Below are 57,671 nucleotides of genomic sequence, written 5' to 3'. Positions count from 1 at the left end.
GGGCTGGAGCAGGTCCCAAGGGTTCGGCTGTTCGCCGATCAAAGCGGCACGCGAGCTGGGTTCAGAACGTCGTGAGACAGTTTGGTCTCTATCCTCTGCGCTCGTCGGAATACTGAGGAGACCTGCCCATAGTACGAGAGGACCTGGGTGGACGAACCTCCGGTACGCCGGTTGTCACGCCAGTGGCACCGCCGGTTGGCTGCGTTCGGAAGGGATAACCGCTGAAAGCATCTAAGCGGGAAGCCCGCTCCAAGATAAGTATTCCCAGGGCCCTTCGGGGCCTGAGACCCCCCATGCAGAACACGTGGTCGATAGGCCGGACGTGGAAGCCCCGCAAGGGGTGGAGCCGACCGGTACTAACGGGGAAGCGCGACACACAACCCCACCCCCAGGGGTGGGAGAGCATCACCACAGCGAAGACTGCGCGAAAACACGCGACACGGAACAACGGTCCGTGACCACGAAACACGATCAACAAGCGTCCACCATCCGGTCCCCGAACCACCAGCTAGGGAACGACCCCGAGCGGGGCGGGTCCCACAATTGAAGATTTGCGGCGGTCATAGCCCAGGAGAGACGCCCGGACCCATTCCGAACCCGGAAGCTAAGACCTGGCACGGCGATGGTACTGCACCCGACAGGGTGTGGGAGAGTAGCACGCCGCCGCACCACAACGAGAACAGGACCCCGGTCGAGCAACACGCTCCCGGGGTCCACCCATACCCGGACCCCGGACAAGCCACACGCCCCCGGGACCCCGTCATACCCAGACCCAAACACACGGGGACGGGGAAACACCCGCCACGACACCACACGCGCGTGAAACCACCCACCGACGCCACACGCCACCTCCCGCCAGCGGGAGAAAACAACGGACACACGCGACGGGAACGAACCCGCCAGCCACCCACCGACACCACACACGCGGACACGAAACCACCCTCCGGCGCTACGCGCCACCTCCCGCCGGCGGAAGGAAACAACGGACACCACCGCCGACGAAGAAGCCAACGGGAGGAGACGCTATCGGGCGGGGCTGGCGATACGGCCCAGGGCGATCGCGGTGGTCAACACATAGGCCTCACGGGGATTTGGGGGAAACAGAGAGAGGGGACGCCGTTGTCCGATCCTGTTGGAGCATCTGATTGATCGACATGACCGTTGGACGATCATGTTCGGCATCGAAGGCGATGCATCCTATCGATGCGCGACGTGCGGCAGGAAGACGGCTCATGCCATCCATGCCGCTGCTGTATCGTTCTTAGGCTGTTGCGGTTCAGCGGTTTTCGATGGCTTCGAATGCCTTGGTGGTGGCCTCGCTGTAGCCGGCTTGGGCGAGGGCGTTCATGCCGCTGGCCTCGAAACCACGCATAACGGCTGCCATGAACTTCTTTCCGTTCATCATGATGATGTCCTTTCGTTGGTGCGCCTGCGGCGCATGTGGGCGGTATCTCCGTCCATCGCCGCCCAGCATAACCCCATGCGCCGACTTCTGTAAAGTCACTTTGTAAAATGCGTGTTTCGCGGTTCTCCGCTCGATGTCCTGTGAGGCAGTCCTGTGAGGCGGGGTATCCGTTCGGGAATTGCTGAGCATCCATGCGGAGTGCAAAAAAGTATCAATTCTTGCCATCTAATGCGAGGAAACACCAGTGTTTCTCACGGGAGAATTGTATTAACGCTTCAACGAGGAGCGATAAAGACAACGAAGTTCAGGTAAGGAGACAACGTGGCTCGGGGATTGATGAGAACACTGCTGCCGGGGTTCCTGGCGATCGCGGTGTTCATGACGGGAGACGGCTTCGAGCTGACGTTCCTGTCGAAGTATGTCGTGGATCAGGGATTCAGCTCGTCGCAGGCATCGATGCTGTTCACCATGTATGGTCTGGTCGCGGCGTTGGCCGGATGGTCGTCCGGAGTGCTTGCGGAGATGTTCGGCGCCAAGCGCATCATGCTGGTCGGCGCGGTCTCGTGGATCGCTCTGCACCTGGTGTTCATCGGTGTGGCGTTGCCGAGCCACATCTATCCGCTGATGCTGGTGTCGTACATGCTGCGCGGCATGGGCTACCCGCTGTTCATCTACAGCTACGTGGTACTGCTCGCACAGACCGTGGACCCGAGCAAACTGGCCTCGGCCATGGGATGGTTCTGGACCTCGTACTCCTTCGGCATCGGCGTGTTCGGTGCTTACCTGCCCGCGTTCATCACGCCGGTGATCGGCGAATACTACTCGCTGTGGGTGTCGCTGCCGTTCTCGATTGCCGGTCTGCTCATTTGCCTGTGGTTCGTGCCGAAGACACGCAATGCCGATCTCGACGCGATGAGCACCGCCGACAAGCTGCGTGAACTCTCCCGCGGCGTCACCATCCTCAAGGAGAACCGCCAGATCGCCTTCGCCGCCGTGCTGCGCGTGATCTGCAACCTCACCCTCTACGGATTCCCGGTCATCATGCCGCTGTACCTCGCCACGCATACCAACGGCGGCGGCGCATGGTTCAAGGTCACCGAATGGTCCACCATCTGGGGGCTGCTCTTCGTCGTCACCGTGTTCGGCAACGTGTTCTGGGGTCGTATGGGCGACCGGTTCGGCTGGATGCGCCAGATGCGTTGGTGGGGATGCTGGCTCTCCGCCCTCGGCACGCTCGCCATGTACTACGTGCCCCAGTTCTTCGGCCGCAACCTGCCGCTCATGTACCTGTGCGCGGTGGTGCTCGGCATGGGTATCTCCGCCTTCGTGCCGATGGGTGCGGTGTTCCCCGCGCTGGAGCCCGAGCACAAGGGGGCCGCGGTCTCCGCGCACAACCTCGCCTCCGGTCTGACGACCTTCTGCGGTCCGTTCATCGCCACCGTGCTGCTGGAGACGGTCGGGTTCGCCGGCGTGTGCTGGGCGTACGCGATCTGCTACATCGGCGGATCGGTCGTCTCCCTGTGGATTCGACCGAAGCAACCCGGTTTCGATGAGAAAGGTCGTCGCATCGATCGGAGCGTGTCCACGGAGACGATGCCGGCGATGGCCTCGCAGTCCTCGGCCGTGGTCTGATCCGTCTTTCCCATCCATATCAACCAACAACCATCAACAACCATCCAATCAAAGGAGCATCATCATGAAGGCAGTCGTTCTCGAGAAGCAGGGCGTCATCAACGTGCGCGAGGTCCCGGACGTCCAGGCGCCCGGTCCCGGCGAACTGCGCATCGCGCCGCATACCGTGGGCGTGTGCGGCTCCGACCTGCACTACTACACGCACGGACGCGTCGGCAAGTACGTCGTCGAACAGCCGATGATTCTCGGTCATGAGGCCGCGGGCACCGTGCTCGAAGTCGGCCCCGGCGTCACCGATTTCAAGCCCGGCGACCGCGTCGCCCTCGAACCCGGCATCCCCGACATGACTTCGCGCGCCAGCCGACTGGGCATGTACAACGTCGACCCGGCCGTGCGCTTCTTCGCCACCCCGCCGATCGACGGTTGCCTGTGCGAAGAGGTCATCCACCCGGCCGCGTTCACCTACCACCTGCCCGACAACATGAGCTTCGGCGAGGGCGCGCTGCTCGAGCCTACCGCCGTGGGCATGTGGGCCGCCACCAAGGCGCGTATCAAGCCCGGCGACGTGTGCGTCGTGACCGGATCGGGCACGGTGGGCATGCTCACCGCTTCCGCCGCGCTCGCCGGCGGCGCCTCCAAGGTGCTCGTCTCCGACGTCTCCGCCGTCAAGCTTGGCATCATCGGCCAGATTCCGGGCGTCATCCCGGTCGATCTGACGAAGGAGGATCTCGTCGAGCGGGTCCGCGAGGAGACCGGCGGCTGGGGTGCCGACGTGGCGTTCGAATGCTCCGGCGCACCGAAGGCCTACGAGACGTTCTGGAAGCTCATCGCCCCCGGCGGCTGCGCGGTGCTCGTCGGCATCCCGGTCGATCCGGTGTCGATTGACATCACCGAGCTGCAGGCCACCGAAGTGCGTATCGAGAACGTCTTCCGCTACGCCAACGTGTACCAGAAGGCCATCGATCTGGTCGCCAGCGGCAGGCTCAACCTCAAGCCCTTCATCACCGACACCTTCGCGATGAAGGACGCCAAGGCCGCCTTCGACCGTATGGACGAGGGCCGTCCGGGTGACATCAAGCTGCAGATCACCGTCGACCGCGACTGATCGCGGATGACGGACGGCTGCTTGGCGACGGCGTGACGGCCGTCCGAGGGGCGCCATGAATAATCGATGACGGGCCGGCGGGATTCCCTTTTTCCGCCGCCGGCGCGCATCGGCATTTCCGGTGTTCCTCGGACGGTCGTCACGTCGTTTTCCGATGCCCGGCGGTATCCGTCGACGGGAGCCGGTGAACGATCGGCGATCGCGAGACATCGGGCGGCGGACGGTGCGGTATCGTGGAGGAATCGACGAGGAGGTTGGCGATGGATGCGCGTGACGCCGGCATGATCCCATACTCGGATGCTGGATCGCTGGAGGTGATCGTCCCCGATGGGGACGCCGCCATACGATGGTCGAGCCACGGGTATCCGAGCGCATTGGCCCGATGGCACTACCATCCGCAGATCGAAATCCACCTGATCCGTGAGGGAAGCGGACAGCTCATGGCCGGGGACGGACTCATGCCGTTCGAGGCGGGGCATGTGGCGATGATCGGCTCGAACCTGCCTCACAACTGGCTGTCGGACATCATCCCCGGCGAACGGCTCGCCCATCGTGACGTGCTGTGCCATGTCCGCCCGCAGACGCTGCGACTGCTGGCGTCGGCGTTCCCCGAGACCGCCGGGTTCGAGCAGGTGGTGCGTCGCGCGTCGCATGCACTCGTCCTGTCGGGAAACTCCGCGCACGAGGCGGGAGGCCTACTGGAGACGATGGGGGAGCATGACGCGGCGCGGCGCGTGGCCGACCTCATCGCCATCCTCACGGTGTTCCAACAGGCGCCGGCGGATGAGGTTCGCACCGTGGTGACCCCGGGATACAATCCGCAGGTCGCCTTCGGTGTCGAGGACGACGTCAACGTCGCCATCGCCTATATTTCGTCGCATCTCGATACGGTCACGCTGTCGGATGCCGCCGAAGCGGCCTCGATGAGCGTATCGACCTTTTCCCGCTTCTTCAAACGGGTGGCCGGCATCGGTTTCGCCGATTTCGTCCGTCGCCTGCGCGTGGGGCGCGCCTGCCGCCTGCTGACCTGCACCGATCTGCCGATCGCACGTATCCAACGGATGAGCGGTTATGACAACGCCTCCAACTTCAATCGCAGATTCCGTGACGAGACCGGCATGACACCGTCGCAGTACCGTCGCGCGCATGCATCCTGATGTGCGTCGCGCACGTCATCTCAGCAACGGGATCGTGCGCGCGTGGGGGGGGGTTGTTGAGGGGAAGTGTAATGCATGCACGCCGTTGTGTATGCAAGCGCTATGATAATCCAATCACGGCGGAAACATATTGATATTCCGCAGAATGATATTGCAGTTTTCTTGAGCGTGGCTCATATTGTGCAAGCGCTATTATCGTAGATGTCAACCAATCGGACATCACGATACGCAGCACACGACAAAGGAGTTCACGTGGTAGACCGCAATCTCTTCTCGCTCGGTACGCTTGGCGCGCATCCGGCGATGGACCCGGACCGCATCATCCAGGGCGACCGGTGGCGCATCGGCGTCATCACCGAGTCGCTCATCCGCTTCGAATGGTCCGATTCCGGCCGGTTCGTCGACGACGCCACGCAGTCCGTGCTCAACCGCGACTTCGGCCCGGACGCCGCACCGGAGTTCACCGTCATCGAACGCGACGGATGGCTGGAGATTGACACGCCGTCGCTCCATATCTCCTACAATCAGGCCCCGTTCAGCAAGGAGGGCCTGTACGCCACCATCAAGAACGTCAGGGCCATCGACAACACGTGGCATTACGGCGATGATCAGATGCGCAACCTCGGCGGCACGGCGCGCACGCTCGACTTCGCGAACGGCCGCATCCCCGTCGGTCCCGGCGTCAACGGCACCGACGGCTGGGCCGTCATCGACGATTCGGCATCGAACATCATCCGCGAGACGCCGGAAGTCAACGGCAAGGCGAACCCGTTCGGCACGTGGGTGACGCCGAAGCCGGAACCCACCACCGACTTCTACCTGTTCGCCTACGGACACCGCTACCGCGAGGCCGTGCACGACCTCTACCGTCTGACCGGGCCGACCCCGCTGTTGCCGCGCTTCACGCTCGGCAACTGGTGGAGCCGCTACCACCGCTACACCGAAGCCGAATACATGACGCTCGTCGAACGGTTCGAGAAGGAAGGCATTCCGTTCACCACCGCCGTGGTCGACATGGACTGGCATCTCGTCGACGACGTCGACCCGAAGTACGGTTCCGGCTGGACCGGCTACACGTGGAACAAGGACTTCTTCCCCGATCCGAAGCGCTTCATGGCGTGGCTGCACGAGCAGGGCATGAAGATCACGCTCAACGTGCACCCGAAGGACGGCGTGCGCGCGTTCGAGGAACGTTACCCGGAACTCGCCGAGGCGATGGGCATCGACCCGAAGACCGAGGAGGCCGTGCAGTTCGACCTCACCGATCCGAAGTTCATGGAGGCCTACTTCGACAAGCTCCACCATCCGATGGAGGACGAGGGCGTCGACTTCTGGTGGCTCGACTGGCAGCAGGGCGGCACCACCCGCCAGCCCGGCCTCGACCCGCTGTGGGGCCTCAACCACCTGCACTACCTCGACTCGGCGCGCGCCGACGGCAGCGACTACGCCGCGCGCAACCCGCGCCCGCTCACCTTCTCCCGTTACGCCGGCCCCGGCTCGCACCGCTATCCGATCGGCTTCTCCGGCGATACGGTCGTCAACTGGGAGTCCCTGAAGTTCCAGCCCGAATTCACCGCCACCGCCTCCAACATCGGCTACGGCTGGTGGAGCCACGACATCGGCGGCCACATGTTCGGCTACCGCGACGAGGAGCTGGAGGCGCGCTGGTACCAGTTCGGCGCGTTCAGCCCGATCAACCGCCTGCACTCCACCGACTCGCCGTTCAACGGCAAGGAGCCGTGGAACTTCCACGGCGACGTGGCCGCCGCGATGACCGCCGCGCTGCGCCTGCGCCACGCGATGATCCCGTACCTGTACACGATGAACCGCCGCGCCGCCTACGAGGGCGAGCCGCTCGTCCAGCCGCTCTACTGGGACTGGCCGGAGATCCGCGACGCGTACAAGCTCGTCGACGAGTTCCGCTTCGGCACCGAACTGCTCGTCGCGCCGATCGTCGCCCCGGCCGAGAAGAGCGTGCAGCGCGCGAAGGCCGACGTGTGGCTGCCGCAGGGCACGTGGTTCGACTTCTTCGACGGGCGCCGCTACGCATCGCGCCCGGCGAACGGCCGTCGCATCGAGGCGTGGCGCGGCCTCGACCGCATCCCCGTGTTCGCGAAGGCCGGCGCCATCGTTCCGTTGCAGGAGGAGAGGGCCGGTGAACCGCTCAACTCGGTCGCGAACCCGCAGTCCCTGCGCGTGGTCGCCTTCCCGGGCGCGAGCGGGTCGTTCACGCTGTGGGAGGACGACGGCGCGCCCGAAGCGTCCGTGCGCTGGGCGTCGACCGCACTGTCGCTGCATCTGGGCGAGACGGACGGTGCCGCGACGGCAGCGACGTTCACCGTCGCGCCGGTCGCCGGCGCCGCCGACGTCGTGCCCGAGACGCGCGACTGGACGATCGTCCTTCGCGGCGTCGACGCGTCGGCGGTCGGTGACGGTGGCGCGAACGTGACCGTCACGTCCGACGGCCGCACGGTCGCCGCCGACGTCTCCTACGACGCGGCGACGCTGAGCGCGGTCGTGAAGATCTCCGGCGTGGCCGCGACGGACGGTCTCACGGTGACGTTCGTCGCCGGTCTGCCGGTCGCCGGCGACACCGTGGTCGAGGACGCGTTCGCCGTGCTCAAGGACGCGCAGATGCTCTACCTCACCAAGGAGACCGCCTACGCGATGGTCAAGGAGCTCGGGAAGGACGCGCTGCCGGCGCTCCACACGATCGAGGACCTGCACGGCGTGGACGAGAGCCGCGAATTCGACTCGCACATGCCGCAGCCGGTGATCCAGGCGCTCGCCGAGGTCCTCACCCGGGCCTGACCGCATGACGCATGAACGAGCCCCGACCCCGCGGTTTCCCGCAGGTTCGGGGCTCATGCGTTGCAACGGTCTTCGAGGCTATTCCCCGCAGATCTCGGCCAGATAGGTCTCCACGTAGCGCAGGGCCGCGCCGATGATCGTCTGGTTCTCTGCCTGGTAGCTGCGGCGCAGTGTGAACCGTTCCGTGCCGAACGGGCTGCGTTCGATGACCCGGCGCTCCAGGTCCTCGATGTCGGAATCCTCCAGATACTGGGAGGCCTCGCCGCCGACGATCACGTCGCCGGCGATGACCGAACGTGCGTTGACGATCGCCTGCGCCACGTAGTCGAGCCACTCGTCCATGCGCTCGCGGTGGTGGCGTTCGCCCTGTTCGAGCACGCTGAAGAAGCCGGGGATGGACTCGTAGTCTTCGGGCAGCGATTCGGGCGAGCAATACGGGTCCATGCAGCCGCGGTTGCCGCAGTAGCATTCGCGGCCGTTCGGCACGAGCGTCATATGCTCGATGGCGCCGTTGCACATGTTCGGCCCCTGGTAGAGTTTGCCGTTCACGATCACGGCGCCGCCGGGGCGTCGTTCGAGATAGATGCACACGGCGTCGGTGAGCGAATGGTCGAACCAGAGTTCGGCCATCGCCGAGGCGTCGGAATCGTGGATCATCATGCACGGGTGGTGCACGGATTGCGTGATCGTCTCGAGCGTGAGCCCCGTGTTGCGCATGACCTTGCCGAACGTGATCGTCCCGCCGTCGGGGGAGACGATGCCCTGGATGGAGAAGGAGACGCCGAGCACGGGCCCGTGCTTCTTGCCCACTTCTGCGGCGAAGTTGTCGATGATGGCGCCGATGCGCTGGTAGTAGACGTTGGCGTTGCGGTAGGGGAGCGTGCGTTCGAGCTGCTCGACCACCGTGCCGTTGAGGTCCACCGCGCACATACGCACGCCGTTGGCGCGCATGGCCACGCCGATGGCGGTGCGATGGTCGGGGTTGAACTCGTAGTTACGCGCCTTGCGTCCGCCCGTGGAGCTTTGCAGGTCGCCCTGACGGATGATGCCGTCCTGTTCCAGGGCGCGCAGGTTCTGGGTGATGGTGGGCAGGCTCAGCCCGAGTTCGCGTTCGATCTCCTGCTTGGTGACGTGCTCGTGACGGTACAGGTATTGGGTCATGGCGATGCGGTTGTGCGTCTTCACCGCCGTCGATGGCATTGCCTTCATGCGAAACCTCCGTTGGATGCAATACCGACAGTGTACTTTTATAAAAGCCATTTCGCATATTGTCGGGCGTGCCGTGCCGTGCGGTGCGGAATGACGCGGATGTGAACGATCGACTTTTGTGAAATGGATTTTTATTAATGTGGCCAGCGAGATAACTTTTAGAAAATCACTTTGCGCAAGAAAGGGGAGGTGCGGTTCGATTGGGCTGTGATTTTTACGAGAAAGTGAACAAAAAGTATCAATTTTGCTGTATTTGAGCGCTTTTGTGCGATAAAAATCACAAGAAATAACATAAAAAGCTCAAAGTTAAACACGAAACGCCGTCGATTTTGTGCGCATGCACCGCGTTGACCGATTCGTTATATTGTGACCCAGGCCACAACGAACAACGCAATGTTGAACAGGCCGACCGATGTCCGCCCCTGCGGCGGGAGATTCCAGAATACGCATTTGCACCGGCAAATCGAGGAGGATTCATGGCAGAAGCGAAGAAGACCGAGGCTCCCACCAAGCCGAGCCCGGAAGAGAAGCAGGCCCAGGCCGAGGCCGAGGTCGACGCTCTCGTGCAGAAGGGCCTGAAGGCCCTTGCCGAGTTCGAGAAGCTCGACCAGAAGCAGGTCGACCACATCGTGGCGAAGGCCTCCGTGGCCGCGCTGAACAAGCACCTCGTGCTGGCGAAGATGGCCGTGGACGAGACCGGCCGTGGTCTCGTGGAGGACAAGGCCACGAAGAACATCTTCGCGTGCGAGCACGTGACCAACTACATGGCCGGTCAGAAGACCGTCGGCATCATCCGCGAGGACGACGTGATGGGCATCGACGAGGTAGCCGAGCCGGTCGGCGTGGTCGCCGGCGTCACCCCGGTCACCAACCCGACCTCCACCGCGATCTTCAAGTCGCTGCTCGCGCTGAAGACCCGCTGCCCGATCATCTTCGGCTTCCACCCGGGCGCGCAGAAGTGCTCCGTCGCCGCCGCGAAGATCGTGCGCGACGCGGCCATCGAAGCCGGCGCCCCCGCCGACTGCATCCAGTGGATCGAGCACCCGTCCATCGAGGCGACCGGCGCGCTGATGAAGCACGACGGCATCGCCACGATCCTGGCGACCGGCGGTCCGGGCATGGTCAAGGCCGCGTACTCCTCCGGCAAGCCGGCCCTCGGCGTCGGCGCCGGCAACGCCCCGGCCTACGTCGACACCGACGTGGACATCGTGCGCGCCGCGAACGACCTGGTGCTGTCCAAGCACTTCGACTACGGCATGATCTGCGCCACCGAGCAGGCCATCATCGCCCACAAGGACGTCTACGACCGTCTGGTCGCCGAGCTCAAGCGCCGCAAGGCCTACTTCGTGAACAAGGAGGAGAAGGCCAAGCTCGAGCAGTACATGTTCGGCTGCACCGCCGGCTCCGGCCAGACCCCGAAGCTCAACTCCGTGGTGCCGGGCAAGTCCCCGCAGTACATCGCCAAGGCCGCCGGCTTCGAGATCCCGGCGGACGCGACCATCCTCGCCGCCGAGTGCTCCGAGGTCTCCGACAACGAGCCGCTCACCCACGAGAAGCTCGCCCCGGTGCAGGCCGTGCTCAAGGCCGATAACAAGGACCAGGCCTTCGACATGTGCGAGAAGATGCTCAAGCTGGGCGCCGGCCACACCGCCGCCATCCACACCAACAACCAGGAGCTCGTGCGCGAGTACGGCCTTCGCATGCACGCCTGCCGCATCATCTGGAACCAGCCGAGCTCGCTGGGCGGCATCGGCGACATCTACAACGCGATCGCCCCGTCGCTGACCCTGGGCTGCGGCTCCTACGGCGGCAACTCGGTGTCCGGCAACGTGCAGGCCGTGAACCTGGTCAACATCAAGCGCATCGCTCGGAGGAACAACAACATGCAGTGGTTCAAGATCCCGGCCAAGACCTACTTCGAGCCGAACGCGATCAAGTACCTGCGCGACATGTACGGCATCGAGAAGGCCGTCATCGTGTGCGACAAGGTCATGGAGCAGCTCGGCATCGTCGACAAGATCATCGACCAGCTGCGCGCCCGCTCCAACCGCGTCACCTTCCGCATCATCGACTACGTCGAGCCGGAGCCGTCGGTCGAGACCGTCGAGAAGGGCGCCGAGATGATGCGCGAGGAGTTCGAGCCGGACACGATCATCGCGGTCGGCGGCGGCTCCCCGATGGACGCCTCCAAGATCATGTGGCTGCTCTACGAGCACCCGGAGATCAGCTTCTCCGACGTGCGCGAGAAGTTCTTCGACATCCGCAAGCGCGCGTTCAAGATCCCGCCGCTGGGCAAGAAGGCCAAGCTCGTGTGCATCCCGACCTCCTCCGGCACCGGCTCCGAGGTCACGCCGTTCGCGGTCATCACCGACCACAAGACCGGCTACAAGTACCCGATCACCGACTATGCGCTCACCCCGTCCGTCGCGATTGTGGATCCGGTCCTGGCCCGCACCCAGCCGCGCAAGCTCGCCTCCGACGCCGGCTTCGACGCCCTGACCCACAGCTTCGAGGCGTACGTGTCCGTGTACGCGAACGACTTCACCGACGGCATGGCCCTGCACGCCGCCAAGCTGATCTGGGACAACCTGGCCGAGTCCGTCAACGGCGAGCCGGGCCTGGAGAAGACCAACGCGCAGGAGAAGATGCACAACGCCGCCACCATGGCCGGCATGGCGTTCGGCTCCGCGTTCCTCGGCATGTGCCACGGCATGGCCCACACGATCGGCGCCCTGTGCCACATCGCGCACGGCCGCACCAACTCCATCCTGCTGCCGTACGTGATCCGCTACAACGGCCAGGTGCCGGAGGAGCCGACCTCGTGGCCGAAGTACAACAAGTACATCGCCGACGAGCGCTACCGCGACATCGCGATCAACCTCGGCATCGATCCGGGCAAGACCCCGGCCGAGGCCGTCGAGAACCTGGCGAAGGCCGTCGAGGACTACCGCGACAACAAGCTCGGCATGAACAAGAGCTTCCAGGAGTGCGGCGTGGACGAGGACTACTTCTGGGGCATCCTCGACCAGATCGGCATGCGCGCCTACGAGGACCAGTGCACGCCGGCCAACCCGCGCATCCCGCTGATCAACGACATGAAGGACATCGCCGTGGCCGCCTACTACGGCGTCTCCCAGGCCGACGGCCACAAGATTCGCGTCGAGCGCGAAGGCGAGGCCGCCACCGAGGAGGCCTCCGAGCGCTGAACACGCTAGGCTAGGCGGTCTCCGGCCCCCTCGTCAGAGTGAGACCTGCGACCGGCCTTCCCCATAACGATGAGGTCCCCTTCCGTCAGGAAGGGGACCTCATCGTCTTCGCACATCCTTTTTCCCGCCGATTCAGTCGCCAACTGATGCCGTCCCACGTGATCCTCCCGATAATGGCCCGTGAACAACGTGTCGAACGAGAGAACAAGGAGCACGACATGCGTATGGAACGGAAGATCGCGGGCGGCGTGGCCTGCGTGATGGCGGCGGCGATGATGCTTGCCGGTTGCGGCGGTCCGACGGGCACCGGATCGAATGGCGCGTCCGGCGGCTCGGCGTCACCGGTGGCGAAGCCGCTGGACCTCTCCAAGCTCGAGACGAGCGTCGCGTCGACGCCCGTCGACAACCAGCGTCAGGACATGATGTCGTTCACGAACGGCACGAACGTCACCATCGTCGCCGTCTCACTCAACTACCGGCAGAAAAGCGATGTGACCGACGACCAGCGGCAGGCGGCGTTCGCCGACCTGCGGCAGGCCGTGACGATGATCGAGGACTCCGACTACGAGGAGCTCAAGACCGAACCGCTCAAATGCACGAGCAACCTCATCGTCAAGCCGGGCGCGACCAGCGAGAACGGCGAATGCACGATCGGCGGGTGGAAGGCCATCGGCGACTTCACACCGCTCATGGAACCGGACACGATGTCCGTCGCCTACCTGAAGGGCACGAACACAATCGGCAAAGCCACCTACGACTTCGTCAACAAGAAGACCACACTCGACAAGGCCGAAAGCAAGGCGAACCAGTGGGGCGACGACAAGCTCACCAAGACCCTGCCCAAGCCCGAATCGACGATCATCGGCGGTTCGGTGAGCGACACGAGCGTCGGATACAGCGTCTACGGCACCACGCACGACCAGTTCGCCGCCTACGTCGAACAGTGCAAGCAGAAGGGCTTCACCGCTGACGGCGAAGGTGACAACTATGCGTCGATGAAGGGCTCGAACGGTTCCGATCTATCCGTGCACTACTTCCCCGACGACGAGAAGATGACCATCAATCTCCACACCGCCGACTGAGCCGGGAGCGGTCCCGTTCCCCTCGCCGTATGAGCAAGCTCACGGGAGTCGGAAGCTCTCGCGACATCATCGTCCTGTACAGTGGTCGACAACGGACGATCATCGACGAAGGGGCGTGACATGGGACTGTTCGACGGCATCAGGAACATCGTGGGCGGCGTGCTGGGCGATACGGTCGGCGACGCGGCGAACGGCGCCGTCGGCAACATCGCCGAACAGTTCGTCGGCGGCGTCGACCTGAGTGCGATCGGCGACCTGCCGGCGGCTGTGACCGAGCAGTTCGACGCCGGCCAGCTCGGCGAGATCGCGCAGATCGCCGGCGACCATCTCAACGCGGAACAGCTCGGCGACCTGACCGCACTGGCCGAGGAGCACATCTCCGCCGACCAGATCGGAAACGTGGCCGGCATGATCCAGGAGCAGGGCACGAACCTCGGCCTCGGCTCGATCGCCGAACAGGCCGGTCTGCCCGGCGACGTCATCGGCCAGATCTCCAGCCTGCTCGGCCGCTGAGCCCGCGGCGGGTGCTGCCGTCACCGATGGCATCGACGCCGAATGGCCGGACGGACCCACTCAGGCGGCGAGACGGCTGCGGATCGCTTCGGTGACGGTCACGCCGCCCAGCACGGCCATGATGCCCGCGGACACCAGACTCAGGATGCGGCGCGAACGGCCCGACTTGAGCCTGCCGGCGAAGAACGCGGCCATGCAGGCGAGCGTGACGAGCACCAGCATGCTCTCGACGAAGTGGATGAGCCCCAGCGAGACGCCCATCCGCAGATGGTCGACGCCCGGCACGAGGAACTGGGGGATGACGGCGATGTAGAACACACCGATCTTCGGATTGAACAGATCGGTGAGGAAGCCGCGCACGAACGAGGAGACGATGGGGGAGGCGAGCGGGCCGCGTCCGGCACCCGCGGTCGCGACGGCCGCCGCCGGTTCGGCCGGCTCAGCCATTTCCGGTTCCCCGCCCTTGCCGGCCTTCGGCCTGCGGACGAGACTGAACGCCAGATAGAACAGGTACAGGCCGCCGAGCAGCCTGATCGCGTCATAGGCGAGCGGGAACGCGTTGATGATTGCGGCGAGCCCGACCGCCGCGGCCACCGCCCACGCGAGCACGCCGAACGAGATGCCGCACGCCGCCGCGATGCCGCGCCGACGCGTCGAATTGATGGTCTCGTTGACCACCATCATCATGTCCAATCCCGGCAGCAGGGCCATCGACCCGGCCACCAGCGCGAATCCCAGCAGTGCCTGCACATACGTCATGTCGTCTCTCCTCTCCCGATGCACCCACATCCGTCGGTTTCCGGCCACTGTACCGCCAGTACGTTGCGGCGGACGCGTCGCGTCTCGTCGGACGACGCGGGTGTACGGTGTCACGTATGAGCGTTTCCCCCGTGCGTCATTCCGTGCATCCCGCATACGACGACGTGATCTTCGATTTCTGCGACGTGCTGGTCGACTGGCGGCCGCGTGCCGCGGTCGACGGCGTCGTGCCGGACGACGTCGCCGACCGGCTGTTCGACCGCGACGACCCGTACGGATTCTGGCATTACGACGAACTGTCCGATTTGGGCTGGAGTGAGGAGCGCATCCTCGCCGACTATGCCGCGCATCACGCGGCCGACGCGCACGAATCCGTGGAACTCGCGGCGTTCCGCACCTACTTCGCACGCCAGCGGCTCGCGCTCGCCGGCATGCTGCCCGGCATGGCCGGACTGCTGCGCGACCTCGACGCGGCGGGCGTGCGCTGCTGGGGACTGACCAACTTCACCGTGAAATACGTGGACGCGGCCCGCGAATTGTTCCCTGCGCTCGGGCTGCTGCATGACGTGGTCGTCTCCAGCGCCGAGCGCATCCACAAACCCGACGCGGAGATCTACCGTCGCGCGGTCGCCCGCTTCGGCGTCGACCCGGCGCAGGCGGCGTTCGTCGACGACAAACAGCGCAACGCCGACGCCGCGGCCGCCGCCGTGCCCGGTCTGACCGGCATCCGCTTCACCGACGCCACGTCGCTGCGCGCCCGGCTGTTCGCATAGGGCGTTCACGCGGTTGCTCATGCGTGGTCCGGACGCGAGCGACCGCGGAATCGGCGCCCCGCTTACTGCAGGCAGGCCTCGATGTTGTTGCCGTCCGGGTCGTGGATGAACGCGGCGTAGTAGGTCGGGCCGTAGTTCGGGCGCGGACCGGGTTGGCCGTTGTCCGTGCCGCCGGCGGCGAGACCGGCCTCATGGAACGCCTTGACGACGTTCTGATCGGCGGCGCGGAACGCCAGATGCGCCGGGACGAGCGGATTGCCGTCCTTCGGCGACTGGATCCACACGCTGTCGCCGTCCGCATCGTTCGCGAAGCACACGGCGCCCGGGAACTCATGCTTCTTCACGTATCCCAGCGGCGCCAGCAGCTTCTCGTAGAACCCCGCACGCTCGTTCGCATCCTTGACGAACAATCCGACATGATCGATCATGACAGCCTCCTTATGACTGATGACTGACGTTCGACTCGCGGAACCGCACAGGGTATCGTGCGCGCGCATCGCGCCGGCATATCCCGCCCGGTTCCGTCCCTCCCAGTGTAGTGCCGGAACGGCAAGGCGTTGCCTACGTATCGCGCATGGATATGAATGCCGGGAGAAGCTTGTGTTTCCAACCGCTACGGAGAATGGTGGCGATGCTTCTTGGGACCGATGACAGGCCGGTGTCTGATAAGACACTGACGGCGGTGGGGAGGTGTAGGAATCCGGCGGGCGGGGAGCGCGTAAGGATTCGAAACCATGCTGGCTACGCGATGGCGGGTGCCTGTGAAGAGTCGTGCCTTCGCGTGGGGATAGGCGACTGATATGCCTTCTATTGTTGACGGAATCAAACCTGGCAGGCGACGGAAGCCGGTTCGCCTGGGCTTCTTGGGGCCAATGACAGGCCGGTGTCCGATAAGACACTGACAATGGCGGGGAAGGCGTGTGCTGACGGAATCAAACCTGGCAGGCGATGGAAACCAGCAATCATCAGGTGTTGCAACAATCACTAGAACCCGCCAACCCACCCCACCCAGACAACCCCCTCTCATGTTCCGCATATGGAAGGCTCTGCAACAACGCTGAAGCCCGACTTCTCGCCGCACAGACTGGCGAAGACCCTTATTCGTTGATGCCATCGATGAACAAGGGCGCGATTGATGGTTGCTGAGTGGTTGTCGTCGCGTTTCAGGAGATGAACGGTGTTGTGTCTTGTCGGGTTGTGTCTTGTCGGGTTGTGTCTTATCGGGTTGCGTCTTATCGGGTTGCGTCTTATCGGGTTGTGTCTTATCGGGTTGTGTCTTATCGGACACTAGGTTGCCAGCGCTGTGACTTTGTTTTGCGACCTCGCCCACTAATCGTTAGCATCCCCGTATCCCCGTATCCCCGTATCCCCGTATCCGCATCCCGTATCGCAGGACACAGATCATTGGCATCAGATGGTATGAGCTGGAACACGACGATGTATGCAACGCGTACCGTTGGCGCCTTGAGGTTCGGCCTGCGTCGGATTCTCATGAAGGGCGGGGAAGAACAGCATCACCATGCGTAGTGTCCCGCCCGTGGTTTCCGTTCGTTCACTTGTCGACATGGTCCTTGAACAGATCGACGATGATTCCGGTGATGGCGCACAGCAGGCCGCCGATTACCCACGACATCCAGAACAACGATTCGGGAACGAGGAACAGCAGCGTCAGGCCGACGATCGTGGCGACGAGCATGATGATGCCGCTCAACGCCCCGGACAGCTTCACGGATCGCGGCACGTCACCGGAACGTTGACGCCGATTCCGCTCGATTTCCTTGTTGTAGCCGTCGATGTTCACCATGGTGTACCGCATGCCGCAGTAGACGAATCCGAACACCGCGGCCGCGGACAGCAGCAGCATGACCGCGTTCGGCCACCCCGCGGTGACCTCCCGCACCTCGTCCATGTACACGACGACCGCGATGCCGATCAGGATCGCCGCCACGCCCGCGACCACGCCGCACGCCAGAAGCCGGGATTCCCTGCGGCGGTCATCCTCGGTGTAGAAGTCCTTGACATACGGGTGATTCCGTCTGAACGCGGCATGCGCCATGGCGCCCGGGACCAACAGAACCAGTCCGATGATCACGCCCACGCAGATGCAGACGAACATCAGGAAGTCGTTGAGCGGATTGACGCCGATGATCGAATGTTCCGGGTCAAACAGGTTGGCGACGCCGACCGACGCGATGATCGCCGTCACGCCGGATGCAATCAGCATCGAGAACCGGAGGCGGTGGGCGTCGTATCCGGTGATGTCCTTCGGCAGAGGTGTGGTCGGACCGCCTTCCCGTTGCTCGACCGCGTGAGGATCATCGGCGACGGTCGGGGTGGCATCTGTCGTTCTCGCGGGGGTCGCCGGCCGGTCCACGTCGCCAAGCACCAGATCGTCAAGCGTGCAGCCGAACAGGTCGCAGATCGCCAGCAGCTTGTCCATTTCCGGGTACGCTTTCTCGGATTCCCATTTCGAAATCGCCTGCCGGGAGACGCCGAGCAGCATGGCCAGCTGCTCCTGCGTCATGTTGCGCCTTGCGCGCAGGGTCTGCAGATTGGTGCGGAAAGTCATCGTCATCATCCCCTAGGTCGGTAGTGTCGGCTTGTCGTGTCCTAACGATGATTCCACTGTGGCATGGTGGCGCCGTTTCCGCCACCATCTTGCGGTTGCCATGGCGAAATGCAACCGAGCGGCGTCGTAGTTGCTGCGCAACCGTTGGTTGTATGGGCGTCGATCCGCCGTTTTCTCACGAATCCCAAGTATGGGGGCAGGAACGGCGATTCACCGTTTGCCGCGCAGATTGTAGGGGTCGTAGGTGTCTCCGTCCGCCTGTGCGCGGCGTTCCTTGCGGATCTCCTCGGCAGTCTCGCGGGTGATGCGCCTCAACTCTTCTCGTTGCCGGTCGATCATCGTCTGGTCCTCGCTTCGCCATGGTCGTTCGAGGCCGATGATTTCCATCAGTCGCACCGCGCCGGCAGCGATGCTCGTAGCCGCGACAATCGTCATGTCCGTGTGCCAGAGGGTGGCGATCCACGGCAAGGCGAACGGCAATGCAATCTTGGTGGCGATCAGCGGCCATGGCATCGGCGAATTGATGCGGTTGACGGTCCGGCGCAGTTCATAGTCGCAATGTGAATCAATCAGCGATATTCCGATCCATGTAATCGCCAGCATTGCGGCGAGCGTGCCGCCATCGAACACGATGCGCGCGATGAAGCGCAGCCCCAGCCACGCAATGATCAGACTGATCGGGAACGAGACGATGGCATTCAGCAACAGGTGGCCGACAAATGCGTGGGCGTATCGGGGCCTGTCCGAGCCGGCTGATCGGCTGTCAGTGTCGTCGCCATTACGGCCGTCCATATCGAACCTTTCGCTATGCCGGATCGGAACGAAACGTCAGTTCCTGGTCGGATCCTTCTGTAGGGTGAGGAAGACGAGGGCGACGGCAAGGAGGATCGCGATGGAGAGCACGCCGAGGCTCGCATTGCCGGTCAGCGACGTGGTGGTCGCGACGAGGAACGTGCCGAGAATCGAGGCGGTCTTGCCGAAGATATCGTACAGGCCGTAGTACTCGTTGGCGTGCTCCTTGGGGATGATCTTGCCATAGTAGGAGCGGGAGAGCGCCTGGATGCCACCCTGGAAGATGCCGACCAGAATCGCCAGCACCCAGAACTCGACGGCCGAACGCAGGAAGAACGCGGCGAAGAACACGATGCCCAGATAGGCGATCACGGCGGCCATGATCATCGGCTTGCATCCGAACCGGCCGGCCAGACGGCCGTAGGCGATGGCGGACGGGAACGCCACGAACTGGGTGACCAGCAGGGCCGCCACCAGCTGCGTCGAATCGATGCCGAGCTGCGTGCCGTAGGAGGTGCTCATCGAAATCACCGTGTTCACGGCGTCGATGTAGAAGAAGAACGCGATCATGAACATCCACAGCGGCTTGTTCCTCACCACCTTGCCGAGCGTGGAGGCGAGTTCGGAGAACGTGCCGCGGATGGCTTCGGCCGTATGCTCGCGGGTCGCGCGATAATGCACCTGCCGGTAGCTGGTCAGCAGCGGGACGGTGAACGCCGCCCACCAGATGGCGGTGATGACGAACGACGCACGCGTGCAGGCCGCCGTGGACCAGCCGAACAGCGCCGGACCGCCGAAAATCAGCACCAGACACAGGATGAACGGCACCGTGGAGCCGATATAACCCCAGCCGTAGCCGTGCGACGAGACCTTGTCCATGCGCTCGTTCGACGTGGTGTCGACGAGCATCGAATCGTAGAAGGTGAGCGAACCGTTAAGTCCGATCGTCGCGAGCACGTACACGATGAGGAACGGCAGCCAGGTCAGCGGCAACGCCATCGCGCAGCACGTGACCACGCCGGTGCCGAAGAACCCGAGGAAGAACTTGACCTTCATGCCCTGCACGTCGGCGATCGAACCGAGCAGCGGCATGAGCAACGCGATCACCAGCGAGGCGATGGTCTGCGCGTAGCCCCACGCGGACACGATGTTGCCGTCCGCCGGCATCAGCGACTTCGCGTAGATCGGCACGACCGCGGTCGACAACAGCACGAACGCGGAGTTGCCCACGTCGTAGACGATCCACTTCTTCTCACGCGGCGTAAGCTTCGCCGCGGCGGACGGCGCCGCGTTCACTGACTGTTCGGACATGATGGAACTCTCCTCGACGACGGAAACTGCAATCCATCGTAGGGGAGTCCCCATGCCGCCCAGCGCGCCCGCCGGTGAACGCAGAGTGAATTATCGCGCGTATCCGTGTGTTGTCGGGTCGCGGTCGGACCGCCACCGGACCGCTACCGCGCTGCGACGCCGGCCAGCGTGACCGCCTCCTTGTAGCTCGGGCAGACGGGCACGCCGGCGCGATGGCGCTGGATGGCGAGCGAGGCGGCCGCGTTGGCGATGTTCACCGCATCGGCCAGCGACCATCCCTTCGCGAGCATCGCGCACATGGCGCCCGTGTGGCAGGAGCCGGCGGAGCGCGTGTGCACGCCCTTCGTCGGATAGCCCTCCACATGCTGCACTTCGCCGCCGGGTTCGCGCACCCATGCGCCGCGCGATCCGGCGCGCACGACCAGCGGCGCGCGCAGCGTGTTGCCGAGCGCGTCGCACAACGCGTTCATCGCCTGGTCGAATCCGCCGCCGACGGTCAACGCTCCCGCCTCGCCGAGGTCGACGCCGAGACGTTCCGCCAGCGTGTTCGCCTCCTGCCGGTTGCAGGACCATGTGGGGCGCGCGAGCACGAGATCCTCGAGCAGGTGGTCGTTGACGAGCTTGAGCGTGTTCGTCGGATTGATGACGAGCCGGTAGGGGCGCGACTTCGGGTCGTCGCCGGCCCGGTGCATGAATTCGTCGATGCCGGCCGCCGTATGGTCGAGCAGCGTGTTGCCGCTGACATGCACCACGTCGCCCGCCTCCGGTTCGACCGCGTCGAACGTGCGCGCGTCGCCCTGCGCCTCCACGCCGTAGCGTGCGACGAACGTCTTGCGCCCGTCGTCGTCGTGGAAGACGAGACGGAATCCGGAGTCCGCGTCGAGCCGGCACGGCCCCACGTGCGTGATGCCGTCGTGCTCGTACGCCTCGCGGATCATCGCCGCCCACACGCCGTTGCCGATGATGCCGGCGTGTTCGGCGGGCACGCCCATGCTGCTCACCGCGTCCAGCACGCGGTAGCTGCCGCCGACCACCGGGCGTGCGGCGTTGGAGACCGCGAAACCGCCCGGCTCGGGCAGTTCGTCCACATCCATCATGATGTCGACCCACACTTGGCCGAGTGAGATCACCGACGGGGTGTGGCCGCCGCTTGTGGAGTCCGACGACTTCGCGGCGGCCGCGGCCTTGTCAGCGGCGTCCGACTCCGCCACGGCCCGGTCGATGCGTCGTTCCTCCTGCCGCTGTTCGATGAACTCGCCCAGTCGTGTTCCCTTCGTCTCCCCGTTGATGTGCTTCGACAACATGGCGTCCTCCTTGAGCGCTCGATTGCACGCGTCCGACGCGATGCACTGCCACCATTCTATGGCCGTGGGCCCGGTGTATGGTGGATTTTAGGCCGTTCGGGGTGTGATGCAACGGTCATCGGAGACGATTCTGCTGCGTATTCGCCGTGCGCGGAACCGCATAGGATACTACGCGTGTTGCGTTTGTCGGGCCGCTGGGATATATTCGTGAAGTTGTGTGTTCGGCTAAGCGTGTTCGCATGCCCGGTCGAATCGCGAAAAAGACTTGATAGTCAAGGTTAAAGGGAGTCCATCATGGCAGCTCGTTGTGACGTGTGCGGCAAGGGTCCGCAGGTCGGATACACCGTGTCTCACTCGCATATCCGCAACAAGCGCACCTTCCGTCCGAACCTCCAGTCGGTCCGTACCACCGTCGAGGGCGAGAACGTTCGCCTGCGCGTGTGCGTCAAGTGCATCAAGGCCGGCAAGGTCCAGCGCGCGGTTGCGTGAGTGCGCGGATAGCGTCAACGTATCGAAGCCTCCATCGGTTCGCCGATGGAGGCTTTCGTTTTAGCCGTCGCGCGCGTCGTCGCGTGTGGGAGAATAGGACGTTATGAGCATCACCTGGGACACTCCGATCGCCGCGCTGTTGGCGAACAAACGCCGCGCGTCCACGCTCAAGTCGTTCGGCATCGTCACCATCGGCGACGCGCTCACCTACTATCCGTTCCGCGTCGCCGACCCGGTGCCGTCGCGCGCGCTCGGCGAGGCGCGCGTCGGCGAGGCGATGGCGTTCGCCGGCACGGTGCGTTCGGCGCGCACGTTCCACGGTTCGCGCAACATGCGTCTCGTCGTCAACGTCGACGACGACGGATTCGCCGCCTCCCGCGGCGTACTGCCGTCGGGCGCGCAGTTCGTCTTCTTCTCCGGCAGGAAGGGGTATCTCGACTGGATGGCGCGCCGTCTCGCCCCCGGCACCGTCGTGGTCGCCTCCGGCGCGCCCGGCGAGTACATGGGGCAGCTGCAGTTCAACCATCCGCAGGTGATCACCGTCGCGCCGGAACCGTCGATGCCACACGCGAACGGCTACGACGCGCCGAACGTCGCCGAGGCGCTGGCGCGCGTCACCCGGCCGCGACCCGTCTACCACGCGTCCGCGCGACTGTCCAGCGAACGCATCCACGAGACGATCCTGAGCCTCATGTGGGCGCTCGGCGGGCGCGACATGCCCGCGCCCGGCACCGACGACATCACCCTGCAATCCCACGACGATGAGGAACGGTTCTCCCGCACGCTCGCTGACGCCATCCCCGACGTGCTGCCCGAAACCATCCGAAGCGCGCGCGGACTCATGCACCGCGCCCAGGCGTTCCGCGCGATCCACGAACCGAAGACCGTCGCCGACTTCCACAAGGGCATCGCCACCCTGCGCTACGAGGAGGCGCTCGTGTGCCAGACCGCGTTGCTTGAGGCGCGTCGCAGCGCGCACAAGTCCGCGGCGCACCCGTGCCCGCTGCCGGACGGGGGCGCCGATGATGCCCCGTCCCTGCGCGACCGGTTCGTCGAATCCCTGCCGTTCACGCTCACGAACGGCCAACGCGAGGTCATCGACGACATCGCCGCCGACATGACGCGCGACACGCCGATGCAGCGTCTGCTGCAAGGCGAGGTCGGCTCCGGCAAGACAGTGGTCGCGCTCGCCGCCATGCTCCAGGCCGTCGGCGCCGGCTATCAGGCCGTGCTCGTCGCGCCCACGCAGGTGCTCGCCGAACAGCACGTCGAGACCATCACGCGCATGATCGCCGCGATGGACGGCGCGGACGGTGCCGGCGATGGCGACGGTGCCGGCGATCGCGGCGCGGACGGCGGCGACGCCGGTCCGTCCGTGCCGGTGACGCTGCTCACCGGCGGCATGAAGCTCGCGGCGCGGCGCAAGGCGCTCGCCGCCGCCGCGAGCGGCACGCCGGGCATCATCGTCGCCACGCATGCCGCCTTCTCGAAGACGTTCCAGGCGCCGCGGCTCGCGCTCGTCGTCATCGACGAACAGCACCGGTTCGGCGTCGAACAGCGCGAATCGTTGAACGCGAAATCGACGGACGGCACCGCGCCGCACCTGCTCGTCATGACCGCCACGCCGATTCCGCGCACCGCCGCGATGACCTGGTTCGGCGACCTCGACATCTCGTGGCTCACCGAACTGCCCGGCGGGCGCAAGCCGATCCGCACGATCGTCGTCAACGAGGCGGACGGGCGCACGATGGCGCGCATGTTCGCGCACATCCGTGCGCGCATCGACGCGGGGGAGCGCGCCTACATCGTGTGCGCGCGCATCGACGCGGACTCCGACGACGATGCGGGGGTGCCGGGCGGCGGCCGCGGCTCCTCGCGCGGCGGGCGGGGTTCGCGCGGCGAGGTGACGGCGTTGGACGGCATCGACGACGCGTATGAGACGCTCGACGAGAACGGCGAGACGGTCGCGCGACCGCCGCTGCACTCGGTGGCGGAGATCACGACGCGGCTCAAGGCGCTGCCGCAGTTCGCCGGCATCCGGTTCGCGACGCTTACCGGACGCGACAAGGACGATGTGAAGGCCGAGGTCATGGCCGGATTCGCCTCCGGGGAGACGCCGATTCTCGTCTCCACCACCGTGATCGAGGTCGGCGTGGACGTGAAGCAGGCCAGCTGCATCGTGATCTTCGACGCGGACCGGTACGGCCTGTCCCAGCTGCATCAGTTGCGCGGACGCGTCGGCCGCGGCGGCACGGACAGTTGGGCGTTCCTCGTCTCGCGCGCCGAAGCGGGCACGACGGCCGAAGCACGGCTTCAGGTCATCCACGATTCGCTGGACGGCGCGGAGATCGCGCAGGCCGATCTGGAGTTCCGCGGCGCCGGCGACGTGCTCGGCGACGCGCAGTCCGGCGCGAAATCGAGCCTCAAACTGCTGCGCGTCATCAAGGACGCGGACCTCATCACCGACGCGCGGGCGCGCGCCGAACGGATGCTCGCCGACGATCCGACGCTTGACGGGCACACGCAGCTCGCCGGCGCGGTGCTTGACTTCACACGCGGCAACGAGACCTTCCTCACCTCCAACTGACGCCCGTTTTTCGGCTCCCCTTGTCAGGGGAGCTGGACCGCGTAGCGGGACTGAGGGGTAGTCAGTACCGGAAATGGACGACGTGGCGTACCGCTAAAGTCGGTAGCCATGCGAGTGATCTCAGGACGATTCAAGGGCGTGGCGTTGGCCACGCCGAAGACCGGCACCAGGCCGACCACCGACCGCACCAAGGAGGCGATCTTCTCGCGTCTCGACGCGTGGGGCGTGCTCGACGAGGCACGTGTGCTCGACCTGTTCGCCGGCACGGGGGCGCTCGGCATCGAGGCGCTGTCGCGCGGGGCCCGCGAGCTGGTGGCCGTGGAGGCGTCGAAGCCGGCGGCCGCGCTTGTCGTCAAAACCGTCGCGCAGCTGAAGCGCAACCGGTCATGGTCGTCGGATCTCTCGGCGCGCGTGATCGTGCGCAAGGCGGAGGCGTATGCGGCCTCCGGCGCGGGAGCGGCGGGCGCGTTCGACGTGATCTTCATCGACCCGCCGTACGCGTTCGAGACGGAGGCGTGCGACCGGCTGCTCGCCGATCTCGCGGCGAACGGATTCGCGGGGGAGGGGACCGTGGTCATGCTGGAGCGTTCCGCGCGGTCCGAGCGGCCGACGCCGCCGGACGGCTGGGAGATCACGGACGACCGTGACTATGGTGAGACGGCCGTGTACTACATCGAGCGGATCGAAGGTGCCACAGGCGACGAAAGCTGAGACGGGCGGTTTCCCGGGCCTGACCGCGGGGTGGGCGGGCATTGCATGACCGCTTGGCCGGTGTGCGCCACGCCGAAGATACCTCGAATCGTGATATGCATGTATAGTCATATCTCGAAACGAGATATTGCGGGTGCCGCATGGGCATCCGGAACCACGAACGAAAAGGGGAATCTCATGTCCTTCGTCACCGCTCTTGAAACCCGCCGCTCCCAGTACGCGCTGACCGACGCCTCGCCGATCAGCGACCAGGAGATCGCCGACCTCGTCAAGAAGGTCGTCGTCGACGTGCCGAGCGCCTTCAACTCCCAGCCGCAGCGCGCCGTCGTCCTGTTCGGCGACGCCAGCCAGAAGCTGTGGGACATCGTCAAGGAGACCCTGCGCAAGGTCGTTAACGATGAGGAGGCCTTCAAGTCCACCGAGGCGAAGATCGACTCCTTCGCCGCCGGCCACGGCACCGTGCTCTTCTACGATGATGAGGACGTCACCAAGCAGCTGCAGGAGAACATCCCGGCCTACGCCGCCAACTTCCCCGGCTTCGCCCGTGACGCCGCAGGCATGCTCCAGCTCGCCGTGTGGACCGCCCTCGCCGAGAAGGGCCTGGGCGCCTCCCTGCAGCACTACAACCCGCTGATCGACGAGGCCGTCGCCGCCGAGTTCGACCTGCCGAAGAGCTGGAAGCTCCAGGCCCAGATGCCGTTCGGCATCGTCGCCCAGCCCGCCGGCCCGGTCGAAAAGCAGCCGGCCGAGACCCGCGTCAAGGTCTTCGGCCTGTAAGATTTCCTCGCCCCCGCCGGCGGGGGTTGTCGGCCGGTGACGATGCCGTTACGGTACGTCACGTTTCGTTGCCCCCGCTGGCGGGGGCTGTCGGCGAAGCCGACTGAGGAAGAGTGGAGAAGTAGCCGTAGGCCGCGGGGGAATCGCAACGGCCGGAGGCCGATTCCGTTTCCTTGCCCCCGCTGGCGGGGGCTCCCGCGAAGCGGGTGGGGGTGGTCATTTTCGTATGGAGCCACCCCCAGTCAGCCTGCGGCTGACAGCCCCCCGCCAGCGGGGGGCACCAGCGGGAATCCCCGCCGGCGGGGCGGGAAAACCGGCATGCGCCGGAGGCGCATACCGGCTACGCCTGGCGCTTGCGCCAGACGGTGAGGGCGATGCCGGCGGCTGCGAGGAGCGCGACCGCGCCCGTCACCGACGCCACGGCGGCACCCGTCGCAGACAGGCCGCCACCGTTACCGGACGGCTTGGCCGCACCGTTCGGCTTGGTTTCCGGCTTGGTCGTGTCGCCCTTGTTCGGGGTCGTGGCGTCGGTCTCACCGGTCTTGACGACCTTGACCGTCAGCTTGGCCGTCACCTTCGGATCGGCCTTGGACGAGACGATGATCGTCGCCGTACCGACCTTGAGCGCCTTGACGCGGCGGGTGCCGGCGGCCGGGTTCGCGCCCTGGTCGACGTATTCGACGACAGCCGGATCGGACGGATCGCCCCACACCAGCTCGTCGTCGGCCGCGGCCGCGTCGCCCTGCGTGAGCGAGGCGTGGAGGTCGAGCTCGTCGCCGACCTTCAGCGTGACCTCGCCGTCCTTCACGCCCTCACCGGTGATGACGATCTCCGGCTGGGTCGGGTTCTCGCCCTGCGCGACCGTGACCGGGTCACTGACGGAGCTCTTGACGAGGCCATCGGTGTAGCCGTCGTAGGCGGCGGTGACCTTACCGGCCACGGCGGCGGGAACGGTCACGGAGGCCTTGCCGTTCGCGTCGAGCTTGACGGTCTCGGACCAGCTGCCGTCCGCGTCGCCGCCGAGCGCGAACTTCACGGAACCGGCGACGGTGCCCGTGTCGTCGGCCTTGACGGTCGCGGTCAGGACGCGGGAGGCCTCGTCATACTTGAGCGTGGTCGTCGAGTCCACGGCGGCGAGCTTCGTCGGGTTGGCGGTCGTCCACTGGTGCATGTTCTCGGCGATGGCGGCGGACACGTTCACGAACGCGCCGTGGCGGGTCGGGGTCGGCATGTTGGTCGGGGTGACCTTGCCGGTGACGCCCGGGCCCCACTGCTTCTCCGTGTTCCAGCCGTCGGTCTGCGACAGGCGGTTGGTCCAGCTGGAGGCGGCGATCGCGGATTCGGAGGTCATGTACGGCTTGTAGCCGCCGGAGTCGGCCATGATGATCATCGCGTCGCCGGCCTCGTTCTGGTTCGGGTCGCCCGCGTTGAGCTTGATGGACTCCGGGCCCTCGAACGGCAGGATGTTCTGGTCGACGAGCTGCCAGGTCTTGGTCACGTCGGCGTTCGGATCGGCGGAGGTCGTCTCGCAGGTCAGGCACTTGGAGCGCTCGAGGAACGTGGACTTGCCGGTGGTGATGTAGTCGCCGGCCTTGCCGCTCTCCTCGTTCTTGGTGAGGCGGTAGTACATGTCGCCGATCTTGAACACGGTGGAGTCGATGCGGGAGTACTGGGTGTCCTGCCACTTCTGCACCGGGGTGTAGCTCTTGAAGTCGCGCGTGATGGCCATCATCACGATGTTGTACGCGCCGCCGGTCTTCGAGCTCTTCACCGCGGTGGAGCGGGTGCCGTCCGTGTACTCGCGGGAGGAGAAGAACACGACGTAGGCGTTGAGGTCGTCATCCCAGAACGCCTCCGGCGCCCAGGTCATGCCCATGTTGTCGGCATTGACCTTGATGCCGGTGTCGCCATCCTCGGCGTTGGTGCGGGTCCAGTTCACCATGTCGGTGGACTCCCACGCCTCGAGCTTGAGGGAGCCGTACTGCTGGTTCTGGCCCCAGCCCTGCGAGGAGACCTTGAGGTCGGTGGCGATCATGTAGAACTTGTCGCCGTCATGGGACTTGAGCACGTACGGGTCGCGCAGACCCTTGGTGTCGGTGTTCGAGACGATGACCGGGTCGGAGCCGTTGATCTCCTTGAACGAGAAGAAGTTGTTGCCGTCGGTGGCGGACTCGTACAGGGCCTCGCCGATCTTGCCGTTGGTGGTCGCGGAGTCGGACAGGAAGGTGACGGACGCATACGCGCCGTCCGGCACGGAACGCGTCTTCTCCTTGACGGTGACTTCGACGGTCTTGGTGACCTTCTCGCCGCCGTTGTAGCTGGCGGTGGCGGTCAGCGTGACCGGCTTGGAATCGCCGTCGCCGTAGGCGGGGCGGGTCACGACGCCGGCACCCTGGTACGGATCGGCGGCCCCCACGCTCGGTGCCTTGTAGTCGGCCTTCGTGCCGGTGATGAGCTTCGGGTCGGAGGAGGTCCACGTGATCGTCGAGCCGTTCTTCGTGCCTTCGGCGACGAGCGGCAGGTTCTCGGTCGTGGTGGTCTTGAGCGCGCTGATCGCGGCGTCGAGGTCCTCGGTGGCGGCGCTCTTCGCGTCCATCGGGTTCACGGTGACGGGCAGTTCGGCCTTCACGCCGCCGATCTCGGTGGTCGCGGTGATGGTCGCGGATCCGGCCTTGACGGCGGTCACGGTGCCGTCGTCGGAGACCTTCGCCACGCCCTCGTCGGAGGACGACCAGGTGACGTTCTTGCTGACGGCGTCGTCCGGGGTGACGGTGGCGGTGAGCTTGGCGGTGGACTTCTCGGTCAGGGCGAGCTTGCCGTCGACCACGCCGCCGCCGGAGATGGTCACGCCGGTCGGCGAGGCGAGTTCGGCGCCCTTGTACACCTTGATGTCGTCGATGGCGCCGTTCCAGTACTTGTCGGCGTTGTAGAACGACTTGCCGATGTACGCGGTGGTCGCGCCGAGACCGCTCATCGTGATGCCGGTGTCGGCCTTGAAGATGACCGGGGTGCCGTCACGGTACACGGCGAGCTTGGTGCCGTCCACGACGATCTTGTAGTCGTGCCAGATGTTGTTGTTGTTCGCGACGTTGACCTCGGAACCCTGCTCGTTGTGCCAGCCGTTATCGGAGATGACTCCCTTGACGGTGCCGGTGCTGCTGTAGAACATCAGGTACTTGCTGGTGTCGTTGCCGTTGTCTTTGCCGACGCCGAGCGAGAAGTAGTTGCCGTCGTCCGCGTGACGCGTCTTGGCCGCGAACTCCAGGGTGAAGGAGTCGCCGGCGTCCTTGAACAGCTGGTCGTCGATCTGCGCGTACTTGGCGCTGTTCGCGTCGTTGTTGAGGTTCAGCGCCTCGTTGTTGGAGCGGTCGCCGAACTTGCCGACGGAGACGCCGCCGTTGAGGGTCAGGTTGTACTTGCCGGTCGAATCGGCGATAGAGCCGCTGCTGGTGCCGTTCTTGCCGGTGAAGTCCCAGCTGGCGAGCAGGGTCGGGGCGGCGTCGGCCGCGGCGGTGACGGCGGGCGCGGACTGCGCGACCGCGGTCGTCGCGTCGGCGGCGGTGGCCGCGGGCGCGAACGCCGCGAACATCGGCACCGTCGCGATCAGCGCGACTGCTTTCTTCCAATGGTTCATATGCTGCACTGCAACTTTCGTCCGGGCGCGACGTAGCGCCTCTCCTTCGTTCTCCCCGTCAGGGCCGCTTCACGGTGCTACGTCACACCACGATCCTGCCGGACGTTCCGCACGATTCCGGGTCGTTTTCGCAATCGCACGTCAGTCTATGTGCGCGCTCACATTCGAGGCGACGAATCGGCGATGACGATTCCGTGCCATGCTTTCCCGATGCCTCGCGCGTTCCTGCCACCGCTCCTCAACGATGATGTTCCGCCGATGTGAACGCTCTCATAGACGATTGCCGACTATTCTCCCACCACCATCCGACACCGCTACGTTGCTGCCAAGCCTCCGACCCTCTATTCCATTACCCCAGCCCTTGTTTCCGTCGGTTCCGCGCCACCCTTGGCACGGAACCGACACCAAGAGCGCGACCAGCGTCGTTTGCGCGCCACCCTTGGCACACAAGCGACGGCAACGTCCACCTCAGCATCGCATGCGCGCCACCCCTGGCACGCAAACGACGCCGACAGCCATCTCAGCATCGCATGCGCGCCACCCTTGGCACAGAACCGACGCTCACGGCCATCTCAGCGTCACTTGCGCGCCACGCAATGGCCAGAGCCAACGCACATGGCACACCAACGACGCCACCGGGGATATCCCCCTCGGGCGGGGAGTTACAAGGGAACCCTCTCGCCGGCGGCACATGGGATGCCCCTCGGCGGGCGGCACATGGGAATGACCCACCAATGACCATCGAAACCGAGAAGGCTTTCGCGGGGGCTGCCGGCAAGCCTTTAATTCCCCGCCCCTATTGTCGACCGAATCCTTTTGATTCTTTTGATTTCTTTGATAACGCAACGCGAAAGGCCGCCGCTCCCGATAATGGGAACGACGGCCTATTGACTTGCTCCCATCAGCGAGGAACGACGGCTCATTGATTCGCACTCACCAGTAAGGAACCGCGGCCTATTCGTTTGCCCCGTCAATGAGGAACGACGGCCTATTGACTCACTCCCACCAGTAAGGAACTGCGGCCTATTGACCTGCTCCCGCTGGCGGGAGCTGTCCCGCGAAGCGGGGCTGAGGGTGGTGTGACGGACTGTCGTAACCACCCTCAGTCGGCCTACGACCGACAGCTCCCGCCAGCGGGAGCTGATACGAGGCGAGCGCCGAGCCGAGCTCACCAAGCCCGGCTCACCGAACTTGACGTACAAGACCCGGCTCACTGGACCCGGCATCCACCTCAGCTCACTGAGACCAAGCTCACTGAACCTGGGCGCGGGCGATCTTGCCGGTGAAGGAGTTGGCCTCGTCGGCGTCCTTCACGCCGTCCTTGTTCCAGGAGAACATGGCGCGCAGCTTCGGGCCGACGGTCTCGATGCGCTCGTTGGAGTACTTCTCCTGCAGCTCCTTGAAGTGCGGGGCGCCGGCGTCCTGGTCGTCGATGAACTCCTTGGCGAAGGAGCCATCCTGGATGCGGCCCAGGTGGTACTCCATGCGCTTGCGGCAGTCCTCGTTGATGACGGTGTTGGTGTAGTCGCCGTACTGGGCGGTGTCGGAGCAGGACCAACGGGCCTTGTTGAGGCCGCCCTCGTTCATCAGGTCGACGAGCATCTTAAGCTCGTGGCAGACCTCGAAGTAGGCGATCTCCGGCTGGTAGCCGGCGTCGGTGAGGACCTCGAAGCCCATCTCGACGAGCTTGTTCACGCCGCCCATGAGGACGTTCTGCTCGCCGAACAGATCGGTCTCGGTCTCCTCCTTGAACGTGGTCTTGATGGCGCCGGCGCGCAGGGCACCGAGGGCCTTCGCGTAGGCCAGGGTCAGCGCCCAGCCGTCGCCGCGTGGATCCTGCTCGACGGCCACGACCACCGGGACGCCACGGCCGGCCGCGTACTCACGACGCACGATGTGGCCCGGGCCCTTCGGCGCGACCATGAACACCGGGTGATCCTCGCTCGGCTTGATGTAGCCGTAGTGGATGTTGAAGCCGTGGGCGAAGGCGACGGCCGCACCCGGCTTGATGTTCGGCTCGATGTCGTCCTTCCAGATGTTGCGCTGGTACTGGTCCGGCGCGAGGATCATGATGACGTCGGCCTCGGCGGCGGCTTCCGGCACGGACTTGACCTCGAGGCCCTGCTCTTTCGCGAAGTCCACGGACTTCGAGGTGGGGCGCAGGCCGACGACGACGTCGACGCCGGAATCGCGCAGGTTCAGCGCGTGGGCGTGGCCCTGCGAGCCGTAGCCGATGATCGCGACTTTCTTGCCTTCGAGCACGGAGAGATCGCCGTCATTCTCATACCAGATCTGTGCAGCCATGGTGGCACTCCTTTACTTGCGTACCGTCACGCGGCGGTCGATGCGCCGGTCCGACGACGCCCGCCGGCATCGCCCCTGCGAGGCCGCCGTCGGTCGCGTCCGACCGGTTCGACCGTTCGTGCGAACGGCACACGGTGTCGTTATGTGGTTGCGCGTTATGCGTTGGCGCATGTTGCGCGGGTGGGTGGTCCGCCGGTCGCGCGTGCGTGAGCCGCGTGCGTTGTGCGTTGACCGGATGACCTCGATCGTGCGGGATTGTGTCCCGTGAACTGCGCTCAATCCTATCGATATTGCGGTCGGATAGTGGCCCACGTCCATGATTCGGGCCATCATCCGACCCATTCCCCCGCATCGTGGACAGCCGGGGATGTTCGCATCGCGTTGCCCCCTCGCCGACCACGGCGCAACCACAGACACAGCGCAACTTTTCCCGGAAAACAACCCTGTCACCCGGAAATCGTTGCGCTGAAACACCGCCAGCACAACTTATCCCGGGAATCATCCCCATCACCCGGGAATCCTTGCGCCCCCATTCCCCAACGCAAATTCCCAGCGCAACTTTTCCCGGGAATCACCCCTGTCATCCGGGAATTGTTGCACTGAGACCGAGTCAGCACAAGAAATCCCGGAAAACAGCCCCATCACCCGGGAATTGTTGCACTGAACCGTCACCAGCACAAGAAATCCCGGGGAACAACCTCTTCGTCCGGGAATCTTCGCACTGAGACCGAGTCAGCACAAAGATTCCCGGAATATAGGCCGACTTCCCGGGATTTATCGCGCCGAGGACGGGGACGACCGACACGGGGGCAACCGACAACGGGACAACCAACAACGGGACAACCAACAACCGCCGGCAAAGAAACGAAACCCCAAAACCGAAACAACGAAAAGGCCGCCACCCGTGGTAAACGGATGGCGGCCTTTCAGCGACCGATACGGTCACCCGGCCATGTCCTCATCGGACGGGAGCCGGGGCGGACAGGCTCACTGAACCTGGGTACGAGCGATCTTGCCGTTGAAGGACTCGGCCTCGTCCTGATCCTTGGCCGGGCCGTTGTTCCAGGAGAACATGGCGCGCAGCTTCGGGCCGACGGTCTCGAGGTGCGGGTGGGAGTACTCCTCCTGCAGCTTCTTGAACTTCGGGGCGCCGGCGGCCTGATCATCCATGAACTCCTTGGCGAAGGAGCCGTCCTGGATGCGCTTGAGCTGGTACTGCATGCGCTTCTTGGTCTCCTCGGTGATGACCGTGGAGGTGTAGTCGCCGTACTGGGCGGTGTCGGAGCAGGACCAACGGGCCTTGTTCAGACCACCCTCGTTGGCGAGGTCGACGAGCATCTTCAGCTCGTGGAAGACCTCGAAGTAGGCGATCTCCGGCTGGTAGCCGGCCTCGGTCAGCACGTCGAAGCCCATGTCGCACAGGTGGTTGATGCCGCCCATGAGGACGTCCTGCTCGCCGAACAGATCGGTCTCGGTCTCCTCGGTGAACGTGGTCTTGATGGCGCCGGCGCGCAGGGCGCCGAGGGCCTTCGCGTAGGCGAGGCACAGCGGCCAGGTCTTGCCATCCGGATCCTGCTCGACGGCGACGACGACCGGGACGCCACGGCCGGCGGCGTACTCACGACGCACGATGTGGCCCGGGCCCTTCGGGGCGACCATGAAGACCGGGTGATCCTCGGACGGCTTGATGTAGCCGTAGTGGATGTTGAAGCCGTGGGCGAAGGCCAGAGCGGCGCCCGGCTTCAGGTTCGGCTCGATGTCCTTCTTGTAGACGGCGGCCTGGTACTGATCAGGCAGCAGCACCATGACCACGTCGGCCTCGGCGACGGCCTCGGCGACCGGCTTGACCTCGAGGCCCTGCTCCTTGGCGAACTCGACGGACTTGGAGGTCGGACGCAGGCCGACGACGACGTCGACGCCGGAGTCACGCAGGTTCAGCGCGTGGGCGTGGCCCTGGGAACCGTAGCCGAGGATGGCGACCTTCTTGCCTTCGAACACGGAGAGGTCGGCGTCCTTCTCGTACCAGATAGTTGCTGCCATGATAGGCACTCCTTTATGTTGTTCAGTGTGCCGAACGAAACTGCACGTCCGACAATCGGTGAGATTGCTGACGGCCTTCGGCGAGAAGGATTGTGTCCTTGTGTCGGGGAGGTCATCGGTTCACTGGGGACTATTTCTAGTCCCGCAGTGGGCGACGCGGTCGCCCGCGTCCAAATATTGAATTGAATTTTCAGTTATGGAATCAAGCCGAAATCAAACGCGATTACAGCTGGAAAGTTTGGGGGATTCGCGTTCCCTGCGTCCCCTGTCAGGGGAGCTGGTCGGCGAAGCCGGGCTGAGGGGGAGATGCCGTCCTCGGACGACTTTTCCCCTCCCGCTGGCGGGAGGTGGCGCGAAGCGCCGGAGGGTGGTTCACGGCCCGAACGGTCCGAACAATCCGAACAATCCCGAACCGGGCCACCCCCAGTCGGCTTCGCCGCCAGCCCCCGCCAGCGGGGGCCGAAAAGGGAAATCACTTCGTGAAATCGACGTCCTTCGTCTCCTTGCAGGACAGCACGGCGACGAGGCAGCACAGGGCCATCACACCGAGGTAGATGCCGACGGAGTGGACGCCCCAGTGGGAGCTCAGCCAGGTGGCGATGGTCGGCACGAAGGCCGCGCCGACGATGGCGGCGAGGTTGTAGCCGATGCCGGAGCCGGAGTAGCGCACGTTGGCGTCGAACAGCTCGGGCAGGAACGCGCCGATCGGGCCGAACGCGGTGCCCATGAGGGCGAAGCCGACGCACAGGAACACCATGTTGGCGAAGAAGTTGCGCTGGCCGACGATCTGGCCGTTCAGGAGGAACGGGAACAGCGCGGCGAACACGACGAGCAGCACGGAGGACGTGATGATGACGCGCTTGCGGCCCCACTTGTCGGCGTTCACGCAGGAGATCACGATGAACGCGGCGAACACGCAGATGGCGATCATGAGCATGAGCAGGTACTCCTGATTGGTGAAGCCGAGGCCACCGCCGCCCTCGCCCTGCTCCTTGGTGCCCCATGCGAGGGACCAGGTGGCGAGCGTGTAGAACAGCGTGTAGGTGACGGCGACGAGGAACGTGGCCTGCAGGACCTGCTTCCAGGACTTCTTGAACACTTCGACGATCGGGGCCTTGACGACCTGCTTCTTCTCCTGGGCGAGGCGGAAGATCGGGGTCTCCTCCATGTGGACTCGCACGACGAGGCCGATGATCACGAGCACCGCGGACAGCAGGAACGGCACGCGCCAGCCCCAGGCGAGCATCGCGTCGGAGTCGTTGAAGGTCTCAAGCAGGAAGTAGGTGCCGTTGGACAGGAAGAAGCCGATCGGGGCGCCGAGCTCCGGGAAGGAGCCGTACAGGGCGCGCTTGTCCTCGGGGGCGTTCTCGGTGGCGACCAGCGCGGCGCCGGACCATTCGCCGCCCAGGCCGATGCCCTGGACGAAGCGGAGCAGGCACAGGATGGCGACGGCGAAGACGCCCGCCTGGTTGTAGGTCGGCAGGCATCCGATGAGGAACGTGCCGACGCCCATGGTCATCAGGGAGACGACCAGCGTGGTCTTGCGGCCCATGCGGTCGCCGAAGTGGCCGAACACGAGGGAGCCGAGCGGGCGGGCGATGAACGCGATGGCGAAGGTCAGCAGGCTCATCAGCAGCGCGACGGTCGGGTTGTCCTTCGCGGAGAAGAAGATGTGCGGGAAGTAGTTCGCCGCGGCGGTGCCGTAGGCGTAGAAGTCGTAGAACTCGATGGCCGTACCGACCATGGAGGCGGCGATGACGGTCTTCACGGAATCGTGGGCCATCGCCTGCAGCTTGCCTTCAGCTGCGTTTTCAGTCGTTGCCTCGACTGCACTCATGGGATTGTCTCCTGAATTGGATGGGGTTTCTCTCTCTGTTTCGCAGGAATTCCATCGCGCACCCGGATCTTGTGGATCGTGGTGGACGGGCAATGAAAAAGCCCCGCATCTCATGCAGGGCTTGAAGCAACATCAATCGCTCTCGCCCTGCCTTCGCTGACGGGGCTCAAGCTTGTAAGCCGAATCATGCCGCCAGCGAAGACGGAATAATAATTCGTGCGGACAGCAGAGCGACGTTGACGAGCGTCATAGCGGACTCATCAACGGTGGTGTCGGCAGTGTATCCAGTCATCGCGGCGGCCTCCTTTCGGTCTAGAAGTTTTCCCTCCGAGCGGTTATCGCTCGAACTGGTTCCACACCATAGGAGCGCCGTTCCGCCGCCGGCCACTGATGTTCACTATGTGAACCATGCGAATTCGTCGCATTTTCCCATCACATTCACGTAACCTGCGGGACGGTCCGCGGCCATTTACCCGGCCGCGCGGCAGCCGTCACCGCGTCGAATCGGCTTTGCGCAGGACGAGCGGCACGAGCGTGACACCGCGCTCCCCCGCGCCATCGCCATCATTGACGATCGCGCCGGCGTCACCAGCACCGTCACCACCACCGGCACCCGCGACAGCCGCGTCATCGTCACCGCGGTTACCGCCGTCACCGCCACCGCGGTTACCGCCGTCACCGCCACCGCCGATCAGCGCGATCATCCGGTCGACGATCCGCTCGGCGATCGCGCCGAAATCCTGCGCGACGGCCGTGAGCCGCACACCAGCCGCGTCGACGAGATACGTGCCGTCGTACGCGACGATCTGGAGGTCGTCGGGTACGCGGATGCCGCGCCGCGCCGCCTCCTGCACGGCGAGCGCGGCGACGACGTCGTTGCCGACGATCGCGTCGACGGGCGGCACGGCGGCGTCCGTCGCGACGGGCGCGACGCCGCCGTCACCGCCGTCGACGTTACCGGCGTCACCACCGTCGACCGCGCGTCCGCGACGGTCGAACAGGCCGCGCACGGCGGCGACGTATCCGGCGAAATCGTCGACGCCGCCCGCCTCGACGTACTCGTGCGCGATGCCGGCCGCGTCCAGCTCACGTTCCAGCGTGAGGTAGTAGCGCACGGTGGGGAACGTGGATTCCGGATGCGGCGCGGCGGACGGCGACGCGGCGGACGCGACGTCCAACGAATCGACGTCCGACGGATTACGATTGCCGTCCGACAGATCATCGTCCGACAGATCGTGGAACTGGGCGCGCGGACCGCCGACCAGCGCGACATGACGCGCGCCGGACGCTATCAGCTCGCGCGCGACGATGCGGCCGCCCTGCTCGTGGTCGGAGCGCACCGACGGCACGCCCTCGCCGAGATACCGGTCGAACGCGACGATCGGACGGTCGATCGACGTCCAATAATCGGCGGGATGGCGCGTGTGCGCGGCCATGACGATGCCGTCCATCATGTGCCGGCGCAGCATGTCGATGTACTCGGATTCGTCCTTGCCGGTGTCCGCCACCGAGCACAGGACGACGCGCATGCCGCGCGCCGAGAACCCGCGCTGCAGGGCGGCGACGAACGTGGCGAAGAACGGGTGACGGACGGTCGGCACGATCACGCCGACCATGTTGGTGCGGTCGCGGTAGAAGTTGCGTGCAAGCTCGTTGGGGATGTAGCCGAGCGCGTCCATCGCGTCCTGCACACGTTTGCGCATCTCGTCGGACACGTATCCGGTGCCGTTGACGACGAGCGACACCGTGCTCACCGAGGTTCCTGCCCGACGGGCCACGTCACGCATACCGACCATGCACCACTCCCTTTTCGCGCTATGACTTCCAGGCTTCCAGCCTCCACGGCCACCGCCCCATATACGGGACTATCGTACTTCACTCTTCCGCCCCGCCCCCGCCAGCAGAACCACGAGACCCGACCATTCCCCGCTCCCGCCGGCGGGAGCTGTCGAACGCAGTGAGACTGAGGGTGGTCCCCGACCCGCACAACCACCCCCAGTCGGCTCCGCCGACAGCCCCCGCCAGCGGGGGCCGAGTCCGTTGCTCCCTCGTTACAGCCCCCGCCAGCTGGGCCGGCGCACGCCTCCTACCTGCGCAGGAACAGCGCGGCGAGCAGCACGCACGCAATCGCGGCGGGGAACACCGCCATGTAGCCGAACGACGCCGGCGCCACGGCGACCGCACCCGAGCCCAATCCCGCGCCGAGCGCCAGGCCGAGCGGCTTCGCGTTCGCATACGCGCGCAGGTATCGTCCGGCCTCGTGCGGGTCCGGCAGCGCGTCGACGACGAGCGGCTGGACGAGCACGTCGTACAATCCGCCCGCATACCCGGCCACGAACGAGAACACCATGAGGCTGCGTTCGCCGCCGATCGTCACGATTGCGAGTCCGGCGAGCAGGCCGATCGCGTACAGCACGCACGCGCACACGACGGCCACGTGCGATCCACGCCACCACGGTCCGAATCCTTCGGCGAACTTGTCGGTGACGGCGCCGGCGGAGGTCGTCGCGAGCAGCGTGCCGGCGAACGTGGCGAGCGCGAGCAGCGCGACGAGCACGCCGGCGGGCAGCGTCATCGGCGCGGCGGTGAGCGCCGGATCGTCGCCGTACACGGCGAACCGCACGACGTACCACAGGTAGACGCCGGTCGCCGCGGACGCGGCGGTCATGAACACGCGCGAGAGGAACAGGCGACGGAACCGCGCCACGTCGGCCGTCGCGGCCGCGGTTCCGCGCGGCAGGCGCAGCGACGCCGCGTCGAGCACGTCGCGCCAGCTGAACCGCACGCGCGGCTGTTCCGCGCTGGACGGTTCGCGCGGCCACACGAGCACGGCGGCCGCGCCGGACACGGCGAACATGACGGCCGCGCACAGGAACGGGTTGAACGCGCCGAAGCCGATGGCGAGGCCGCCGACCACGCCGCCCGCCGCCTGCCCGGCGATCACGCCGATCGCGTTCCAGCGTTCCGTCTCGTCGCGGAACTTGTCGGGCACGCGTTCGGCGACGGCGGCGGCGAGCGGCGCGACGAGCATCGCGTACGTGAACTGCAGGATCGTCCACAGGATGACGATGGGGACCGTGGCGGTCGTCGCGCCGAGCGCGAGCGCGGACAGCGCGGACAGCACGCCGCCGGCGACGAGCCACGGCGTGCGGCGGCCCGCGGGGATGCGCGTGCGGTCGGACAACGCGGCGACGAGCGGCGTGAACAGGAGGCTCCACGCGGCGCCGAGGATGATCATCGCGGACAGGACGGGCGCGAGGGATCCGGCGCGCAGGGCGGCTGCCGGGTCGGCGAGTCCCATGTCGAAGCCGGCGCCGCGCGCGATCTGGTTCGGCAGGCCGACGAGGTTGACGGCGGCCCACGGCGCGGCGGCGAGGAACGAGCCGACGGCGAACCCCCACTTGAGGTGGGAGAGCTGCACGGCGTCGGGGCGTTCGCCGTCGGCGGCGACCATCGGGTCGCGCATGTCGAGGAACGATGACGCGTAGTCGGGTACGGCGGCGTCGATGCGCGCGGCGGCGACGACCGACGCGGTGCCTTCCGTCGCGAGGCGGGCGGCCTGCGCGGTCGGCTGTTCGACGGACGATTCCGGGGCGATGCGATGCGGGTCTGCGGCGAGTCGGGAGACCGAGGCCTTGTCTTCGGCGCTCAACGCCTTCTCATAGTCGGGCCGGTCGTCGATGCCCGGCCGCTTGTATGGCTCCATCATGATGGACTCCTTCCCTGTTCTTCTTATATTGTCCCACTTTCGGGGTGCCGGTTCACGAAAGCCGGTCCGTTCCCAGCCACCTCACAGCCTGAGGCAAGAGAACCCCCACATTTGCCGACGTAGTGTCTTACTGTTATAGCGAAACGTGCGCGGGCCGCGGCCATGCCCGGTCGTCCCGGGCCCGGTGCCGGTCGCCCGGCCACCCCGGCCCCGACCGGAGGCCGCCCGCCCCGCGCGCATAGGGATATAGAGGACTGGAGAAGCAGCATATGTTCGTTCTCACCAACGCCTGGCGCGCCGTGTCACGCCGCTGGGCGATCTCAGTGCTGACCGTGGTGGTCACGCTGCTCGTCTCGTTCGGCACGATCGCCTCGCTCGCGATCGTGCAGGCGAGCGACACCGCCTACGGCAGCGCCTACGATGCGCAGAACCCGAACGCGGTGCTGCGCCCGACCGCCGCCACGCAGGCCACGATGAAGTCCGACGACGCGAAGTCGACCACCTCCCGCTATCTCACGCTCACCGACTACGAGCCGTACGCGGAGAAGATGCAGGAGCAGAACCTCACGTTCACGTATTCGCTGATCTCCACGGTGCCGGTGCGTCAGTCCTCGTCGATCAAGGCGATCGCCGGCAGCGCGGGCACGGAATCCTCGGCCGACAAGACGGGCGGCGAGTTCCAATTGCGCGCCTTCTACGACGACAACGCCGTGAAGGCCAACGAGTTCGGCTCCTACCATCTGACCTCCGGCAAGAAGCTCACGTTCACCGACACGACGGCGACGGGCGCGCTGATCTCCAAGGCCGTGGCCGCGAAGAACAACCTCAAGGTGGGCGACAAGTTCAAGGTCGGCGACCCGACGGACACGTCGAAGACCTACGAGTTCACCGTGCAGGGCATCTACGAGTACGACGACGCGGCCGGCTCGAACGGCGACGGCAAGTACGCGAAGGACAACCGCGACAACGTGATCTACTCCGCCTACGCCACCACGTACACGATGGGCGTCACCAAGGAGAGCGACGATCCGAAGAACGACTGGTCGAAGCCGGATCTCGACATCGTGTTCCAGTTCTCCGATACGGCCACCTACAAGAAGTTCGTCAAGCTCGTCACGAAGGCGAAGCTGCCGAAGGGCTACGAGCTCGTCTCCCCGTCGCTCGACGAGTACGAGGCGTCGATCAAGCCGCTCGGCGACGCCGCCTCCCGCACGCGCATCGTCCTGTGGGTGGTCGCGCTCGGCGGCTGCATCGTGCTCGCGGCGCTCACCATCGCACGCACCTGGTTCGGTCGCACCGACGAGATCGGCATGGCGCTCGTCTCCGGTGTGACGAAGCCGCGCCTCGGCTGGCAGTTCATGGTCGAGACGTTCATGCTCACCGTGGTTCCGGCCGTAATCGGCCTGCTCGCCGGCGGCCTGGGCGCGGGCGCGATCGGCGCCGCGCTGGCCGACGGCAACGCCACGCCCGTCACGTCCGGCATCGTCTGGCCGTTGGTCTGGCAGTCGATCGGCGTCGTCGTCGCGCTCGCGATCGTCGCGATGCTGCGGCCGGCGACGTTCCCCAACGCGAATCTGTTCAAGGCATCGGAGATTTCGGAGGACAAGGCATGAGCGAGCAGGACATCGACAAGACCGAGCCGACCGTCGAGAAGGACGACGTCACGGCCGACGAGACGGTCATCGACGAGGCCACGGAATCCGTCGAGAAGGACGGCGTCGGCGAGACATCCGACAACGCCGTGGAATCCGACGACGAGGTCGACGACGTCGACGCGCAGCCGGTCGAGTTCAGCGTCGTCTACGACGAGGACGACGACGCGGCCGACACGTCGATCGCGTTCGCCATCGACGATCTGACGGATGCCGACGCAACGGACGATGCGGACGACGAATCGTCGGACGCCGTCGACACCGACGCAGCAGACGAGACCGTGCCGGTGTCCGTTTCCGGCGAAACGGACGCCGCGGGCGAAGCCGAGGCGACGGACGATGCCGCGGAAGGCGACGCGACCGCCGCCGAACCCGCGGAAACCGCGGAAACGACCGACACCGCCGACACCGCCGCAGACAAGGCGGCCGACGCGAATCCCAAGGAGACGAGCGCGGCGGCCACGGCGGCGAACGCGCGACGCGTCAACGAGACGCTCGCGCTGGCCGCGAAGAACCACGACGTCAGCGCGAACGCCGACCCGAACGAGATCAAGGCGTCGGCGAAGCGTTCCGAACGGGCGCTCGACCGGCAGGTCGGCGACCGCGTGCTGCTCAAGTCGTACCCGACGTTCTCGCTCAACCATGCGACCACGACGAACCGCAAGACCGGGCGCCACGTGCTCGACAACGTGTCGCTCGCCTGCTACGCGGGCTCGCTATACGCAATCCGCGTGCTGCCGGACACGGACGATCCGGAGCAGCGCGTCACGCTGATGGAGGTGCTCGGCGGCTACCAGCTGCCCACGTCCGGCACGGCGATGACGAAGAGCTCGAATCTCGCGGAACTGGAGATCAACGAGCTGCGCGGGCATCGTCTCGGCATCGTGCCGCAGCGCTACGCGGTGCGCGGCGACCTCGACGCGGAATCGAACGTGCGGTACGCGATGGACGCGTCCGGACGCACGTATCTGAAGCCGAAGCCGGTCGTCGCGCGCGAACTGCTCGACCGCGTCGGATTCTCCGAGGCGACGAGCGGGCGCCCGCTGCGCGAGCTGCCGCTCGTCGAACAGCGTCGCGTGGCGATCGCCCGCGCGATCAGCTGCGAGGCGGACGTCGTGATCCTCGACGAGCCGACGAAGGGGCTGGATGAGGGGGACGCGGCCGCGATTCTGGACCTGCTCGCCTCGATCGCGCACGCCCGCGACCCGAAGCGCGCCGTCATCATCGTCACCGCCTCCGACGAGGTCGCGCAAGCCGCCGACGAGGTATTCTCCCTCGCCGACTGAAACCAATTCGAATCGGCCCCCTCTGACGAGGGGGCTCCCGGCGAAGCCGGGTGGGGGAGAGACACCGGCCGCAGGCCGCAGGAAATAGAATCGGCCTTCGGCCGATGCAGTATCTCCCGCGCCCTGCGGCCGCTCCTCTACTCTCCCCCAGTCAGCCTTCGGCTGACAGCCCGACCGCGATTACGGGCAGCCTTCGGCTGGCCTCAAATCGGCTCGCCTGCCGGCTCGCACATCGCCTACAAACGCCTCCGGCGTTTGCTCCACGGCGATGTCCCATCAGAGGGGGCCACATGTGTAGGCACAGCCCTCACACGATGACCATGCCGTATTCCTTGGCGAGGGGGCGCACGTCGACGACGCCGTACTGGTCGAGGAGTTCCAGCCAGCGGCGCTTGTTCTCCTCGCCGAAGCGGGCCGCGCGCTTCGTGTAGCTTTCCGCGGTGACGAACTTGGCGGGCAGCGACTTGCTGTTGTACTTGTCCGCCACCATCACGGTCTCCTGTTCGAGGTTTACCGGCACGTAGTCGGCCGGCGGCAGCGGCAGCTCCTGACGGATCACGTCGTCGCGCGTGAGTCCGACGCCGGTGTGGTTGCGCGCGAACTGCGCGATCTCCTCGTCCACGCCGTTCTCCAGCAGGTACTCGTAGCCGAGCAGACCGTGCTTGATGTACTTCTTGCCGGCGAATTTCAGCGGTTCGCCGTCGGTGCCGTCATGCTTGAGCACTTTGTACGTGCCGATGTCGTGCAGCAGTCCGCCGATCGTGACCAGATGCTCGTCGATGAGCCGCGGCGGCACATGCCCGCCAGTCACTCCGTCGGACGGTGGTACGGCGAGGAGGTCACGCGCGGTTGACTCCCCGGACACACCGGTCCCGGCGGCGGCGCCCTCCCCCGCCTCGATTCCGGCGAGCACCGCCTCCGCGCCTTCCGCTGACGGCGCGGCCAGTTCCGCCGCATCCTTCGGCAGCGTGCAGCGGCGCGCGAACAGCATGTTCTGGCGATGCGCGAGCATGCGGGCGATGCGCGCGACGATCACGCAATGCGTGTGGATCAGGTCGTACGCCTCTTCGGAAGGCGCGATCTTGTGGTGAAGCTCTTCGATCTGCTCAAGCGTGGGAACCATACCGCCATTGTATGGCGGCCTCGGAACGCCTTGGCCTTCCCCCGGTCAGTCGATGGAGCGCATCGACCATTCGCCGGTGCGGTTGGAGGCGACGATCATCTGGTCGTTTTCGAGCTCCTCCCAGCCGTCGGCCTCGGTCTGGTCGAAGCCGGACGACGCGACGACGATGCCCGCGGGCGCGCCCTCTTCGTCGGTGAGCGCACGGTAGCGCATCACACGGTAGTCCTGCGCCTTCTCGCCCTGGCCGTACTGGTCGTAGATCTCGACGATGCGCGACGACGTGCGTTCGCGGCCGGCCGCGTTCAACGCGATGAACTGGTCCTGCGACTGGATCATGCAGTTGTAGCTGGAACGCGGGTACGCCTGGCGCAGCTCACGCACGGCCTGCGCCACGGCCTCGTCGAGGTCGTAGCCGAAGCCGATGTATTCGAGGATCACGGCAAAGAAAATCGCGGAGTCGGAGCGGCCGCCGGTGGACAGGAACACGCTGTGGTTCACCGGGTACTGGCGGTTCGTCACGATGTTGCGGCCGTGCGAATCGGAGATGTCGCCGTTGTGGATGAAGCTCAGTCCGTTCGCGAAGAACGGCTGCTGGTTCTCGAGGATGAGCGGCAGGTTCGAGGAGGCGAGGCGCAGATGCCACAGGCCGCCTCGCGCCGGTTCGGAGGCGAGTTCGGGGAAGACCGGGTCGAGACGCGCGGCCACGGTGGTCTTGTACAGCTTGGTGCCGGTCTCGGGGGCGGGCGCGCCGCCGTCGAGTGTGCCGGGTCGTTCGATCGGCTCGTAGAGCATCGCGCAACCCCAGCCGTCGTTGTGGATCTCGCTCATCTCACGATAGGCGTCCACACCCTCCGTGCCTAGGATTGCGTTGAGGCTCAGGTTGAACCCTGCCGTCGCGTAACCCAGTAATCTGCACATAGTTGGCTACCATAACCCGCACAGGTTTCGACGCGCGGCCATCGCTATAAGCGTTGCTTATAGGTTTCACCCAAGCCGTGCGCACGGCACCGCAGACTCACCGCACCACAGGTTTCACCGCACCGGCGGCAGATCCCCGGTGATCGGCTCGATTCCGGCGGCACGTTCGATACGCTTCAACCGCGGTGGCCTGCGCGTGGACACGAACAGCGGCTGCACTTCGACGAGCGGGTTGTACGGCGCGAGTCCGAACCATTTGACCGGCGAGCCGGCCGCATGGCGGATCGCGTACTTGGTCTGCAGCGACAGCGCCCCGCGCGCGGAGACCTTCGACTCCGGCATCAGCGCCTTGTGGATCAGCACGTACCGGATCGTGCCGATGTTCGGATCGGCGTCGACCTTCGGGTACAGCGACTTCTGCTGCGGCAGCTCGCCGGTCTTCGACAGGTCGTGCATGATCTGGTGCAGGTACGCCGGAATCGACTGCGACACTTTGAATCCGAGCCGGATACGCACGCGGAACAGGAAGTCGGTGCCGAAGTTCTGCACCTCGTATTCGCGCGTGAACGGCTGGTCGGTGGTCTCCACGCTCACCGCCCACCATGCGCGGGCGCGCTTCGGGTGGTCGGCGAAGATGGAGAAGAAGATGTCGGTGTCGAGTCGTTTCGTCTCGGTATCGGACGTCAGGTAGACGATGTTGTCGGCGAAGTACGGGATGCGGAAGTCGCCGTGCAGTTTCTCCAATGTGGGCAGGAAGTCCTTCGGGCGCATGTGGCGGCGTTGCGCGCGTTCCAGCTTCGTGCCCTCGTTCCACGTGTACATGACGAACAGGATCGCGATGGTGAGCAGCATCGTGAACCAGCCGCCGTGCAGGAACTTCGCCATCGACGCGATGAAGAACAGGATCTGGATGGCGAGGAACAGCACGAGGAACACGATCGCGCCGAGCCGCCGCCCCGCGTACCAGATGTACACGGCGAGCAGGATCGTCGTCGTGATCATCGTGATGGTGAGCGCGAGCCCGTACGCGGCGGAGATGTGTTCGGAATCCTTGAACATCGCGAGCACGAGCAGCGTCGCGACGCACAGCACCGCGTTGACGACCGGGATGTACAGCTGCCCGCGCGTGCGCGCCGGGTAGCGCACCTGAAGATGCGGCATCCAGTTGAGTCGCGTCGCCTCGGAGACCATCGTGAACGCGCCGGTGATGAGCGCCTGCGACGCGATCACGCCGGCGGTGACGGACAGCACGACCGCTACGTAGCGCACGTCCGGGGTCATCATCTGGAAGAACGGGTTCAACGATCTCATCGTCGTGTAGTGCGGGTCGCGGCTGTGCGCGAGGATCCACGCGCCCTGGCCGAAGTAGCAGCAGACGAGCGCGACCTTGATGAACGGCCACGTGAAGTAGATGTTGCCGCGGCCCACATGACCCATGTCGGAGTAGAGCGCCTCGGCGCCGGTGGTCGCGAGGAACACGGTGCCCATGAGCGCGATGCCGGCGTCGTTGTGCGGGCTGAACAGGAACCGCACGCCGTACACCGGGTTGAGCGCGGCGAACACCGTCCAGTCCTGCGCGAGGTTCACGAGGCCGACGACGGCGAGGAAGCTGAACCAGACGAGCACGATCGAGCCGAACACGCGACCGATGCTCTCCGTGCCGCGCGACTGCACCATGAACAGCACGACGATGATGACCACGGTGATCATCAACGTGAGACTCGGATTCTCGTCGAAGAGATGCTCGAGCGGCGGCAGCGTCTGCAGGCCTTCGACGGCGGAGCTGATCGACACGGCCGGCGTGAGCACCGAATCGGCGAGGAACGCGGCGCCGCCGACCATCGCGGGGATCGCGAGCCATGCGCCGCGGCGGCGGATCAGCGAGTACAGCGCGAAGATGCCGCCTTCGCCGTTGTTGTCGATCTTCATCGCGATGAGCACGTATTTGACGGTGGTGATCAGCGTGATCGACCAGAAGACCAGCGAGAGCATGCCGAGCACGGCCTCGCGGTCGACGCTGCCGATACCTCCCTGCCCGGTGAGGAACGTCTGCGCGGTGTAGAGCGGCGAGGTGCCGATGTCGCCGTAGACGACGCCGAGCGCGACGATCATCATGCCCCAGCTGACCTTGTTCGGCCCGGACTGCAGGCGCGCCCACCAGCGGCCGAATCGTCCCTTCGCGGCGGTGGTGGCGAGTTTCTCGGCTTCCTTGTTCTTGGCCTCCGCCTGCTTGACGAGGACCTCGCGCTCCTCTTTGGTGAGCGTGCGGCGGGAGACCTTCGGCGCGTTGGTGAAGGTGTCGGCCCTCAGCAGCGCCTCCTTCTCCGCCTTGGCCTTCGCTTGGCGCCCGTCGTCCGGTCGGGGCTTCACCGAAGCGGCCTTGGCCTTGCCGGATTCGTTCGCGCCGGCCAGCTCGCCGGCGCCCGTACTGTTGCTCGTATTGTTCGCGGTGCCGCTTACCACCTTGCGGGCGCGTTTGGTCTGCTGATTGCGGTCAGCCATACGCTCAATCCTCCATGCGGCGCGGCCTCACACTGCCTGCCGTTCTCGATGCTCTTTCGTCTCTTGCGTCACACTCGCTTTTCTTCGGACACACATCGTAGTCCGCCGACGCAATCACCACAAATTCACCAGCAGTGCGAATCATCGCCGCGAAATCAGCGGAAATCCACCACCGCTCCCCCACTTCGCCCGATAAACCCGCGCCGCCGTGCCATCGTCACCGCCGCCGCACCCGCGTCACCGCACCGTCACCGCACGCACACGCCGCCGCGCCTCACACGCCGTAGACCGCGCGCGTGGTGGCGCGGGTGCCGCGCGCCACCGCCGCGAGCGGCAGGTCGAGCGTGTCGGCCATCGCGCGCAGCGTGTACGGGATCATGTACGGCGCGTTCGTGCGCCCGCGGTACGGCATCGGCGTGAGGTACGGCGCGTCGGTCTCCACCATCGCGTGGTCGAGTCCGACGATGCGCAATGATTCGCGGATCCCCTCGTTGCCCTTGTAGCTCACGGTGCCGGAGAAGCTCAGGTACCAGCCGTGCTTGCGCGCGATCTCGGCCATCTCGGCGTCGCCGGAGTACGAGTGGAAGACGGTGCGTTCGGGCGCGCCGTCGGCGAGCAGCGTCTCGATGACCTCTTTGTGCGAATCGCGGTCGTGGATCTGCATCGGCAGATTCAGCTCCTTGGCGAGCGCGATATGCGCGCGGAACGCCTCGCGCTGCAGTTCCAGCGCGCCCTCGCCGGTGCGGAACAGGTCCATGCCGGTCTCGCCGATCGCGACGACCTGGTCCGGGTAGGCGCGTGCGAGGCGTTCGACCTCGGCCATGGCCTCGTCGAACGGCACGTCGTGGTACGGCTTGTACGTGACGGCGAGTCCGTCCGGGCCGGCCACGGCGCGATGCCCGTGCCGCACGGCCTCGTTCGGGTGGATGGCGATGGCCGCGTGGACTTGGCCGGGGTGGTCGACGGCCATGTCGATCGCGCGTTGGAGGTTCGGGTACTCGCAGCCGCAGTCAATGATGCCGGTCACGCCGACCGTTTTCGCCTGCGCAAGCAGCTCATCGACATCGTAGACAGGGACTTCGGGTTGTCCCTTCGCGACGGCCTCGTGGCTCATCGCGCGTGCGAACGGCACGACGGATGCGACGTGTGTGTGATTGTCGATGACGTGGGCGTCTTCCGGCAATGATTCCGGTGCCGGAGCCCAACTGCGGTCGCGATGATGATGCTTGCTCATACCCGCCCAGTCTAGCGAGGCGCGCGGCGTGCCGATTCCGGTCCCTATACCCCTATAGCAATCCGGCCATGTACAACGGCAGGTATCTTCTGTCGCCGGCCACCGCCAACGGCTTGGGGTGAAGCACGTATTCCAGGCCAAATCGTTGGAAAATCAATCTTTTTCACAAAAACAGAGGTTTCAACCCAGCGTAATTTCACAAAAACAGAGGTTTCAGGCACAGTTCGTTTCACAAAAACAACGCTTTTGCATAACGCTCACCGGTTCCCGCCGTCGTTGCGCTCCACATACGCCGCGGCGCGCCACAGCGCGACGAACGAGCTCATGGTGCTTCCGGTCGCGCCGTACTCGTCGATGAGGGCGTCCAGCAGCATGTCGCTGAACGGGAACGAGTAGATGCGACCCACCTGTTCGACGGCGGTCTTGAGGTCAAACCCCACCCTGTTGGTCACACGCAGGATGCCATCGGCGTGACGCCATTCCAATTCGCCGCGGGTGAACTCGCTGACGAGCGGCTCGAGCCACTTTCTGGCGACGGCGATCTCATCGGGGTCGGTCACCTTCTCGATTGAGACCGTGTCGGCCCCGTGCTCGTCCAGGGGGACCAACCGGCGTATCCAGCCCCACTCATGTTCGTAGACGTAGAAGAAGACGGGCTTGCAATCCGACATCTCCATGAAGGAACCCTCGGAACTTCCCCAGCGGGCGATGACATCGGTGGGCTCCCCGGTGTAGGAGTTCTCGACGGTGGTTCGGAAGAAGGCCCCGGGAATGAAATGCCTGTCATCGATCATGACCGGGATGGGCTCCTCGAGAAGCTCCCCATTGCGTCCCCTCTCTTTGCGGCCGCCGGTCACGACGGTTGTCTCGGGATCGACCCAGCGGGCGGTGACCTCGACGGGCTTGCCGCTGTAGAAATCCCTGATGGTGGTTCGGAAAAGGGCGCCGACGACGACATGCTCGTCATCGGTCGTGATGGGTTCCTTATCGCCGTTCTCATTGTCGGTCATGGCAAGTGTCTTCTTGTCGTTCTCGTTGTCGGCCATGGCGGGTGTCTCCCTGCCGTTCTCGCTGTCGGCCATAATGGGTGCCTCCTTGCTGTATGTCGGTATCAGCCGCATATCCCTCGTTAATGATATACGTTCATCGGTTCCCCAGGGCGCCGATTTCGGCGCGTACGGTCTCGACGGTATTTTCCCCGGCTGCCGTCACGAACGTACGCTGAGAAATCGTCAGTGTACGTTCGTGACGATGAAGACGATTAATACCGTCACGAACGTACGCCCACGAAGGGTCGGCGGCGGCCGACGGGGAGTCGGCATGTCCGGACGCGGTCCGGACGCGGCTCCTTCGGACATGAAACCGGGAACGGACCCTCCGGACACGGGAACCGGACGGGAACAAGGAAACGGAAACCGAACGCGAGCGCGACGACGCGGCAAAAAGAAACCCGGCGGGGAGAAGCCGCCGGGTGAGAGAGAAGAGAGAAGAAGGGTTCAGTTATGGGGTCCGGGAAGAACCTCGCCAGTGATATTGACTTCGGGAGGAACTCCCAACCGCTGACATGACTAAGTTAACCGTCAATCCCTTGGAGGAATGATGCGCGTTCCTGAGAAACTTCTGTGCACTATGTAACGATTTTGTAACCGCTTAGCATCGGCCCCGCCAATCCGCCCCCGCCGGCGGAGTCTGTCGCAACCGCACAGGCAACCCCGAGACAGCGACGGAATCCGCCCCGCTGGCGGGGATGTCAAGCCTCGGCGACTGCCTCGCGAAGCTGCGTACCAATCCGCCCCCGCTGGCGGGGGCTGTCGGCCGCAGGCCGACTGGGGTGGTCCCGGCGGGTTCCCGGCGGGCGGTGGTCCCGGCGGGTGGACCCGGTGGGTTCCCGGTGAGAGTGACCACCGGCCGACATACCGGACAACCACCCTCAGTCCCGCTTCGCGGGACAGCCTCCGGCCCCTGCAATTATGGACGGCCTTCGGCCGACATCATATTTGCTCACTGTCGTTCGCCTTCGCCTACAAACGCTTCCACGTTTGCTCCACGGCTCAGCCCGCCAGCGGGAGCAAGACAAGGTTCACGGCATGCACGAACCCGCCCGCCGGCGGGAGCAAGACAACCGGTCTTACTCCGCCTTCTCCTCGGCGGCGAGCTTGGCCTTTTCGGCGGCGAGGCGCTCGGCCTCGGCGGCGCGACGGGCGGCGAGCGCCTCGTCGAAGCGGGCGAGCTCCTCCTCGACGGCCTCCTTCGGGATCTTCGCGAAGATCGGCGTCGGCTTGGCGACGGGAGCGCCCACCTCGATCGGCTCGCTCTCCCACGGGTGCACGGTCTCGCCGAGCTTGTAGTCGCCGGTGATGATCGGGTAGTTGAAGCCCGGCTTGTCGAGATCCTCGACTTCTTCGAGGCGCGGCAGCGGCGAGAACACGCCCTTGCCGCCCAGAGCCTCCCACACCTTCTGCGAAGCGTGCGGCAGGAACGGGGCGAGCAGGTGGTTCGCGTCGGAGACGGCCTGCGCGGCCACGTGCAGCACGGTGCCGAGACGCTTTTCGTCGTCCTTGATCTTCCACGGCTCGGTCGCGGAGATGTACTTGTTGATGTCGCCGACCACGCGCATCGCCTCGATGAGGCCCGCCTTCTGGTGGTGGTTCTCGATGAAGCCGCCGACCGTGGCGAACGCGCCGCGCGTCTCGTCGAGCAGGGCGCGGTCCTCGTCGGTCATCGAATCCTCGTCGAGCGCGGGGATCTCGCCGAAGTTCTTGGCGATGAGGTTGGCGACGCGGTTGACCAGGTTGCCCCACGAGGAGGCGAGCTCCTCGTTGTTGTGGCGCACGAACTCGGCCCACGTGAAGTCGGAGTCGGAGCTCTCCGGGCCGGCGATCGAGATGTAGTAGCGCACCGCGTCCACCGGGTAACGGGAGAGGATGTCCTTGACGTAGATGACGATGCCGCGCGAGGAGGAGAACTTCTTGCCTTCCATCGTCATGAACTCGGAGGCGACGACCTGCTCGGGCATGTTCAGCGGGCCGAGCTTGCCGGTCTCGCCGCCCTTGGAGCCCTGGCCGTTGTAGGCGAGCATCTCGGAGGGCCAGATCTGGGAGTGGAACGTGATGTTGTCCTTGCCCATGAAGTAGTAGGCCGGGCAGGACGGGTCATTCCACCACTGGCGCCACAGCTCCGGGTCGCCCTGGCGGCGCGCCCACTCGATCGAGGCGGACAGGTAGCCGATTACGGCGTCGAACCACACGTACAGCTTCTTGTTCGGGTTGTCGATCCAGCCCTTCACCGGCACCGGGATGCCCCAATCGATGTCGCGGGTGATGGCGCGCGGCTTGACCTCCTTGAACAGGCCCTTGGAGAAGTTGATGACGTTGGTGCGCCAGCCTTCACGGGTGTTCAGCCAGGCGAGGTTCGCCTCGGCGAGCGCCGGCAGGTCGAGGAAATAGTGTTCGGTCTCCTCGAAGCGCGGCGTCTCGCCGTTGATCTTGGAGACGGGGTTGATGAGCTCGTCCGGATCGAGCTCGTTGCCGCAGGCGTCGCACTGGTCGCCGCGCGCGCCCTCGGTGTGGCAGATCGGGCACTCGCCTTCGATGTAGCGGTCCGGCAGGGTGCGGCCGGTGGACGGGGAGATCGCCACCCGCTGCGTGCCCTTGTAGATGTAGCCGTTCTTCAGGCACTGCGTGAACATCTCCTGCACCACGTGCTCGTGGTTGCCGGTGGTGGTGCGCGTGAACAGGTCGTAGCTCAGACCCAGGTCGCACAGATCCTTGGCGATCACGCGGTTGTAGCGGTTCGCGAGCTCCTGCGCGGTCAGGCCCTCCTTCTCCGCCTCGACGAGGATCGGGGTGCCGTGCTCGTCGGTGCCGGAGACCATCAGCACGTCGTTGCCCTTCATGCGTTCGTAGCGGGCGTACACGTCGGAGGGGACGCCGAAACCGGCCACGTGGCCGATATGGCGGGGGCCGTTCGCGTACGGCCATGCAACATTCACCAGAATATGACTCATAAGACCGAATTATCCGGCGCGCCGGGGACACGCCGGGACCACCCTCCGACGTGCTCCGCACGCCACCTCCCGCCAGCGGGAGGAACACGGATGCAGCACGCGTCATCACCACCCGCCACGCCGCAGCGGGAGGAACCGCTACGCATCCCAGCCGGACGACCCACGGCCGGTGGATAACCGCGCGGCTGTCCACCGGATTATCCACCGTGGCCCTCCGGTAGCTCTCCCGGCTGGCGCGCACGACGCGTACGCCCTACGGTGTGGTCATGGAACCTTCAACGACGAACACGACAGCACTCCTCCCCGCGGGCACCGCCCCGCCCGACCACACCATCGCCGGCACGACCGACACCGCTCCAGCCACCACCGCTCCAGCCGACACCACTCCAGCCGACACCCGAACGACGGTGTATGCCACCGCCGCGGGCACTGAACCGCCTCCACCATCCCCACTATCACCCGCACCCGCACCCGCACCACCCGCATCACCCGAACCACCCGTACCCACACCGCCCAAGCCGCCGCCCAGGCTGCGCACGACGCCGCTCGTGCCGACGATCCTGCGTGAACGCGACCTGCCCGGCCCGATGAGTCTCGGCCGGCTTGCCGCCGAAGGCACGATCACCACATTGGACGACATGGAGAGCGGCTACTGGTCGGAGCATGCGGCCACCCTATACGGCCGCGCCTCGATCGTGCACCGCATCATTCCCCATTCCACGGCGGCGTGCGCGCTCACCGCCATGTGGGTGTGGATGGGCGGCGAGTTCCCGCGCACGCTCGACGTGCTGTCCCGGTCGCATTTCCGCATGCGGCATTTCGGTCATCGGGTCCGCGCGTTCACGCGTAAGGTCACGCCGCGTCATCTCGTCACGATCGGCAATCTGCGCGTCACCGATCCGACGCGCACCGCGTGCGACGTCGCCTCGCTGCATGCCACCGCCGCGCACCCGAACGACTACACGGAACGAATCGTCGACCTCATGGACGCCTACGATTTCACGCCCGACGACTGCGCCACGATCCTCGACGAGAATCCGTGCATGTCGACGATGCCGCGCACCCGCGCGTGTCTCTCCGGCGTGCGTCGCTCCTACGATCACCGGCATGTCGATAGTCGTCGCATCGACCGTCGTCACGGCGACAGTCGTCGCGTCGATGACCGCCGTCGCGTCGGAGTCGCGCCGTGAGCCGCGCGCGACTGCCGCGCGACGGCGATACGCGGCGCGCGAGACGACGCCGCGCACGCGCGTCGCATCCGTCGCGGCGCATGCGCGCGCTCAACCGCGTCGACCGGCTCGACCGGCTGGCGAGCGCGGCGGTCGGCGCGGACGCGGCACGCGCCGCCGCGCTGGAACCGCCCGCGCCGCCGCTGGAATTGACGCCGCAGGTGGCCGCCGATCCGACGACCGACGCGGACGTGCTGTGGCATATCGCGCGTGTCGCGCCGGAACTGCGACGATGGCTGGTCGCGAATCCGAAGGCGGATGCGGCGCTGCTCGAATACGTCTCGCAGGCGGGCGGGCCGGGCGTCAAACGCGCGCTCACCGTGCTGCTGGAGTCGCTGGATGAGCTGGAAGCGCGTCAGAACAACGGTTCGCCGCGGCCGTCGTCGCCGTGTTCCTCCGGGCCTCCGTCACCACCGCCCTCGACGATGCGTTCGGCCGCGGCGACGACACGGCGCGCCGCGGCGTTCAGGCTTCGCCCCTCGGCCGTCTCCGCAAACAGCGGGTGTTCGGTCAGGTCGTAGGGACGGACCAGTTGCGCCTTGCGCCCACGCTCGAACAGATACGCTCTGCCGAGCGGCATCTGCATGATGTCGGCGAGTCCGCGGTTCGCTTTGGAGCTGATCCGCTGCGCGGTGCTCACGTCCTGCCCTCCCAGATACAGCCAGTGGTCGCAGTTGTTGGCGATGCTGTCGGCGGTCGCCGCACCGTACATGCTTTCCAGCTGGGTGAGCGACTGGAGCATCACGCTGACGGAGATTCCGCGCGAACGGATCACCGCGATCACCTTGTCGAAATCGGGGATTCGGCAATTCGTCGCGAAATCGTCGAGGAACAGTCGCACCGGGACCGGCAGGTGGCTGCCTCCGCACGCATCGGCGAAGCGGCACAGCTGCTGCAGCGCCTGCGTGTAGAACAGGTTGACCATGCGGTCCATGGAACGATCGGTGTCGGAGACGTTGACGAACAGGGCCCATCGGTCGCTGGCGAGATCGACGAAGTCGATGCGGTCGGGACGGGAGAACAACCGGTCGGCGCCGTCGAAGGACAACGGCGCGAGCTTGGATTCCAGAATGCCCCGAATGCTGCTGTTCGTCTTCTCGGACTGCTGCAGGGCCTTGATGGAACGCCAGCGCCTCGCGGTCATCCCGTTGGGGTCGATGGCGGTCGCCTCATCCATCAACGTTTCGATGACGGTCTCGCCCATCATGTTGGCCATACGCACCACCGAGGAGAGCGTGCGCTCGTCGCGGGGCAGGTAGTCCATGACGTACGCGATGAAAGCGGACAGGTACATGGCGCCGGCCTGATCCCAGAAGGGGTCGTTGATGCGGGCCTCGACCGGGCTGAGCGCACTCGCGACGGTCAACACGTCCTGTTCGCTGAAGCGTTCGCCATGCGTGCGGATGAAGTCAAGCGGATTGTAGCCGAGCGTGGTCGCATGCGGGACTCCGAGCACGGGGCTGGTCCCCCAGCCGGCGGCATCGGTGAAGTCCACGCACGCCACCTTGTAGCCGTGCGCGGCGAGCACGGGGCCGATCTCACGCACCAGATTGCCTTTGGTGTCGGTAACGATGAAGGAGCCCGAGCACTGCAGCAGGTTGGGCTTGACGTACCCGCGGGTCTTGCCGGCGCCGGACGGGCCGATGATGAGGTCGTTGTTGTTGAGGTGGGAGGCATGGGTGTCGTTGGCGACGAAGTGCCCCGCCGCGAGAATGCGCGCGCCCAGATTCCCGGTCGTCCTGACCTTGATGTTGTTGGCGGTGGTACCGCTCATGTTCGTTGTTCCTTCCTTTCCGTCTTCTTCATCTCCGTCCGCCGCCGTCACGTCCATCGGCGATCAGCACCAGTCGAACATCGGGTCGGCCGGGTCGGCCCACACGTCCTCGGGGAACTCCTGCAGGTCGTTGACCAGACCGCCGCCGAAATAGACGGTGCGGGGCGAGCAGCCCTTCCGCGGGGCCGGCGCCTTCGCGGGACGCGGGGCCGGCGTCTTCGCGACGGGCTTGCCGCCCTTCTTATCGCGTTCGTCGTTCTTCATGTCGTGCTGGTTGTTCATCGGTGCATCCTTTCCTGTGTGTGCCGGTCGTTCCGGCTGTTTCTTTCTTCTCTGTTCTGTTGTGATGGCCTTTATCCTATGCACCGCATATTCAATCGTTCGTAATAATTATGAGCCAAATGACCGTATGGTTCGCCGCCGGTCACGACCATCCGCAATCGGCGAGCGCCGCCATCGGACGGACGAATGCGACCACATGCAAATCGCGGTCATGGTCCATGTAGTCGCTCAGATCCGGCGTCCCCATCGAGGAACAACTGTTGGGGTCGGAGGCGAGCGTCTGTTCGGACAGCGCGCAGCCGGGTACGGTGTCGGAATCCAGTCCCAGCACGAACATGGCGTTCGCCACGGGGCCCGACGGCGCCGCATCGACGCCGACCAGCAACTGGTATCCGGCCATCAGGTTGCTCATGGTGACATCGTGGGCGCAGCGGAATATCTGGGATCCCAGGCCATAGGCCACGACGTCGCCGTGCGATCGGCACCGGGCGTCGCTCAATCGACGCTCCAGAGGAATCCGTTCGGCGGCAGGTTCCGACGCGGCGGGTCTCGGCGCGGCGGACGCGTCAATCACACCGGTAGCGGCGTAGCTCTTGGGATGCGCGTCCGCGGCGCCCAAGGCCCCGAACGGTTCACCGTAATCCCCTTCGAAGTCCTCGGGCATTTTCTCGTAGCCGTTCTGGTCGAACTCCTCGAACGCGCGCTCCAGCGGCACCGAGAACCATTCGACCGCCAACATGATGCCGTCGGACAAGTCGCACTCCTCGTGGGAGTGCTGGCGCAGCGACATGGGGCATGCGTCGAGCAGGCCACGCAGCATGACCGCCATACGGGCCACGGTGGTGGAACCGTCGACCTGGTCGCTCGTGAATCCCGCCTTGTCGCATATGGCACCATCGATGGCGCGCAGTCGCCTGAGGAATTCCAGATATCCGTTGTCGAGGGTCTTGATGTCGGCGAAGTAGTCGTCGAGCGGCATGGCGGCCACATCGAGGATGATGCAGGCCGCGTTGGCGGGCGAGAGCCCCAGCCGTCCGGCGGCCGCCAGACGTTCCTCCAGCGGTATGCGCTTCATCAGGATGCGCTTTCGTCTGGCTTCGGTGTTCGTGTTCATGGCCCCGTCCTTTCGTCGTCGATGACCATGAGCGTATAACGGGAGGCGGCTTTAGCTCGTAATTATTATGATGCGCATATGTTCGTCATCGGCCATCGGCATAGGCTCATCGGCATAGGCTCGCGCCGAACAGCGTCGCCCATCGATCCGCCTCGCGAAAGGCTCTCGAAGGACTCTCCGAAGGACTATCAATCCCACTCGGCTTCCTCGAAGAACCACTGGTACCGTTCGGGGCGGCCTTTCGGAGGCTCACCGTTTATTCTCCTATAGCCGTTGACGACGCCGCGGGCCGGGGGCCGATTCCGATACGATCTGATTATCTCGCCCATATCGTTCTCGTCCTTCGGAGTCCGGAGATATACCTCGATCAAACGGTGAAAGGCCATGATCGATACCCAATCCAATCGCCGGTCTTCTCTCGTGAGGCTCTTCACGTATCGTCCGAACGCATCATTGTTCCCCGTTTCAAGCGCCTCCTTCATCTTCTGCAAGAGGTCCCACTTCTCGTTCATTTGCCTCAACATGTGGTGGGACATGTATCGCCCGCATTGTTCGAGTTCGTCTTTGGCGGGAATCGACTTCGCCCATGGATCGGGTTCCCAGACGATCGCAAGCACATACCGCTGCCTCGTCAGATTCCTGAGAAGGGAAGTCCAATCATCCAGATACGCCATGGCATCCCCTATGCCATATAACACGACACGCGAGCGCACACGTCTGTAAGCCAATCGCATCGCCTTCCTGTACTCGTCGACGCGTTTCGCCACGGCAGCGATGCTCGACTCCACCATCCGCCGGCCTACCTCATTCCGCCGGATTACCATCGCATAGAGCT

The 57,671-nt window shown here is 65.3% G+C and carries 41 protein-coding genes, 2 rRNA genes and 1 pseudogene (2 of these 44 running past the window's edge); 20 read left to right on the top strand and 24 right to left on the bottom strand.

Annotated features, from left to right (window positions below):
• Together BSTEL_RS08805 and rrf are read left to right on the top strand one after the other, a co-directional pair.
• Positions 1 to 379: ribosomal RNA gene (locus BSTEL_RS08805) — 23S ribosomal RNA — on the top strand; it begins 2,691 nt to the left of the window's first position.
• Positions 380 to 552: 173 nt separating this feature from the next.
• Positions 553 to 669: ribosomal RNA gene (gene rrf / locus BSTEL_RS08800) — 5S ribosomal RNA — on the top strand.
• Positions 670 to 1,276: 607 nt separating this feature from the next.
• On the opposite strand, the gene BSTEL_RS12900 is transcribed toward rrf, so the two are convergent.
• The gene (locus BSTEL_RS12900) at positions 1,277 to 1,405 is read right to left on the bottom strand and encodes a hypothetical protein (RefSeq protein ID WP_274518544.1); all 129 of its coding nucleotides are present in this window, start codon (positions 1,403 to 1,405) and stop codon (positions 1,277 to 1,279) included.
• Positions 1,406 to 1,726: 321 nt separating this feature from the next.
• On the opposite strand from BSTEL_RS12900, the gene BSTEL_RS08795 reads away from it, so the two are divergent.
• From BSTEL_RS08795 to BSTEL_RS08780, 4 genes are all read left to right on the top strand, one after another.
• The gene (locus BSTEL_RS08795) at positions 1,727 to 3,037 is read left to right on the top strand and encodes an MFS transporter (RefSeq protein WP_101621810.1); all 1,311 of its coding nucleotides are present in this window, start codon (positions 1,727 to 1,729) and stop codon (positions 3,035 to 3,037) included.
• A 64-nt stretch (positions 3,038 to 3,101) separates the two neighbouring features.
• The gene (locus BSTEL_RS08790; protein WP_034529630.1) at positions 3,102 to 4,142 is read left to right on the top strand and encodes an NAD(P)-dependent alcohol dehydrogenase; all 1,041 of its coding nucleotides are present in this window, start codon (positions 3,102 to 3,104) and stop codon (positions 4,140 to 4,142) included.
• Between the two features lie 260 nt (positions 4,143 to 4,402).
• A complete protein-coding gene (locus tag BSTEL_RS08785) occupies positions 4,403 to 5,299 on the top strand; it encodes an AraC family transcriptional regulator (protein WP_051923001.1) in 897 nt (298 codons plus the stop codon).
• A gap of 303 nt (positions 5,300 to 5,602) precedes the next feature.
• Entirely contained in the window at positions 5,603 to 8,110 is a 2,508-nt protein-coding gene (locus BSTEL_RS08780) for a glycoside hydrolase family 31 protein (RefSeq protein WP_238567682.1), read from the top strand.
• Positions 8,111 to 8,188: 78 nt separating this feature from the next.
• Here BSTEL_RS08780 and BSTEL_RS08775 read toward each other — a convergent pair whose 3' ends face one another.
• Positions 8,189 to 9,319 (bottom strand): ROK family transcriptional regulator, encoded by a 1,131-nt coding sequence (locus tag BSTEL_RS08775; RefSeq protein ID WP_034529623.1) that lies wholly within the window; start codon positions 9,317 to 9,319, stop codon positions 8,189 to 8,191.
• Positions 9,320 to 9,795: 476 nt separating this feature from the next.
• Here BSTEL_RS08775 and adhE point away from each other — a divergent pair, with 476 nt between their 5' ends.
• The 3 genes from adhE to BSTEL_RS12810 all read left to right on the top strand — a co-directional run bounded on the left by adhE (position 9,796) and on the right by BSTEL_RS12810 (position 14,120).
• Positions 9,796 to 12,525 carry a bifunctional acetaldehyde-CoA/alcohol dehydrogenase gene (adhE, locus tag BSTEL_RS08770; RefSeq protein WP_034529620.1) on the top strand — a complete coding sequence of 910 codons (2,730 nt, stop codon included), beginning with the start codon at positions 9,796 to 9,798 and terminating at the stop codon, positions 12,523 to 12,525.
• Positions 12,526 to 12,749: 224 nt separating this feature from the next.
• Entirely contained in the window at positions 12,750 to 13,607 is an 858-nt protein-coding gene (locus tag BSTEL_RS08760) for a DUF6591 domain-containing protein (protein WP_034529616.1), read from the top strand.
• Between the two features lie 120 nt (positions 13,608 to 13,727).
• A complete protein-coding gene (locus BSTEL_RS12810; protein ID WP_238567680.1) occupies positions 13,728 to 14,120 on the top strand; it encodes a hypothetical protein in 393 nt (130 codons plus the stop codon).
• A 60-nt stretch (positions 14,121 to 14,180) separates the two neighbouring features.
• Here the strand turns inward: BSTEL_RS12810 and BSTEL_RS08750 are convergent, their stop codons facing one another.
• Positions 14,181 to 14,879, bottom strand: coding sequence for a LysE family translocator (locus BSTEL_RS08750; RefSeq protein WP_034529613.1), 699 nt, complete (start codon positions 14,877 to 14,879; stop codon positions 14,181 to 14,183).
• Between the two features lie 116 nt (positions 14,880 to 14,995).
• On the opposite strand from BSTEL_RS08750, the gene BSTEL_RS08745 reads away from it, so the two are divergent.
• Positions 14,996 to 15,652 carry an HAD-IA family hydrolase gene (locus BSTEL_RS08745; protein ID WP_051922999.1) on the top strand — a complete coding sequence of 219 codons (657 nt, stop codon included), beginning with the start codon at positions 14,996 to 14,998 and terminating at the stop codon, positions 15,650 to 15,652.
• Between the two features lie 62 nt (positions 15,653 to 15,714).
• Here the strand turns inward: BSTEL_RS08745 and BSTEL_RS08740 are convergent, their stop codons facing one another.
• Positions 15,715 to 16,080 carry a VOC family protein gene (locus BSTEL_RS08740; protein WP_034529611.1) on the bottom strand — a complete coding sequence of 122 codons (366 nt, stop codon included), beginning with the start codon at positions 16,078 to 16,080 and terminating at the stop codon, positions 15,715 to 15,717.
• A gap of 711 nt (positions 16,081 to 16,791) precedes the next feature.
• Between BSTEL_RS08740 and BSTEL_RS13050 the strand changes: the two genes are divergently transcribed.
• Positions 16,792 to 16,959 carry a pentapeptide repeat-containing protein gene (locus tag BSTEL_RS13050; RefSeq protein ID WP_084686221.1) on the top strand — a complete coding sequence of 56 codons (168 nt, stop codon included), beginning with the start codon at positions 16,792 to 16,794 and terminating at the stop codon, positions 16,957 to 16,959.
• A 245-nt stretch (positions 16,960 to 17,204) separates the two neighbouring features.
• Here BSTEL_RS13050 and BSTEL_RS08735 read toward each other — a convergent pair whose 3' ends face one another.
• The 4 genes from BSTEL_RS08735 to BSTEL_RS08720 form a co-directional block, all read right to left on the bottom strand.
• A complete protein-coding gene (locus BSTEL_RS08735) occupies positions 17,205 to 18,221 on the bottom strand; it encodes a helix-turn-helix transcriptional regulator (protein WP_034529707.1) in 1,017 nt (338 codons plus the stop codon).
• A gap of 210 nt (positions 18,222 to 18,431) precedes the next feature.
• Entirely contained in the window at positions 18,432 to 19,013 is a 582-nt protein-coding gene (locus BSTEL_RS08730) for a hypothetical protein (RefSeq protein ID WP_034529608.1), read from the bottom strand.
• A gap of 36 nt (positions 19,014 to 19,049) precedes the next feature.
• Entirely contained in the window at positions 19,050 to 20,324 is a 1,275-nt protein-coding gene (locus tag BSTEL_RS08725; protein ID WP_034529606.1) for an MFS transporter, read from the bottom strand.
• 143 nt (positions 20,325 to 20,467) lie between these two features.
• On the bottom strand, positions 20,468 to 21,628 hold the full coding sequence (locus BSTEL_RS08720; protein WP_084686220.1) for a PfkB family carbohydrate kinase: 1,161 nt from the start codon (positions 21,626 to 21,628) through the stop codon (positions 20,468 to 20,470).
• A gap of 294 nt (positions 21,629 to 21,922) precedes the next feature.
• Here BSTEL_RS08720 and rpmB point away from each other — a divergent pair, with 294 nt between their 5' ends.
• The 4 genes from rpmB (at position 21,923) to BSTEL_RS08700 (ending at position 26,192) form a co-directional block, all read left to right on the top strand.
• A complete protein-coding gene (rpmB, locus tag BSTEL_RS08715) occupies positions 21,923 to 22,117 on the top strand; it encodes a 50S ribosomal protein L28 (RefSeq protein ID WP_034529605.1) in 195 nt (64 codons plus the stop codon).
• A gap of 103 nt (positions 22,118 to 22,220) precedes the next feature.
• On the top strand, positions 22,221 to 24,704 hold the full coding sequence (locus BSTEL_RS08710; protein ID WP_034529603.1) for an ATP-dependent DNA helicase RecG: 2,484 nt from the start codon (positions 22,221 to 22,223) through the stop codon (positions 24,702 to 24,704).
• A gap of 108 nt (positions 24,705 to 24,812) precedes the next feature.
• Positions 24,813 to 25,415: a 16S rRNA (guanine(966)-N(2))-methyltransferase RsmD gene (rsmD, locus tag BSTEL_RS08705; protein ID WP_034529602.1), complete on the top strand. Its 603-nt coding sequence runs from the start codon at positions 24,813 to 24,815 to the stop codon at positions 25,413 to 25,415.
• Between the two features lie 177 nt (positions 25,416 to 25,592).
• Positions 25,593 to 26,192, top strand: coding sequence for a nitroreductase family protein (locus BSTEL_RS08700; protein ID WP_034529600.1), 600 nt, complete (start codon positions 25,593 to 25,595; stop codon positions 26,190 to 26,192).
• 340 nt (positions 26,193 to 26,532) lie between these two features.
• On the opposite strand, the gene BSTEL_RS08695 is transcribed toward BSTEL_RS08700, so the two are convergent.
• Complete coding sequence (locus tag BSTEL_RS08695) at positions 26,533 to 29,826, bottom strand: Ig-like domain-containing protein (RefSeq protein ID WP_034529704.1); 3,294 nt, start codon at positions 29,824 to 29,826, stop codon at positions 26,533 to 26,535.
• Positions 29,827 to 30,560: 734 nt separating this feature from the next.
• Here BSTEL_RS08695 and BSTEL_RS12210 point away from each other — a divergent pair.
• Entirely contained in the window at positions 30,561 to 30,752 is a 192-nt protein-coding gene (locus BSTEL_RS12210; RefSeq protein ID WP_156963247.1) for a hypothetical protein, read from the top strand.
• Between the two features lie 325 nt (positions 30,753 to 31,077).
• Here the strand turns inward: BSTEL_RS12210 and ilvC (BSTEL_RS08690) are convergent, their stop codons facing one another.
• The 5 genes from ilvC (BSTEL_RS08690) to BSTEL_RS08670 all read right to left on the bottom strand — a co-directional run bounded on the left by ilvC (BSTEL_RS08690) (position 31,078) and on the right by BSTEL_RS08670 (position 39,716).
• Positions 31,078 to 32,130, bottom strand: coding sequence for a ketol-acid reductoisomerase (gene ilvC / locus BSTEL_RS08690; protein WP_034529598.1), 1,053 nt, complete (start codon positions 32,128 to 32,130; stop codon positions 31,078 to 31,080).
• A gap of 987 nt (positions 32,131 to 33,117) precedes the next feature.
• A complete protein-coding gene (gene ilvC, locus BSTEL_RS08685; RefSeq protein WP_034529596.1) occupies positions 33,118 to 34,170 on the bottom strand; it encodes a ketol-acid reductoisomerase in 1,053 nt (350 codons plus the stop codon).
• Between the two features lie 472 nt (positions 34,171 to 34,642).
• Positions 34,643 to 36,007 (bottom strand): MFS transporter, encoded by a 1,365-nt coding sequence (locus BSTEL_RS08680; protein ID WP_034529594.1) that lies wholly within the window; start codon positions 36,005 to 36,007, stop codon positions 34,643 to 34,645.
• 491 nt (positions 36,008 to 36,498) lie between these two features.
• Entirely contained in the window at positions 36,499 to 37,803 is a 1,305-nt protein-coding gene (locus tag BSTEL_RS08675; RefSeq protein ID WP_051922998.1) for a LacI family DNA-binding transcriptional regulator, read from the bottom strand.
• Between the two features lie 290 nt (positions 37,804 to 38,093).
• Complete coding sequence (locus BSTEL_RS08670; RefSeq protein ID WP_034529592.1) at positions 38,094 to 39,716, bottom strand: MFS transporter; 1,623 nt, start codon at positions 39,714 to 39,716, stop codon at positions 38,094 to 38,096.
• 269 nt (positions 39,717 to 39,985) lie between these two features.
• Between BSTEL_RS08670 and BSTEL_RS08665 the strand changes: the two genes are divergently transcribed.
• Both BSTEL_RS08665 and BSTEL_RS08660 read left to right on the top strand, forming a co-directional pair.
• A complete protein-coding gene (locus BSTEL_RS08665) occupies positions 39,986 to 41,329 on the top strand; it encodes an FtsX-like permease family protein (protein ID WP_034529589.1) in 1,344 nt (447 codons plus the stop codon).
• The gene (locus tag BSTEL_RS08660) at positions 41,326 to 42,654 is read left to right on the top strand and encodes an ATP-binding cassette domain-containing protein (protein WP_034529586.1); all 1,329 of its coding nucleotides are present in this window, start codon (positions 41,326 to 41,328) and stop codon (positions 42,652 to 42,654) included. Before BSTEL_RS08665 ends, BSTEL_RS08660 begins: the two co-directional genes overlap by 4 nt.
• Before the next feature lie 307 nt (positions 42,655 to 42,961).
• On the opposite strand, the gene BSTEL_RS08655 is transcribed toward BSTEL_RS08660, so the two are convergent.
• The 6 genes from BSTEL_RS08655 to metG form a co-directional block, all read right to left on the bottom strand.
• Positions 42,962 to 43,777, bottom strand: coding sequence for an HD domain-containing protein (locus BSTEL_RS08655; RefSeq protein WP_034529584.1), 816 nt, complete (start codon positions 43,775 to 43,777; stop codon positions 42,962 to 42,964).
• A 45-nt stretch (positions 43,778 to 43,822) separates the two neighbouring features.
• A complete protein-coding gene (locus BSTEL_RS08650; protein WP_034529582.1) occupies positions 43,823 to 44,695 on the bottom strand; it encodes a class II glutamine amidotransferase in 873 nt (290 codons plus the stop codon).
• 114 nt (positions 44,696 to 44,809) lie between these two features.
• A complete protein-coding gene (locus BSTEL_RS08645) occupies positions 44,810 to 47,197 on the bottom strand; it encodes a KUP/HAK/KT family potassium transporter (RefSeq protein ID WP_084686219.1) in 2,388 nt (795 codons plus the stop codon).
• A 274-nt stretch (positions 47,198 to 47,471) separates the two neighbouring features.
• On the bottom strand, positions 47,472 to 48,431 hold the full coding sequence (locus tag BSTEL_RS08640) for a TatD family hydrolase (RefSeq protein ID WP_034529580.1): 960 nt from the start codon (positions 48,429 to 48,431) through the stop codon (positions 47,472 to 47,474).
• Between the two features lie 257 nt (positions 48,432 to 48,688).
• Positions 48,689 to 49,513, bottom strand: coding sequence for a hypothetical protein (locus tag BSTEL_RS08635; RefSeq protein ID WP_034529579.1), 825 nt, complete (start codon positions 49,511 to 49,513; stop codon positions 48,689 to 48,691).
• Positions 49,514 to 50,559: 1,046 nt separating this feature from the next.
• Positions 50,560 to 52,437 carry a methionine--tRNA ligase gene (metG, locus tag BSTEL_RS08630; protein WP_034529578.1) on the bottom strand — a complete coding sequence of 626 codons (1,878 nt, stop codon included), beginning with the start codon at positions 52,435 to 52,437 and terminating at the stop codon, positions 50,560 to 50,562.
• A gap of 548 nt (positions 52,438 to 52,985) precedes the next feature.
• Between metG and BSTEL_RS08625 the strand changes: the two genes are divergently transcribed.
• Both BSTEL_RS08625 and BSTEL_RS11885 read left to right on the top strand, forming a co-directional pair.
• Positions 52,986 to 53,627, top strand: coding sequence for a hypothetical protein (locus tag BSTEL_RS08625; RefSeq protein ID WP_051922997.1), 642 nt, complete (start codon positions 52,986 to 52,988; stop codon positions 53,625 to 53,627).
• Positions 53,596 to 54,004, top strand: a pseudogene (locus BSTEL_RS11885) (variant leucine-rich repeat-containing protein); the annotation flags it as partial. The gene BSTEL_RS08625 and the pseudogene BSTEL_RS11885, both read left to right, overlap by 32 nt.
• A 17-nt stretch (positions 54,005 to 54,021) precedes the next feature.
• On the opposite strand, the gene BSTEL_RS08620 reads toward BSTEL_RS11885, so the two are convergent.
• The 4 genes from BSTEL_RS08620 to BSTEL_RS08605 form a co-directional block, all read right to left on the bottom strand.
• Positions 54,022 to 55,440: a VirD4-like conjugal transfer protein, CD1115 family gene (locus BSTEL_RS08620; RefSeq protein ID WP_051922996.1), complete on the bottom strand. Its 1,419-nt coding sequence runs from the start codon at positions 55,438 to 55,440 to the stop codon at positions 54,022 to 54,024.
• Positions 55,441 to 55,503: 63 nt separating this feature from the next.
• The gene (locus BSTEL_RS08615; protein ID WP_034529576.1) at positions 55,504 to 55,722 is read right to left on the bottom strand and encodes a hypothetical protein; all 219 of its coding nucleotides are present in this window, start codon (positions 55,720 to 55,722) and stop codon (positions 55,504 to 55,506) included.
• A 142-nt stretch (positions 55,723 to 55,864) separates the two neighbouring features.
• Positions 55,865 to 56,836, bottom strand: coding sequence for a hypothetical protein (locus BSTEL_RS08610; RefSeq protein ID WP_034529574.1), 972 nt, complete (start codon positions 56,834 to 56,836; stop codon positions 55,865 to 55,867).
• A 188-nt stretch (positions 56,837 to 57,024) separates the two neighbouring features.
• Positions 57,025 to 57,671 carry the 3' end of a hypothetical protein gene (locus BSTEL_RS08605; RefSeq protein ID WP_034529572.1) on the bottom strand. Its footprint extends 1,057 nt past the window's final position, so the window shows 647 of its 1,704 coding nt (coding positions 1,058–1,704); the start codon falls outside the window, past its right edge; the stop codon is at positions 57,025 to 57,027.

It is taken from the genome of Bifidobacterium stellenboschense, from assembly GCF_000741785.1.
Classification (GTDB): Bacteria; Actinomycetota; Actinomycetes; order Actinomycetales; family Bifidobacteriaceae; genus Bifidobacterium; species Bifidobacterium stellenboschense.
The sequence above is the reverse complement of the archived record's forward strand: the minus strand, read 5'-3'. Positions and strand labels throughout refer to the sequence as shown.

Excerpts from the sequence above, each read along its gene's own strand:
- BSTEL_RS08615 (WP_034529576.1), bottom strand. The coding sequence starts at position 55,722 with ATGAACAACCAGCACGACATGAAGAACGACGAACGCGATAAGAAGGGC.
- BSTEL_RS08785 (WP_051923001.1), top strand. The coding sequence starts at position 4,403 with ATGGATGCGCGTGACGCCGGCATGATCCCATACTCGGATGCTGGATCG.
- metG (WP_034529578.1), bottom strand. The coding sequence starts at position 52,437 with ATGAGTCATATTCTGGTGAATGTTGCATGGCCGTACGCGAACGGCCCC.
- BSTEL_RS08650 (WP_034529582.1), bottom strand. The coding sequence starts at position 44,695 with ATGTGCAGATTACTGGGTTACGCGACGGCAGGGTTCAACCTGAGCCTC.
- BSTEL_RS08775 (WP_034529623.1), bottom strand. The coding sequence starts at position 9,319 with ATGAAGGCAATGCCATCGACGGCGGTGAAGACGCACAACCGCATCGCC.
- BSTEL_RS12810 (WP_238567680.1), top strand. The coding sequence starts at position 13,728 with ATGGGACTGTTCGACGGCATCAGGAACATCGTGGGCGGCGTGCTGGGC.
- BSTEL_RS08695 (WP_034529704.1), bottom strand. The coding sequence starts at position 29,826 with ATGAACCATTGGAAGAAAGCAGTCGCGCTGATCGCGACGGTGCCGATG.
- BSTEL_RS08680 (WP_034529594.1), bottom strand. The coding sequence starts at position 36,007 with ATGAGTGCAGTCGAGGCAACGACTGAAAACGCAGCTGAAGGCAAGCTG.
- rpmB (WP_034529605.1), top strand. The coding sequence starts at position 21,923 with ATGGCAGCTCGTTGTGACGTGTGCGGCAAGGGTCCGCAGGTCGGATAC.
- BSTEL_RS08665 (WP_034529589.1), top strand. The coding sequence starts at position 39,986 with ATGTTCGTTCTCACCAACGCCTGGCGCGCCGTGTCACGCCGCTGGGCG.
- BSTEL_RS08710 (WP_034529603.1), top strand. The coding sequence starts at position 22,221 with ATGAGCATCACCTGGGACACTCCGATCGCCGCGCTGTTGGCGAACAAA.
- BSTEL_RS08760 (WP_034529616.1), top strand. The coding sequence starts at position 12,750 with ATGGAACGGAAGATCGCGGGCGGCGTGGCCTGCGTGATGGCGGCGGCG.
- BSTEL_RS08640 (WP_034529580.1), bottom strand. The coding sequence starts at position 48,431 with ATGAGCAAGCATCATCATCGCGACCGCAGTTGGGCTCCGGCACCGGAA.
- BSTEL_RS08700 (WP_034529600.1), top strand. The coding sequence starts at position 25,593 with ATGTCCTTCGTCACCGCTCTTGAAACCCGCCGCTCCCAGTACGCGCTG.
- BSTEL_RS08620 (WP_051922996.1), bottom strand. The coding sequence starts at position 55,440 with ATGAGCGGTACCACCGCCAACAACATCAAGGTCAGGACGACCGGGAAT.
- BSTEL_RS12210 (WP_156963247.1), top strand. The coding sequence starts at position 30,561 with ATGACCATCGAAACCGAGAAGGCTTTCGCGGGGGCTGCCGGCAAGCCT.
- BSTEL_RS08675 (WP_051922998.1), bottom strand. The coding sequence starts at position 37,803 with ATGGTCGGTATGCGTGACGTGGCCCGTCGGGCAGGAACCTCGGTGAGC.
- BSTEL_RS08660 (WP_034529586.1), top strand. The coding sequence starts at position 41,326 with ATGAGCGAGCAGGACATCGACAAGACCGAGCCGACCGTCGAGAAGGAC.
- BSTEL_RS08790 (WP_034529630.1), top strand. The coding sequence starts at position 3,102 with ATGAAGGCAGTCGTTCTCGAGAAGCAGGGCGTCATCAACGTGCGCGAG.
- BSTEL_RS08735 (WP_034529707.1), bottom strand. The coding sequence starts at position 18,221 with ATGACTTTCCGCACCAATCTGCAGACCCTGCGCGCAAGGCGCAACATG.
- BSTEL_RS08670 (WP_034529592.1), bottom strand. The coding sequence starts at position 39,716 with ATGATGGAGCCATACAAGCGGCCGGGCATCGACGACCGGCCCGACTAT.
- ilvC (WP_034529596.1), bottom strand. The coding sequence starts at position 34,170 with ATGGCAGCAACTATCTGGTACGAGAAGGACGCCGACCTCTCCGTGTTC.
- BSTEL_RS08740 (WP_034529611.1), bottom strand. The coding sequence starts at position 16,080 with ATGATCGATCATGTCGGATTGTTCGTCAAGGATGCGAACGAGCGTGCG.
- BSTEL_RS08750 (WP_034529613.1), bottom strand. The coding sequence starts at position 14,879 with ATGACGTATGTGCAGGCACTGCTGGGATTCGCGCTGGTGGCCGGGTCG.
- BSTEL_RS08655 (WP_034529584.1), bottom strand. The coding sequence starts at position 43,777 with ATGGTTCCCACGCTTGAGCAGATCGAAGAGCTTCACCACAAGATCGCG.
- rsmD (WP_034529602.1), top strand. The coding sequence starts at position 24,813 with ATGCGAGTGATCTCAGGACGATTCAAGGGCGTGGCGTTGGCCACGCCG.
- BSTEL_RS08725 (WP_034529606.1), bottom strand. The coding sequence starts at position 20,324 with ATGTCCGAACAGTCAGTGAACGCGGCGCCGTCCGCCGCGGCGAAGCTT.
- BSTEL_RS08610 (WP_034529574.1), bottom strand. The coding sequence starts at position 56,836 with ATGAACACGAACACCGAAGCCAGACGAAAGCGCATCCTGATGAAGCGC.
- adhE (WP_034529620.1), top strand. The coding sequence starts at position 9,796 with ATGGCAGAAGCGAAGAAGACCGAGGCTCCCACCAAGCCGAGCCCGGAA.
- BSTEL_RS08745 (WP_051922999.1), top strand. The coding sequence starts at position 14,996 with ATGAGCGTTTCCCCCGTGCGTCATTCCGTGCATCCCGCATACGACGAC.
- BSTEL_RS08635 (WP_034529579.1), bottom strand. The coding sequence starts at position 49,513 with ATGGCCGACAGCGAGAACGGCAGGGAGACACCCGCCATGGCCGACAAC.
- BSTEL_RS12900 (WP_274518544.1), bottom strand. The coding sequence starts at position 1,405 with ATGATGAACGGAAAGAAGTTCATGGCAGCCGTTATGCGTGGTTTCGAG.
- ilvC (WP_034529598.1), bottom strand. The coding sequence starts at position 32,130 with ATGGCTGCACAGATCTGGTATGAGAATGACGGCGATCTCTCCGTGCTC.
- BSTEL_RS08780 (WP_238567682.1), top strand. The coding sequence starts at position 5,603 with ATGGACCCGGACCGCATCATCCAGGGCGACCGGTGGCGCATCGGCGTC.
- BSTEL_RS08645 (WP_084686219.1), bottom strand. The coding sequence starts at position 47,197 with ATGGCTGACCGCAATCAGCAGACCAAACGCGCCCGCAAGGTGGTAAGC.
- BSTEL_RS08730 (WP_034529608.1), bottom strand. The coding sequence starts at position 19,013 with ATGGACGGCCGTAATGGCGACGACACTGACAGCCGATCAGCCGGCTCG.
- BSTEL_RS08720 (WP_084686220.1), bottom strand. The coding sequence starts at position 21,628 with ATGTTGTCGAAGCACATCAACGGGGAGACGAAGGGAACACGACTGGGC.